The sequence below is a fragment of the Armatimonadota bacterium genome (assembly GCA_013314775.1).
Lineage (GTDB): Bacteria > Armatimonadota > Zipacnadia > Zipacnadales > JABUFB01 > JABUFB01.
Genome location: JABUFB010000003.1, coordinates 1 through 57671, shown reverse-complemented (window position 1 = coordinate 57671; position 57671 = coordinate 1). Strand labels below are relative to the sequence as shown.

Here is a 57671-nt window from a genome sequence, read left to right as displayed (position 1 = left end):
GCTCGAAAATGCTGTTGAAGGGCCCGGGGGAAGTGATCTTTGCCGCGACCTTATTCGCGAGGATCACGTAGTCTTCACACAATCCCATCTCCGGGAGCGCCAGGATCGACAGCAGGCTCAGGGCTACGACGACTATGCTGCGCATCAAGCTCCAACCTCCGTGCCATGGTTTCGCGGCATGAACCGCGAGTGCTTTGTCTCCCCGGTTTTGACACCCCACCAGGGTGTGTGTTTCGCCGGTCGCGACCTGGCCCGACCCGTCAGAGCTTCCGCCGCTACCGCCTGGACAAGTGGCGGTCGAAGAACTCCGCGATCATCTTGTCGATCTCGGCGGTGCCCGGTTGGATGGTCGGGCCGAAGAACCCATGCCCCGCGCCTTTGACGGGAACGAAGGTCACATCCGCACCCACTTTCCGCAGAGCCTCGTCCAGTATCTCGGACTGGTTGAAGGGAACCGTGGGGTCCTCGGTGCCGTGCAGAATCAGGAACGGCGGCTCATTGCCGTCCACGTACGTCACTGGGCTGGCTGCGCGGGCCTTCTCCAGGTTGTCGGCGATGAGCCCGCCGATGAGCTGAGCTTCCGGGCAGTCGGGGCGGGTACGGTCGATATTGCTGGGCTTGCCCAGGAGGGCCGGGAGGTCGGATGGGCCGAACATGTCCACCACACACTGAACCGCGCTGCTGAAGCCCTCGTTCCCCGGGCCCTCCAGCGCCTGCACACCAATCGACGTTCCCAGCAAGGCCACCAGGTGCCCGCCTGCTGACGAGCCCCACACGCCGATGCGATTGGGGTCGACGTTGAGTTCCCTCGCGTACTTGCGGATCCAGCGGATCGCCGCTTTGCAGTCGTGGATCTGAGCCGGGAACAGCGCTTCCTGGGACAGCCGGTACTCGATGCTGGCGGTGAAATATCCCCTCTGGGCTAAAGGGTAGTTGCGAGATGGGTCGGCGTTCCCCGAGCGCCAGGCGCCCCCGTGGATGAAGACAATCACCGGCATCGGATCGGCGGGCGGGGTTTTCGGGCGCGCGATGTTCAACCGCAAAGCGCGGCCGTCCACGGTGAGATACGTCACGTCGCGGACAACCTCGACATCCGAAGGAGGCTGAGGCCGTGCCTGCGCCTGTTGAGGCCGGGGTCGGCCCTGGGCAGGCTGGGCGATGCATGAACAGGGCACGGCGAAAGCCAGCGTCACCGCCGCTGCGATCTGCACGAAAACGAAGGAGATGCGATACATGGGCTTCCTCCAGGTGGACCGGCGGGATAGCCTATTGGACGCAGACAGGCCGCGGGATGTTCGCGTGAGGGCGCGCTCAGGGTGTGAGGCCTGCGGCGGAGAGGGCCCGCCCGAGATGGAGGATCGAGTCGATGCGCAGGTCTGCCTCGCCCGGCCGCCGGCCCACCAGCACAGTCACCATTCCCAGGTCAAGCGCGGGCGTCAGGTTGCCCGGGTTATCTTCCACGAAAGCGACCTGACAGGCGGGAACCCCTAGGTCCTCCAGAATGCGCTCGTAGGATGCCCGGTTCGGCTTACACAGGTACTCGCAGTACTCGATGCCGAAGACTCTCTCGAACAGATCACTTACGCTCAGTGCCGCCAGAACCTTCCAGGCATAGACCTCGGTTGCATTGGTGAATACATGTCGCGAGACCGGCAGGGCGGCAAGCATCGCTGCAAGTTCGGGCCACGGGTCCAGGTACTCGGCGGGTTCGATCTGGCTGATCGTCGCCGCATACAGGCCCCGTGCGTCTATCCCGTATTCCGCCTGGAGCCCGCTGGCGGTAGTGCCGTACTGCTTCCAGGTGCGCAGGCGCAGTTCGTCTGCTTCATCATGGGGTAGTCCAAGCTGCTCCATGATCCAGCGCGTGATGCGGCGGTCGCCCTCGTCCTGCAGCCCGGCTTCGGCGTCGTAGAGGGTGTTGTCCAGGTCGAAGAGAATTGCTCTGATGGTCTCGGGCATCGTGGCCCCAGTTTACCCTTTCCAGAGCCGGCGTGGAAGACCGGCGAGACCAGTAAGCACAGGGAGTGAGACATGAACCCGCTTCAAGAAAAGAACCTGCGCGAAATCGAGGGCCTCAACCAGCGCGGTGGCCGGACCCTCAGCTTCGTAGACCTCATCGCCGCAGGGACGATGACCCCCGAGCTGGTGGCACACTGCTGGACCGCCATTGCCCACGGGGCGTCTTTCATCGTCGCCGCCCGGCCCGGGGGAGCCGGGAAGAGTACGGTCCTGGCGAATCTGCTGTGTCTGCTTCCCCCGGGCGAGGAGATCGTCACGGTCACAGACCCCCACATCGTCGATGACGATGGCCCCAACTGCTATCTCGCCCACGAGATCGGCCCCGGACACTGGTACGGATACATCTGGGGGCGACAAGTGGCCGAGTTCCTGGCGCTGATCCCTCGAGGCAATCGGGCCGCATCCTGCCTGCACGCCGACACGCTGGACGAGACCCGGGAGATCCTCACCTCTCCCCCGCTGCAGGCCCCGCTGGACCACTTCAACATGCTGGACCTCGTGCTCTTCGTGCATGTGCGAGGCGCGCGCAGGCGAGTGGCGACACTCCACGAGAGCACCGGGAGCGGGCACCGGATGGCCTTCAAGTGGGATGAGGCGTCGGACACCATCGCGCGACTGGGCCGATCGGTAATGTTCGAGCGACTTGGGGCAACCGAGACCGAATACGAGGCCCGGCTGGAGGCGGTTGAGCGGATTGTGGCAGGAGGCGAAAACCGGTTCGAGCGGGTGCGGGAAAAAGTGCTGAAGATGTATGGCTAGGAGGGCGGGTTGACGCCGCGCAACGCCGCAGATGGCTCGTGGGACAGGCAACCCTGCCTGACAGCCGTCGTCTTTCGCCTGGTGGGGCGGGCATCCCACCCATCCGCTTAGGTCGAGCGTCTCGCTCGACAGGCCGTTGGTCGTCGGTGCCCCGGGTTCAAACCCGGGTCTAGAGGCCTTCGGCCGGGCGTCCTGAGGGACGCGAAGGCCGCGGAGATTGCCGACCGGGACGGGCGGCCGACGCGGATCGATGGGAGGCGCACCCACGCGACGCTGTCCCCGCCCCCATCCGGCCGCATTTCCGGGGAAACGAAAGCTCGCGCCTTAGGCCAGCACGGGCTTTTCAGGCTTGCCTGAAATCGCCGAGCGGTTGGCCGTAAGCACCACGTCGGTGCTCATCAGGCCCTCGCGATAGGAGCACGGAAGCAGCGACTGATCCCCGGCACGGATTGCCTGCGCGAACACCTCATCGATGTTCGGCGCGGGTTCCGGCGGCGCGCAGAGCCACTCGTCGGTCTCGGGCGCCAGAGAATTCCCACCGAAGCCGAGGGTCAGGATCTGGTCGCGCAGGAGGAACACCACGTCGCTCTTCCCCCCGCCTTTGGTCATCATCGGGCTGGTGCTCAGAGTGCCCAGCATGCCCGACTTGAACTTGAACAAGACCGCCTGGGAATCCGGGATGTCCAGATTCTCCACGTCACCCATAGTGCGCAGGGCATACTGGGCGTATACCTCCGCCACCTCGTCCCCGGTGACGTAGCGAATTGCGTCTACCTGGTGCACAGTCTGCTCCACAAGCTGGCCACCGGAGCGAGACATGACCCGCCACCACGGGGTCCCGGGCAGCCCACCCCAGCGGTGGGAGGAGACCATCGCAATGGTGCGGTCCGACAGCCACTTCTTCGCCCGGTTCACCGGGTCCAGCAGACGCAACTGAAATCCCACGCAGGACAGCACATGATTGGACTCGATGGCCTCGAGTATCTCGAGACCTTTGTCCATGTCCAGGCAGACGGGCTTTTCTACGAACACCGCGCAACCCTTCTGCGCCGCGAGAATCTCTGCATCCGTGTGGGCGAAAGGCGGCACGCTCACGTAGACCGCGTCGGCGTCGATCTCATCGAGCATCGCGTGATGATCGCTATAGGCGGGGGCGTTGAACCTGGCGCCCACCTCGCTTGCCAGAGCCTCGTTGATGTCGCAGACCGCGACGATGCGGGTTCCCTCGACCTCTGCAAAGCGCTGCATGTGCCCCTGCGCATTGCCTCCGGCCCCGATGAAAGCGGCCTTGATCTCCACCATTTGCCGTTCCTCCCCGAAGTGGGTATTATGTACCTTGGTTTTTCGTCGGATTGGCAGCGGGGCCGCCTGGATCGGCTCCCTATCGGCCCTATTCTCAGAGTGCTCCGCGACAACCTTCCCAGAAGACGCATTGGAAGACGTATCGCCGGACACGCTGAAGACGCGATATGAAAGGACATGCCCATGCGTTTGTGGACCCTCATTGGCCTGCTGGCCGTCTGTGTGACTATGCCCGCACTGGCGGCGGAACAGCTGAGCCCCCACTTCAACCGCGACACTATGATGCTCAGCAGCGAGGTGGAGCGGGGTATGAGGGCCGTCGGCAAGACGGTCTTCGCGGGAACCACCATCTCTGAATTCAATCTGGAGATTCTCAGTGTCCTGGAGAACTCAAACTCAGGGATGGACCTCGTGATCGCGAAGGTGCTGGACGGCCCGGTGGTGGAGCGCGAATCCGGGATCATCGGCGGCATGAGCGGGAGCCCGGTGTACATCAACGGCAAGCTGGTGGGCGCCATCGCCTACGGCTGGCAGTGGGTGCGTGAGCCAATCTGCGGCATTACCACCATCAACTCCATGCTGGCCGCCTTGGATAAGCCGGCGGAGGTGAAGGTGGGGCAGCTTGCGCCGGGGCGTGAGCCGGAATACGCCCGGGTCCGGGAGCCCTTCCAGGCAGCAGGGCGGGAGATCACGGGAGTGCAGATCGCGCCGCCGGGCCACGATGGTGAGGCTTTCGCAGATGCCCACACCATGGTCCTCGCGCCAGTGACGGCTCCGGTCTACTGTGCGGGCTTGCCCCCGAAGGCGCTGGAGCACCTGAACGGTGTGCTGAAGCCCTATGGCATGGAGGCCATCCCCGGCCCGGGGAAGAGCCGGTATGCGGTCCCTGTGAAGATCGAGCCCGGCGCGGCACTGGGCTCAACCCTTGTGTCCGGCGATATTGACATCAGCACCGGCGGCACCGTCACCTACGTGGATGGAGACCTGATCCTCGGCTTCGGCCACCCGTACATGGAGTTCGGCAAGGTGGCGTTCCCCCTGACCACCTCGTGGGTCCACGACTTCGTGCCCCGTTATTCGCGGACAGACAAGATGATGTCCATCATGCAGGACGTGGGCACTATCACCCAGGATCGCAACTGGGCTATCGGCGGTAAGCTCGGGCCCATCGCGCCCAAAGTCCCGGCAACTATCACGATCACCGACAGGAATCGGCAGGTCACGGATACGTATCACATTGAGATCATGCGCCAGCGCGTGATGACTCCCGAACTCATGGCAACGAGCGTCCTCACGGCGATTTTCAACAGCTACAACTCGCAGGGTGAGGGCATGCTGAAGGTGAGGTTCCGGGTGAAAGGCGACCGAGGCCACGAGATCACCCGGGAGGACATTTTCTACCATGACGGCATGCTGTCGATGCCGGCCATCGGCGACCTGATGGCGGCCTCTTCCATGCTTACAGAGAACCGGTTCCGGCCCCAGGACGTGACGGGGCTGGAATACAGCGCCGAACTGTGGGATGCCGACGACACGGTGGCGATCGAATCAGTCACCGTGGACGAACCGGTGGCGAAGGCGGGAGAGGACATCACCGTCCGCGTGAGCCTGCGTCCGGACGATGGCAACGTCATCGAGAAGGTCGTCAAACTGCACATGCCGGTCTCGCTGGCCAAAGGCCGCATCCGAATAGGCGTGTCCGGCGGTGATTCCTCCATGGCGGTGCGGTCGCGAGTGGGCATTCTACCACCCACCTTCTATAGCCTGGAGAGCGTAATCGAACAGATCGAGACGCTGGAACGGGGTGACCAGCTTTTCGTGGCAGCCGGACTGCCCACGCGAGACATCTCGGTCGAAGGCACTCGTCTGTTTCGGCTCCCCGAAGTGCTCAAGTCTGCGCTGATGAATTCGCCGCGTACTGACCTGGGCGCCGGGGGTGCGGAAGTGTCGAAGACACTGGATCTGCCCTGGGTGGTGTATGGAGGCGCCATAGTGACCCTCCCCACCGAAGACCGCGAGGGCAAAGTGGGCAAGGTGCCATCTCCCCGCGTAGGCAATTCCGAGGACGAGGACGAAACCCTTGCCCCCCCGCCGGCCCCGGAGGGTGTGCCCGCGTCGCTTTGGTGGGCCGCGTCAGCCTTCGAGAAGCCACGGGCAGGTGCGGCCCGTCGGGCAGCAAGCCCCGCAACCCCGAACCTGGAACTCAATGGCGGCCAGGAAGAGGACGATGAGGCGCTGGACGACGAGGACGATGAAAGCGCGGAAGAGGCGGACGAGGACAACGGGGATGAAGGCGACGATGGGGATGAAGACAGCGACACGGCGAAGCCCGAGAAAAAGGACAACCAGCCCAAGGACAAGAAGAAAGGCGACGTGGGACGCAAGCCCTCGGTCTGGGAGCAGACCAGCGCCACAGATTTCAGCGCCGGCGAACTTCACGGCCTCGCCGTGCGCAGCGACGGCCGCGTGGAGATCGCGCCCAACTGGGAGAAGACCGGCGAGCCCGAGGAGATGCTGGTCTGGTGCCTGGCAGCGGGTACGGACAAAGGCTATGCGGGGACGATCAAACCCGGTCGGGTGTACTCGCTTGAGAATGGTGACACGAGCCTTCTGGCCGACACCGGCGAGTTTGGTGTATCAGCGCTGTGCGTGGCCAATGATGGCGCGGTGATCGCAGCGACCTTCCCCGGCGGCAAGGTGCTGGCAATCCGCGAGGGCAAGACCGAGACCCTTTGCACTCTTGAGGACCATTACGTCTGGGCGCTGGTGGGCGACGGCTTCGACGGTTACTACGCGGCCGTTGGCCCGGGCGCGGCAGTGTATCACATCTCGGCGCAGGGCGACACCAGCCGCATCGCCACACTGCCCCAGGAGCACGCCACAAGGCTGCTGCTCAAAGGCGATGACTTGTACGTGGGCACCGCCGACCGAGGGGGACTGTACCGGCTGGATGCGAAGCGGGAACTGACCGCCCTGTATGACTCAGGCACGGATGAAGTGACCGGGATTGAGTTGACCGCAGACGGCTCCGTGGTCTTTTCAACCGCACCCACGGGCAAAGTCATCTCAGTGGGCGCGAACGGCGACATCACCGAACTGTACAAGGCCGACAGTGGCGGGGTTATCAGCCTGGCCGCGGTCAACGGCACGGTTTACGCCGCTCTGGACGACGATGGGCGCGTGGTGCGCATCGTGGATCGCGATATCCACTCCCTGACGCGGCGAGATGAAGGCCATGCATGCACGGCGCTGGCCGCGAGGGCCAGTCGCCTCTTCCTGGCCACCACCAGCCCGGTGCAGCTGTACACCGCCGATCTGCAGGCGGCCTGCGAGGGCAGCCTGGAGTCGGGCATTCTCGACGCCAAGCGCATCGCGCGCTGGGGACGCGCCGACTGGCGCGCCTGTCTCCCCGAGGGCACGCGCATGGAACTGCGAATGCGCTCAGGCAACACCAGCGACCCCGAGTACGGTGGCTGGAGCCCGTGGTGCTTCGCCCTGCAGAAGCCCGGCCAGGATCTTGCGGGCCCACCGAACGCCCGCTATCTACAGTACAAATTGACGCTGGCCAAAGGAGAGGACACGAAGGAGCCCTGGCTGGACTGGTTGCGCATCCGTTACCTGCCCGAGAATCAGCGGCCGACAGTCAAAGACCCGACGCCGAAAGAGGGCGCGGCGATCAGCGATAAGTTCACTCTCAAGTGGAAGATGGAGGACCCCGACAAGGACGAGCTTGAGGCGCGAATTGAGGCACGCAAGCACGGCGAAGACGCCTGGAAGACCGTGAAGGATGGGGTGACCAAGAGCGAGTATGAGTGGAATACCAAGGACTTCGCAGATGGAATGTACGACCTGCGCATCACCGTCAGCGACCGCCGCGCTAACCCCACCGGGAACCTTCAGCACACGCTGGACATCTTGAACGTGACCATCGACAACACCGTCCCGGAGATCGAGCTGATCAGCGGTCCCGCGGAGCAGAAAGACGGAGAGTTCGCTTTGACCGGGTTCGCCCTGGACGCGCTGTCCACGATTACCAATATCGCCTGGCGCCCCGCAGGCAAGGATGACGAGGACAACTGGCGCGGGGCATGGCTGGATGACGGCTTGTACGACTGGACCTACGAACGCTTCCTCGTGGACACCGGAAAGCTGCCGGACAGTGTCACGGAGATCATCGTCCGCGCCCGTGATGGGGCCGGCAATGTGCTCGACAAGACCGTGAAGCTTCCTCAGCGCGGCAGCAAGGGCGACAAGCCTGAGGAGAAGACGGATGAGAAGCCGAAGGGCAAGAAGGGTGAGGACGCAGACGAAGCGAAGGGGTAGCCCGACTTGGATCACCAGGGCAGTATGCCGGCGGACGCGCGATACTCAACGGGGAGACTGATGACTATGAAAGCAAAGGAAATCATGACCACGCCGGTGCTGGCAATCGAGGAGACCGACCGCGCACAGCACGCCGTGGAGATAATGGCCGACAACGACATCAGCGGACTGCCGGTTGTCAACGGCAGGGAAGAGCTTGTGGGAATCGTCACGGAACGCGACCTGCTGCTCCTCGAACGGCAGCAACCGCCCATGATGAAGACCGCGCTCTACGGCCTGTGGATCACGCCCCAGCATCTCATCGAGCAGGACGCGGAATGGCGCGGGCTTGAGGTTAAGGACGTGATGACCCGGAAAGTGGTCACTTTCGGGCCCGAGGACAAAGTGATCGACATCGCCAAGGCCATGCATGACAAGGGCATCAACCGCGTGCCCATTGTGGATGGCGGGAAGATTGTGGGGATTATCTCGCGCAAGGATATTATCCGCGCCATGGCCAAAGGCCTGTCGCTGGAGTAGCGACCGCGCGGGGAAGTGAAACACTCGAAGCGGGCAGGCCCACGCGGGGCCTGCCCTCTCTCTATCCACTGGCGCGCGCTTTACGGTGACGCGCTGAGGGTGAAGTCGATGCCGTCCAGCACCCGGCCCTCGCCCTCGTAGTCCACCGTGCGGGTGATGGTGCGCGATCCGAAGGTCACCCGCAGTTCGTACCTACCCGCCGGAACGAACAGGTAGTAGCGGCCGTCGGCGCCCGTGGTATAGCGGGCCATCTCGGAGCCGCGGTTGATGTTGAAGGCCACCACAACCGCGCCCGCATTGTCCGGCGCACCCAGAAGCGTCACGGTCCCGGCGATGGTGTGCGGCACGCCCGGTGGCTCGCCCGAAGCTCGGGACATAAGCACCTGCACGGTACCCATCCCCGGCAGGACATTGATCTCATCCTCGTAATCGTCGTATCCCGACAACGTGGCCTTGATAGGCTTTTTCCCGACAGGCACGTCCGGCACGGTGAAGCGGCCGTCGGCGCCGGTCTGCACGGGGGGCAGGTCAGCGATTGCCACGGTGACCCCCGCGATTGGCGTCTGCAGGCGCAGGTCCGAGACAAGGCCGCGCACCGTCACCTTCGTATCGCCACTCAGGAGCGTGAAAGTCAGCGGCGAGTTTGTGCCACCTGCATCGGGCTGAACGGTAATGTCGATGGTTTCGGGCAAATACCCGGCAGCCACGGCTTCCACCGTGACCGGACCGATGGGTATGCCGCCCACTGCCACCACACCCGCGGAGTCCGTAAAGCCCGAGACGGTGTCATCATCTCCGCCGCCCGCCGGGATGAAGGTCACGAGGGCGTTCACGAGCGGCGCCCCGTCTGAGCCTTTCACCGTGGCCTGCACGGTCCCCGTGAGGGTGGTATCCACCGCTTCCATGGTGAGATCGACAAAAGTGGCGATGTCCTTGCGCAATTCGAGCTGCTGGGACACGGTCTTGTATCCCGGTGCGGTGACAGTCATCGGCTGCTTCGGCGGGTCTTCGTCACCGAAGGGGATATTGCGCAGGATCAGTTCGCGCTCAGAGGGGCCGTCGAACTGCCCGCGGACGCCGCCGATGACGACCTGCGCGATAGACCGGATCGTGGGCGCATCATCCTCCGGGCCCTCGAAGGCCGCGAAGACCACGATGGCGCCGGTGGGTTCGGTGCTCGCAGGAAGCCCGCCGCAACCCGCCAGAAGGACGGGAGCCGCGCAGAGAGCGAGCAGGAGATATGTGTTCGGTCGCATGTTCAAGGTGATGTGAACTTCTTTCTCGGCTGCGTTTGCCGGCGGGTTCCCATCCGGCTCAACGGCGGTCAACGCGCAGGCTGCGCACAGCGCGCACGGACTGGCCGGTGTCGGTCCGCGCCCGAACCTCGAACAGGTAGAGCCCGGAAGGAACCTTGAGCCCGTCCCCGTTGGTGAGATTCCACGCCACGGTGTTGACTCCCGCAGGCTGCACGCGGTCCTGGAACAAATTGCGTACTGGGCGGCCCGCGATGTTCAGCACCCGGGCCTCAACCGAAGCCGGCTGGGAAAGGGTGTATGCCAGGTTCACGGCAGACCCCGCAGACTGGGCGCTCATGGCGGAGATCACCAGCGCACCAGTGTTGTCGGCGGGCATTTCCACCTGCAGCGTGCGGCTGACCCCGGTGGCATCTGCAGTCAGCGTATACCCCGGAGTGGTGCGCATGTACAGGCGGGTTCCGGTCTGCGGATCCACCAGTACCGGCTTCGCGCTTGCCGGCAGGGCGCTCAGGTCCGGCCACGAGACACGGACAGGTTCGTCGGGAATGTTGCTCTCAACTCGCAACTGCCAGGTTTCGCCGGCCGGCTCCAGGCCGCGAACATCCGCCAGGTACACCGCGGAGTCAGATGCGCCCGACACGAACCGCGCGCTCACCGTGGGGCCGACCGCAGGCGGCGCGGCTATGTCATACTCGGGCTCGAAAGACGCCGATGCTCCTGCCGCCCCGCCCAGGTACGCCGCAGAGGAGCAGAAAGAGCCGGCTTGAATCTGGATCGGCAGGCGCCAGTCAGGGCTCGGGAGCACCTTCGTGGTGGAGGCTGAAGCAGCCGCGGTTTGCACGGGTTCGAAGGCCAGTTGCGCCCCGGCGGGCACAAGGCAACGGATCCAGTAGCCGTTGAAAGGCACGAGCTCGTCGGTTGTCTCGTACCCGGCAGACTGAGAGTACTTGATGATGCCCGTCTGGACGTAGCGTTTGGTGACCGCCTCCGCAAGGAGCACCGGGGCGTCCGTGCCCACCTGGACTTTGAGTTGGTCAATCGGCATCGTGTTCAATCGCGGCGTCCCGAACATGTTCCAACCAAGTTCGATGGGCACGGTGATGCGCTGCGTTTCGTCGGGCACCACGCCCGTTATTGAGACCGCCGTGTCCTGCAGGACCTTGAGCCAGTATCCCCGCCCATGGCCCAAGGGTTCCACGTTGGGCCAGACCCGGTACTCGCCTAAGGGCGGCGCGGCGGGATCCCAGCGCGCGAGAAGAAGGTCTGCGGCCGATATGCCGAGAACCTGAGGTGCGCTGCCGTTCACCGGCGTCACCGGCAAGCTCATCAGATGAAGCCCCGTCAGCCCCCTGGGGAAGGTGAACTGCAGTGTGGTCTGCTTGCCGCCGTCCAGCAGAACCATGTAGCTGTCCCAGCCCACGTTCACGCTGCGCGTGATGGGCTGGCCGCTGCTGTTGGTGAAGGTGACCTTGAGTTTCAGCGGCGACAGGCCTGCTGTGGTGATCGTCGCCCCCCAGATGCCCCGTTTCACCGAGAGACCCGCGATACCGTTGCCGCCTTCCACGTCTATCTGGCCCGTGGTGGCATTGAGAATGCCGCCGTAAAGGTTGTTCTCCCCCACCTCGAAGCCACGCACGAGATACGGGAAAGGATAGAAGCTACGCAGGCCGTTGAGGTCCAGTTGTACAGTGATGCGCTGAGCGCCGCCGATGTTGAAGAACGTGGGGATGAGGAAGCCCTCGCCAGGGGTTTCGCCACCGGCGGGAATGTCGATGAGGTTGCCCTCTTCGGCGTAAAGGCTGACGCTGAAGTCGTAGCTCCAGTAGATGGTCCGGGCCTGGCCGGAACGGACGAACTCATTGCCCGACTCGTCGGTCAGGTAATGCTCGACAATGAGCACCACTGCACTCTCCAGCGGGATGTTCCAGGTGTACTCCTTCAACCCGGCACGCACGCTGGTGTCCAGCACATACTGGCGTTGGTACCACTCCTGGAAAGGCAGGCCTTCCACGGACGGCAGCACTGAAGCCGCCACCGATCGCAGTCCGAGCACGTCGCCCTGAAGCTGCTGGCTGTAACGCGCATAGTACTGGGCGTTGAAGTTCGCAAAGAAGTTGTTGTCCTCGATCCAGCACTTCAGCCAGGCGGCCCTTGCCATGGCCACCCGCCAGACGAACATCCCGCCGAAATCCCCTTGCGGGTAGAAGGTGGAGTTGCCGAGCTCAGGGTGGTTTTCGGCCTCATAGACCGACAGCGCATAGAATGGGCCGGGGTCTTTGGGGTCGAAGTCTGGCGCCACGCCTGGCTGCACCTGCACTGCCGTGGCCGCCGCGCCCACGAAGCCTTCCTCCCAGGCATCGTAGAAGATGGCCACGTCATCGTGGAACGCCCGGAGCACCAGAAGCATGAAGATGAAGGTGTCCTCGGGCACGTTCCCGGTGAGAGCAGGCATCCGGATCTCATTGGTGGTGGCGTCGTAGATGCCGCCCTGCAGTTCGGTAATGGTGTCGTCGCGGATGACCTTGACGGTGATGTTGAACGCCGGCGGCCCGTAGATCAGCCGGGCCTTGGGGTAGGCATTGGCAATGTACGCCTGCAACACGGCCCGGTCGCTGTCCGTCCAGCCCTCGAACTCGAAAGTCAGCTGGTTCCCGGGATCACCGAGATCCCCCACGGCGGCGGTACGCACGAGGTCGGGCAGCACCAGTTGGTCATTGCGGGTGTGAACTGCGAGGCGCGGGAAGGCCACTCGCGCGCGGGGATTCACCTTGCCAATTTGCTGCAGACGGCGAATCGTGGCCGCAGCATGCCGGAGCTTTGCCTGCTCCGCCAGACTCGCAGCCGAGACCGAAGCCGTGCCCACGCGGTCGTCGGGAATCACGATCGCGCCCTGAGGCCCGTTGCAGCGGGTCGCGAAGGGCTCGTTCACGATGTTACGGAACGGCCCGGCAAGACACGGGACGGCCACGCAAGCCGCCAAGAAGCAAAGGCTTATTCCACTGATGAGGCGTGCAGTCATAGGGTCCTGAGCTTTCATGTGAGCCTCCTTCCGGAGGCGAAGAGACTACCAGTAGGCCATGTTGTCCTCAAGCAGCCACCAGTCCTCGTCCAGGGTCGCGCCGGGCAGCACGCCACCGGGCAACGGGCGGCCCGGTCCGGCTTCGGGTCTGCCAATCTCGGGACTGAAGGCCTGATCGAATGCATCGACGCCTGTGCCGGTATCGCGGAACTCACCGATGCCCTTCTTGATGGACTTCCCCGAAGTGGGTGGTGCGGTGTACCCACCCGTTCCGAAGGGCGTGGTGCCGAAGAGGTCGGTCATCGTTTGGCGGGTGCGGGTCTGGCCCAGGGTGTCGAAGGTGCTCGGTCCATAGCCCGTGCCGTAGCGGTTCGTGGTGCCGGTACCGAACCCGCTGAATGCACCGGCGCCCATGGAACCATATCCCGCTCCCACAGGGCTGTATCCCGTGTAGCCTGTTGAACTGCCCGTGTACAGGCTCGGGCTGTAGCCGCCAAAGGTTCCCGGCCCTCCGGAGTAACCAACGCCTGCGCGGCCACCCACGGACCTGCCCGGACCGCTGCTTCCCACGCCGCCGCGGAAACTGGTGTTCAGGTTGAGCAAGAAAGTGTTCGCGATGTAGTTCTGCCCGCTGCCGCTCGTGCCGTAGATCAGGTCGTCTTCAGTTGTGCGGGAGATGTGTTTGATGAACCGGTAGCCGAAGTCCACGCCGGTGGTGTTGCTCAAGCGGTAGCGTAGGCCTACCTCGCCTGTATGCTTCTTGAAGTCCGAATACCCGCCAGCGTAGTCCGAAATGCTGCCCGATGCCACCAGCGACAGGTCGTCGCTAAGCTGGTAGGACAGCTGTCCGCTGATGTCCGTGAGCTTCGTCGAGACCATCCGATACCGCTGCAGACGGCCATAGCCCACGTACGTCGGGCTGCTGCCGTCCTGGATGTTCAGGGTAAGACCCGCACTCCAATTGGTGCCCGGCGGACGATAGCTGGCAGAAAGGACGTAGCTCTTGTTGAGCACCGCGCCGCGGTCCTCCTCCAAGAACTGCAGGTCGTCCTTACTCAGGGCCAGGTTCAGGGATAGCGCCTCCGAGACCTGCCACATCGCCCCGAAATTCCAGAAATCCTGGGTGCTGTCGGCGAGGTAGCCCTGGGAACCGGTGCTGCTGTAGTCGCGCATGCCGAAAGCCAGGTCCAGTGAGAGACGCTCCGTGGGGCGCCAGGAAATGTTCAGACGGTCGTTGCGATCTGTGATCCCGGGGCGCTCCGTCTCCTCGTCGTCGTCATCATCGTCGTCGCCGCCGCCCCCGCCGCCGCCGGGGTTGTCAATCTGAGTGGTGGTCGCGGCGCTGAAAGTAGAGCCGTAGTAGCCGCTGGTGACCCGCCCGGAGCTTGTGGATTCGGAATGTGTGAGGTCCACGCTCAGCTTGCTGGTGGGGTTCCAGCGCGCCGTGAGTTGGACGTTGTCCGAGGTGGAGTTGTTGACTGTCTCCACCGCGGAAGACGAGTTCTCCGAGTAGCTGGCCGAGAAGGAGAGCTTGTCGGAAGGGTTGTAGCTCACCGAGGTCTGGAACTGGTCGGAGTCGCTTCCGGTGAGGGTCGACTCAGCGGTCGCGCCGGATGCCGGGCGGAAACTCCGCTGCTTCGTGGTGCTCAGACGCGACTGGATGGAGTACTTCTTTCCCTGCGGGCTGTAGGACAGGTTGATGCTGTCCGTGGTGTAGTCGCTGTCGCCGGTCGTCGCGCCACTGTTGGACATGGAACTGCGCTGGTAGCTGAAGGTGGGCCAGCCCTCATAATCCAGACGCACGTTGAGATCATTGCGCTCCGTGGCCACCGAGAGTGAAGTGCTGGTAGTCTGGCTGGTGTTCGCGGTGGGGTAGGTATTGAAGTTATAGCCGCCCGAGTAGCCGCTGTAGCCGAAAGACAGGCCACTGTCGCTGTCCAGCTTGGAGTAGCGATTGGCGATAGAGATGTGCTCATTCACATCCCACTCGGCCCCGAAATTGATTCCTTTTTCGCGCCGCCGGAAACCCACCGTATCAATATACGCGAAGGTGGGATCCACCGACCGGTACTCACCCACGAGACGGACGTCGCCGCCCCTGGTGTTATACGACAGCATGGTCGACAGCGCATTGCCGTTCTGATCTTCGGAGACACCCGAGCTCTTCGCCCAGTCCAGCGACCAGTTCAGGTTGTCGTTGATCGTGTACGCCAGGTCAACGCCCCAGAGCTGCTGGTCACCTGTGGCTTTGGCGCCTGTGTCGATGTCGTAGAAGTACTTGATGATTACCAGCGAAGTCGGCGGCACTGCGCGCCGGAAGATCACGCGCCCAATGGTGCGGAAGGCGTCATAATCAACACCCTCAAGTTGTTCGACGCTGTCCACGAGAACCGTCAGGGCCTTGTCGATGATCTGCCGCTCGCCCTTGTAGACCACACTCGTGCCGTCCACGATGATCGGCCGGTAGTTGGTGTCGAAGGGTCCGGTGCTGCCCGAGCCGTTGTAGACGTCCTCCTGGTAGCCCACGGTGTCATGCACCGATGAATCGCCCTGGCGGTCCTGCTGGAGAGTAGTAACACCCACCAGCATCCGGTCCTTCAGGAGCGGCACTTCGGCCCGGAAGCCGTACAGCTGTCCCGGCCCCTGGTTATTGTAGCCAAGGGACTGGTAGCTCACGGACACGGTATCGGCGGCGGTGATGATCCTCGGCTGGCCATCCACGGGCTCGAAGTAGAGTTGCCCGGTGTCGTAGTCCAGACGGTAGTCTGTCCCGAACTCCAGGAACTCCTCATTGACCTTGATGACCTCGCTGCCCTCAATGACCGGGGTGTATGTGAGGAAGTACGGGCCGGCGGTGTCGTTTCCCACGAAGGTCTGATTGCGCACGAGGCCTTTCTCGCGGGTGTAGAAGCCCCGCGCGAAACCGTTGCCCGGGAGCTTCTGGTCGAACTGCCAGCCCTTTGTGGACTTGCGGAAGGCAACGAACTCGTTCCCCCCAAGCTGCAGGTCGAGGTCGCCGTACAGCAGGGCCGAATCATGCCCGACATACCCCGCAACCCATCGGGAGTAGCGCTGCCCCCAGCCGCTGTCGGAGATATCGGCCTCGAAAACCAGTTCCTTCCAGATAGGCCCTTCCAGATGCAGGCTGCTGCGGCGCACAACGTCGTCGGTGTCCCAGCGTTGGCTCTTGTAGGTGGTTTCCGAACCCTCGACATCATTCTGCTGCAAGGTAAGAGTGTTCTGCCCGGTGATGGTAACTCCCTGGAAGAGATCGTTCTGCTCCAGGAACCGAGCAATGCCCGACTTCGGCTTCCTCTTCTTTGGCGCTGCGGGCGGGGCTCCGGGCGGCGCACCATCAGGCCCGGTGAAGGGAAGCTGGACAGCCGCAGGCGTCTGGCCGGAGAAAGGGTCTCCACCCAGCGGGATCGGCGGCGCCTGGCCCGCAGTCGGTGGGACGGTCTCCAGGCCAGGGAGCGGGGTGCCCTGTGCCGGCGCCGTTTCCTGCCCGGGCAAGGGCGCAGCCGGTGGCGCTTCGACTTGCTCCGTGGACGCGGGCTGGGTCTCTTCTGGCGTTGCGGCCAAGCCCTCGTCCTTTGTGGGCTCTTGCTGTGCCACGTCGGCACCGGCCGAGCACCAGATACACAGGAGCGCAAGGGCCAGCCACAGGGCCGCCCATGCGCCACTTCGTCGGAGATCACAACCTGGGGAGTTGCGCCTGCGTCTCACAGAATCTGCGGCCCCATTTGTCTGGATCGGGTAGTAATGCGGGTTGGACGCCGCGTGCACCGCTCTTGTTCCCGCGGCACGCTGGATGCGCGTCAGGAGAAGAAGAAAGGCTGGCTCCAGGCGCGCAGACCCGTCTCGCCCACGATCTCAATTCTAACATACTTCTCGCGGCCGTTGCGCAAGTACCTGGCACCCGTGAGCGGCGGGCGATCTTCCGCCTGGATGCACCAACCTTGCTGATTATTGGCCACGAAATTGATGGCCTGTGCCGCGCTGCAGTCCACCTCAATCCCGTCATCCGTGAGGCGAATGTCATGGATCAGCGGACCCATGGAGGCGTAGAACTGTCCCCGGCGCAGAGCGTCCATGATCGCCTCACGAGTGAGTTCCGCGGCGCGGATCATGGTGAACCCACCGTAGAAATCCCACCCGCAGCGGTGGCCGTCATCCACACCCACAGCCAGGGTTATCTCTCCACGCACCAGCATATCGTCCCAGTGCACCGACGAGATTCCTTTGCCGATCTCGATCTCGCAGCCGTAGTTGATGACCTCGATCCCCAGGCAGTTGCGCAGGCCCAGCATGTCGTGGGCAACCAGGCAGGACCAATACGGGTGTGCGATGAACCCGATGCCGCCCAGTTCGGCGATGCGGTCCAGGGTGTTCTGCGGGTGGTCTGTCGGCGCAGATGCCGCTTCGCCGGGAACGCCCACGCCTACGACGTGATAGGTGTGGCCCACTTCGCACTGCCCGCTACCGTACTCAATGCCTTCGATGCACACGAAGTCATGGGCGCAGTAGTCGCCGCAGGGAGTCACCTTGCCGTGGTCGGTAATTGCCAGCACATGGTAGCCCTGCCGGCGGTAATGGATCGCAACCTGCTCCGGGCTGAGTTTCCCGTCAGACTCCGTGGTGTGGGCGTGCAGGTTGGCCTTGTACCAGTTGCCTTCGCAAGCGAAGGGATTCTCGAGTTCCATGATCCTCAGTGCCTTTCGTACGTGAGTGAGAGAACCTGTGTTTCGCGAGCGAACCACGATGCACCTGCGGGGCCTGAAGCGGGGCGACGGAATCGGAGGGAGAAGGGTGAGAATGTACGGCGGACCGGACGATGTCGAGCGGGACGCTCGACCGATGCGCTTTGGGCCGCTCGTCCGCAGGACGGATGGCCGAAGGCCTCTAGCCCCGGGTTTCAACCCGGGGCGTCGGCGGACGATGTCGAGCGAGACGGCAGATGTCGAGCGGGACGCTCGACCGATGCGCTTTGGGCCCCCGTCCGCAGGACGCCCGGCCGAAGGCCTGTAGACCCGGGTTTCAACCCGGGGCGTCAACCCGGGGCACCGATCCGGGGGCACAACCCGGGTTTCAACCCGGGGCGTCAACCCGGGGCACCGATCCGGGGGCACAACCCGGGTTTCAACCCGGGGCGTCAACCCGGGGCACCGATCCGGGGGCACAACCCGGGTTTCAACCCGGGGCGTCGGCTAGAGCCCCTTGCGCGCTGCGTCCAGATGCTTCTTGATGTCGGGCTGGTTGGGCATCAGCCTGGCCGCCCGTTCCAGAAGGCGCACGGCTTCCTCATCTTCACCGTTGAGATGCAGAACGTATCCCAGGGTGTCCATAATCGCTGGGTTTTCGGGTGCCAGGGAGTAGGCCCTGCGCGCCAACTTGAGCGCCTCGGCGGTGTCCTTGCGCTTCACAGCCAGAAGATAAGCGAGGTTGTTCAGGGAATTGACGTGGCGCGGCTGCAGTTCAATGGCCTTACGGTAAGCGGCCTCGGCTTCCTCGAAACGCCCGAGCTTCTCCAGGATGTATGCCTTGCGGCCATGCACATCCGGCTGGTCGTCGTGGAGCTTGAGCGCTTCATTCACCTGGAAAAGCGCCTCATCGTAGTCCTTCAGTTGCGTGTACACATCCACCAGGCCCAGGCGCGGAGCCAGCGCGCCAGGCGACATCATCAGCGCGCCCTCGAACTCGTTCCGAGCTTCATCGGGCTTGCCTGTAAGCAGGAGAGAGCGCCCGCGCACTTGCAGCGACAGTGGACTGGCTCCCCCGAAAGCCTCCTCGAATTGGTCGGCCGCCAGGGCCGCGTCGTCGAATTCGCCCATGGCCAGGAGGAGGTTGGATGTCAACATCCATACCCCGACGTTGCCGGGCGCGAGCGCCGAGGCCTTCTTCAGCGCGTCGAGAGCGCCCTTGCGATCCTTCATCCACTCCCTGTACCCGGCCAGGACCAGCAGGTTCCGCAAGCGCGTCTGGCGCTTCCAGCCGGACGAGTACCGCTTCTCGACCTGGGCCCGGTCCGCTTTCTCGGCCGCCAGGATGTACCCCGTCAGCATCTGCATTGACGGTTCACGGGACAGGCGCTTGCTCACATTGTCCCGTGTCGCCTTGGCGCCCTCCACGTCGCCGTTTTCCAGTTGAGACACGGCCTTACGCAGGATCGCCTGGGCCTCAACGGTCTCCGAGGTCGTGGGTTCCGGGGTCACTGTCGCGAACACCCAGAAGATGCCCACAATAACAATTGCGAATATCAGCGTGGCGAGAAGGTATGGGGTAACGTGGCGGACGGCCTCGGGGTCATCGTCCGCATCGCCGACCCAGGCAGGCTGGGGCCTGTAATCCACCGTGACGCCTTCGGGCACACGGCGCAGGCCTAACTTGGCACGCAGCCGGTTCTCCCAGCGGCGGTATCGCGTGAACCACCGCTCCTGCACCTGTTTTGCCCTGCCGTCACCGGCCCGGAATGACCTGCCACCATCCGGTTCTATTCCATCTGGGAGCATGCCCCTGCCTCCGCGTCGATTGCATCGAACCGCGACGGATCCCGCCGTCCCACGGGACTTCGCCGCGCCCCCGATTCATCAGTCCTGCCCTAACATACAGCTTGCGGCCAGGCTCGCAGTCGCTCATGAGCGAAGCGGAAACACTCACTGTAAAGCACCAGTTGCATCTCCAGGATCTCTTCGTGGGTGCACAGCAACGCATTCTCGCCTGCGAGACCGACGGGGCACTCCAGGGTGAAGGACATCGCCCCGCTCACGTGGAACAACGCGCTTGTCAGGTTGAAGGGCGGGCCGGGCGGCTGATCGCCGTCGCAACCGGGTGTGAACGGCTCGGTGAAGGGTATTCCAGCGGCCGAGTACGTTTCCTTCAGACGCCGCGCGAACTCCGCACACTCCCTCTTGATGTACATCGGCACGTATGCGGGCTCCAGCACAGCCACGGCGGAGGGGTGACCGTGCAGGCCGCAGATCAACTCCGGCGCTTCCCGCCTCGCAATATCCAGGATCGCGGGGGCTTCCGGACCCATGGGTGCGAAGAACTCGTCGTGCATCGGGTTGATGCCGTCGTCGTTGAAATACGCGCCGAGGAATCCTGTGTTCGGGCCCCGCATGGGATGCTGGGCCTTGCAGTCGGGCCACTCGCACAGCCGCGTGTCCGCCCACGTTCCCTGCGCCCAGTAGCGCACCTCATACGGGCTGCAGCCCACGAAACAACCTGGTGTGAACCGCGCCGTCCCGTCCGGGTTCGCCAGTGGGACAATGAGCACCCGGCAGGTATCCGCAAGTTCCCGCAGTTCGGGCCATGCTTTGCCCCGCAGGTCCGCGCCGGTCTCCAGGATGCTCATCATGTTGACGCATCCCGTGCTGCCGTTGGTTTCCTCGCCGTGCACCGGGCCCAGCAGGAAGACCACGGGCCGCGTGCGTGAGCTCTTGTCAGCGTAGGCCGTCATATCCCGGGCGCCTACCGCCGAGTTGAAGTTGGCCCGGCTGGCAAAGGGCTCCGGTTCACCGTAGGCGACCAGGTGGATCGGCCGCCCGCCCGGCGAAGTAGCGATCTCGGTCACCTCACCACGGCGCACCGCGTCCACCTGCCGGTAGACGCTCTCGGGACTGCCCGCCCAGAAGGGGGGGTGGTCGCAATGGAAACTGGGCCGGAAGTCGGGCTGGTGTTCCAGTGGCATCGGTCACAGGCCCCCGGGTCAGGGAGTGTAATCCAGTATCACGTCCAACCAGGCAATGGACATGGGTGGTTCCGCAATCTGCCCCGTGCAGGAGTATACCACCGAGATGTCATCCTTGCCCAGTCGCCACCCGGGACTATCGCTCTTGTGGGGTGCATGCCGGCCGGGGGTGAAGCCGCGTTTGACGTGTCGCGCGCCCTGAGCCATTGCCTCACAGCCCGCGGAGCGGGCGGCAGCCTGTAGGCGGGGGCGGAAAGCCCCCGGTTTGCCGCCCCGCGATGGGCCTTGAGCCCTCGAAGGGGAACGACAGGCCCTTCCTCCTGCACCGGATGCCGGCCACCCACGGGGCAGGCACGCATCCTGCAAAGCCGATGCTACTAGATCGCCACCCGTCGGGGTCGACTTTGGCCTTCAGAACGCTATCGCGAACCCGGCCATGCCGGGGTGTTTCAGCAGCTCGCGATCCTTGTCCGAGTAGATCGCCGACTGCATCAGGTACAGACCCACCCCGGCCTCCCGGCAGGCAGGCCCGAACCACTGACCCAGATCGTACTCGAGTTCCCGCATGCCCACGTTGTCCTGCTGGCTCTGCACATACCCGGGCATGTTCATGGTATTGGGGTAATGCCATCCGCCGCTGATGGTTCCCAGTATGATCCCGTCCACCAGTCTTTCTTGCACCCACGTCCGCCAGTCCAGTCGCATGTTCCCGTACGGCGGGCCGATATAGTCCGACCGCGGGATGCCCACGATAATCTCCTTGCCCGGCAGGCCACGACGGAAGTCTCGCATGAGTTCGGTCAGGTACTCGCCCTGCAGGTCCCACCACTGCGACTTGCTGAAGTCCTCGGTGCGGATGTCCACCCCGTGCCGGCGTTTGAACTCATCCGCGATGGGTTGGTTGTAGCCGAACTGGTCCGCGAATTCCGCCGGGTATGAGTGGGTCCGGGTGCAGATGTATGCGCCGTCGAAGGGCCGGTCCGCAAGCAGCTTCTGGAAAATGCCCACGATATACCGGCGCGCTTCGGGGTAGGCGTAACACAGCACACCCCATTGCCGTTTACTCCCATCCCGGTTTTCCGTCAGGTACTCGGGGTGGTCGATGGTGAAACGCGACTGCCAGAAGTATGGGGTACTGCCACCGTAGAGCACAGATGTCGGGCTGCCTTCGTCGAAGATAGTGCTCCAGGCATAGACCTTGATCCCTGCTTCGTGGCACTGGCGGATGACCTCCGAGTGAATGTCGCCTTCCACCGCCCGGATCGCCTTGATGTACCAGTGGTCCTCGTCCATGCGCTTCTCGTACAGGTCCATAATGAGGAGGGACGAGCAGCGGAAGAGCACCTTCTTGACGCCCTTCCGCTTGCATTCCTCGATGAGCGGCGCTACATGCTCGATCCGGTTCAGCTTCCGCCAGCCCTGACCAACCACGATCTGGTCGCCCCAGCTCACGATCATGCAGTTATCCATGCCCTCGGTGTCCAGCTCGAACCGGTCGTCGTCGGGCAGGATGGTCACCTTCGGCCGGGCAATGGCACCCTTCATCCACTGCTCGTAGCGCTTCCCATCCTCGGGGTCAGTCCAGTCATAGCGCCCGAACCACAGTTCGCCCTGGCCCTGGCTCAGCAGCCCCCGGCCGGTCATCCCCGCCACGCTCCTGCCATTCAAGTACAGCAGGCAGATGTCATCCGCACGGTACTCCACCGCGAGGTCGTTCCAGACGCCGGGCAGCAGCGTCTCTTCGCAAGACAGAATGACCCTACCTTTGTCGGTGAAGAACAGGAACCACGGCTTGCTTTGGCCGCTGATGTAGATCATGAAGCTTCCGGGCAGGGCAATGGGAATCGAGCTTGCGCGGAGTTGGTCCAGCCGCACTTTCACGTCGATCCGCACGTTCCGCAGCCGCCCCCAGTCTTCGGGCGTCTTGCAGTGGGCATAGCTTCCGACCTCTCCATCCAGTTCCAGCACTGGCGCCTTGAGGACGCTGTCTTCCACGATCCGTGCGCCATTCTCGAGGGTGACTTGCAGGTCCGGCCCCCCTGCGCCACCGGGAAGGACACCGGTCTGCGCCCAGACCGCCGGGGGTAATGTCGCGATCAGCAGGACACACTGCAGACTAAGTCTCGCCTTCATCGTGTCAGTCTCCCGGATATCGAGATAACACGGCTGCGGCCGCCAGGCTGAAAAGCAGAGCCGCGGCCAGCGCCGCCGTGAATCCTCCCTGCTCCGCAGCGGTCTCGCCGAATGTGCCCAGAAGCAATCCCGCGATGCCCGGGCCGATGCCAGCGCCGGCTTTCACGATGAGGCCCTGGACTCCGAAATACATGGCCTCCCGGCGCTGCCCGGTCTGCTCCGCATCGCGGTCGATGATATCCGCCAGGATCGCGTTGGGCAGCGAGAAAAGCGTGGCCACCGGCGGGCCGGCCAGGAGCATCACCAACAGCGCCTGGACCACCGGCGACAGGAATGACGGGCCGGCGCCGATGAGCATGAGCGGCACCATGAGCAGCCCGAACCAGACCATGCCCAGCCGGAGGGTTCTTTTCTTGCCGAACCGCGCGGTGAGTCTCGGCACCAGGGGGAAAACCCCCACCGCCGCGAGCATAGACGATGCGATGATGATCCCCTGTGCGGTTTCCGATACTCCGGCGCGGATCTCCACCAGCTTCGGCACGGCCGCGAGCACGATCCACAAAGCCTCCCAGAAGAGCAACTGGGAGATGACGTACGGGGTGAAATGCCGGTTGCGGATAGTGGCGACCATCGCCTGCAGGAAAGGCATGGAGACGGGCTGGTGGATGACGGCGCGCTCCCTCACCAGCAAAGGCGCCCACGACGCCAGGAGAATCAGTGGGGCCATGCACAGGACCATACCCCGGTAACCGAACTGGTCGATGAGTACCCCCGCGCCGGCCAGGGCGATGAGCGATCCCAGCACATTGAAGGCGCCCTGCCAAGTGGTCAGCTTCACCCGCCCCACCAGACTTGTCGTGATCTCGGGCAGCATCGCCAGGTACGGACAAGCGACGATGGTGAAACACACGAACGTCAATGCGGCCATGACGCCCAGGTAGACGCCATTGGCTACCGACTCTCCCGCAGTCGGAGGGTACCACAGCAGCACGGTCATGACCGCCAACAGTGGCCCGCCCACCAACAGGTAAGGCTTGCGCCGGCCCCAGCGCGTGCGGGTGCGGTCGCTCAGGTAGCCCACCAGCGGGTCGGTTACCGCGTCCATGATGCTTTTGACAGTCATCGCCGCGAAGAACGCCCCTGCGGAGACGAGCACCGTCATTTCCGGATCATTGGGGTCTGGGCGATAATACTTGAACAGCCACGTTCCTGTCAGGCCGGCGAGCAACGCCAGCGGCAAGTACCCAAACCCGTACAGGAGGCTGTCGCGAATCGGGACGCCGTTGCTTTCAGGATCCGCTGCGCCTTCCACATGGGCCTCGCCGTCCACCATGATCCCTCCCGGGCGCAAGATCACGTCGACGCCTGCCTGTTCCCCACGGAAGACCGGCGGCCCTGCAAAGCACCGGAGCCAGTGGCATCTCCACAGCCCGCAGCAGATACAGACACCCGTTCCGCATCCTTGACCTCCCCCGCTCACGGCAGTACCATTCCCGCGTTCTCTATCTCGCCGATGGACGGTCACTCTATGCCGACTACCGTCAGTATCGTCAAAGGCCACGACCTGGCCGCAATGCTCACACAGTCCCTCGAGAACCTGGGCGGGATCGGGCACTTCGTCAGCCCTGGCGATGTGGTGCTCATCAAGCCCAACAGCTTCGTGAAACAGGTCCCCGCAAACGGGAATATCGCAAAACCCGAACTCGTGGTGGCCCTTGCGAAGCTCGTGCGCGATGCCGGTGCAAGCCGGGTGATCGTCGGCGAGCGGAATGACGATGCGGTTCTCGCAAACTTCGCGGATTCCGGCATCGAGCAGGTGGCTGAACTTCTTCCCTTCGGCGCCGCGGAGCACGTAACCGTACGCATCCCTGGCGCGAAAGCACTGCAGGCCCCTGTCACCGTGCCGAAGATACTCCTGGACTGCGACAAGCACATCACCGTGCCCGTGGGCAAGACCCATTGCGGCGCGGGTGTGACCGCCTGCTTGAAGAACGCCATGGGCCTGATGATGGGTGACGAGACCCGCAAGTCCCATTCCTACGGCATCTGTAATGTGCCCATTGATGTGAACACCCTCAAGTGGCCGGTGCTGGGCGTGGTGGACATGACCATCGCCCAGGAGGGCCACTTCCCCGGCGGTGTGGGCACCCCGGTGCGCATGGACCTGATCGTTGCCGGTGGGGACATCGTAGCGGCGGATGCCACCGTGGCCCGGCTTATCGGCCACGACCCACGGGAGGTCTGGCTGATCCGCAATGCCGCCGCGCGGGGACTGGGCGTTATGGATGAGGCCGAGATTATCACCGTGGGCGAGAAGATCGAGGAGGTCGGCTGCAGGCTCACCGGGGTGGAGTTCATCCCCGACGAGTTCGGCGACCAGGTGCTCTGGCATGTTGACCAGCGCTGCCCCTACTGCATCCGCGACGCCGTCTCGTACCTGCGCAGCCCGGCAGGCCGCAAGTTCATGGACAAGTACGGGCCGATCAACGTGGTCGCGGGGCCGGTGTCGGACGCGGGCTTCGATGAGAGCCAGATGACCCTCATTATCGGCAACTGCAATGCGTGGCTGATGGACCGGGGAATCTACGTCCAGGGCTGCCCGCCGGCGGTTTTCCACATCTCCGACCAGGTCAAAGCCCTGGGGCTGGACGGAGAGTAGCAGGGCGGCTGGATTGGGTGCCCACCGGGCCCCGCCTGGTGTGCTGCTGTGACGCCGTCAGAAGGGTCCGCATGAGAGCCGGCGGGCGAGACGCCGGCCCACGCGGATGAAATTGCCCAGCCGCCCACCGGGACGGTCGGCCGACGCCAGATCGTCCATCATCTCGCCACGCACGACGTGCCACTGATTTCGGCGAAGCCGAAGCAGTGCTCTGTCCACGACGCACTCCTTGCAGTGCATAGTGTGGGACCCATCGCCGGGGCGACGCAGGCGCCTGCCCCATGCCCGCCCGTGTTTGACTTGCTTCTCGCCGCAAAGGTATAATTCGCGCGCCGGAAAACGGCCTTCGACCCCACGTATCGCCGAGTTCAGACCCGTTCCCGGACTCTGCGCCAGCCAGGCGTTGACCGACGATCCCCAATGGGCGCGACCGAGCAGAACTGGCCGGCACGCGCTGGATGACATGGAGTTGCGCCTTGTACCTGCGGAAAGTTGAAATGCGTGGCTTCAAGACCTTCGCCGACCGGACCGAGCTTGAGTTCGGGCCCGGAATCACGGCCATTGTCGGGCCGAACGGCGTGGGCAAGAGCAATATCTCCGACGGGATTCTCTGGGCCCTGGGAGAGCAGAGCAATCGGGCCCTGCGCACCCAGGCGTCGCAGGACGTCATCTTCGCCGGTTCCGAACGCCGCAGGCCTATCGGCATGTCTGAGGTGTCGGTCACCATCGATAACAGTGATGGCCGGCTGCCTGTCGACTACTCCGAAATCATCGTCTCCCGCCGCCTGTTCCGCTCAGGCGAGAGCGAGTATCTCCTGAACCGTTCCGCCGCTCGCCTCAAGGACGTCCGGGAACTGCTGCTGGATACCGGTGTGGGCCCAGATGCATATTCCGTGATCGGGCAGGGCGAGATTGACGCGATCCTCAGCATCCGCTCCGAAGACCGCCGCGAACTGCTGGAAGAGGTCGCGGGGATCCGCAAGTATCGGGTGCGCCGGGACGAAGCCACGCGGAAGCTCGAAGCAACTCAGGCGAACATGACCCGGGTCGCCGATATCCTCGCGGAACTCAAGTCCCAGCGCCGGCCGCTGGAGACCGAAGCCGAACGCGCCCGGCAGTATAAAGAAATGGCCGACCGCCTGCGCGATCTTGATCTGCACCTCCTCGCAGGCGACTACCAGCGCCGTCGCCAGCGCATCGGCAAGCTCACCAATGATCTCGAAGTCACCCGTGCCGACCACCAGGCCACGCGCAACCGCATGTCCCAACTGGACAGTGAACACGAGCGGGTGCAGTTTGAGCTGGCCCGGCTTGGCGATGAGGTGGACCGTCTGCGGGACCAAGCCAACCGCGCCGAGCGCGAACTCGACCAGGCCCGGCAGGCGAGGATGGTGCTCGAGGAGCGCCTGCGCGCCGCTGCAGCGAGGCAGACAGACTTGCAGGTGATCCTCGAGGGCCATGAGCGGCGCTCGAAAGAACTGTCGGGGCAACTCGAAACCGTCTCCGCGGAGCTGGAAGAGACCGCGACCCTGCGCTCCCGTGCCGAACAGGAGCGCGCGCAGTGGGAGGAAGAGCTGAAGGCCAAGTCCGAGGAGTTCCGGGCCAAGACCGGGGCGATCCGAGAACTGGAGCAGAAACAGGCAGAGGTGCTCAAGCGCGCCGCCGCGCTGGAGAACGAAGCGCTCACACTGCGGGGGGTCGAGGGTGATCTCACCCAGCGCGTGCAGCGACTGTCGCGGCAGGCGGAGAGCTTCGCCCAGCGCGAGCTGGAACTCACCGAGGCCCTCAACGCAACCCGGGCCCGCCGCGAAGAACTCGAGCTTTCCTTACAGCAGCGCACCGAGCAGCTTCAAGAGCTGCGCGAGAATCTTGCCCGGTCCAACCGCACGCTGCAGGAACACCGCCAGAAGTGCAACGTCTTCTCGGGCGCCGTCACCACCGCCGAAGCCCAGCAGGAACTGCTCACCCAGCTTGAGCGTTCCCGCGAGGGATTCAGCGACGGCGTGAAGAGCGTCCTCAAGGCCGCCGAGGAAGGAAAGCTCCAGGGCGTTCACGGCATCGTCGCCGACCTGTTGGACGTCCCCGTGCGACTTGAGCGCGCCATCGAGATGGCCCTGGGCGAAGCGCTGCAGTGGGTGGTTGTGGAGACCGACGAACAGGCCGCAAACGCCGCGCGGTTCGTGTGCGATAATGGAATCGGTCGCGTCACCGTTCTGCCCCTGTCCAGTCTCGCGGCCGCAACCACACCCACCGGGGCCGACCAGATCTCCGGGCCCGGCATCGTGGGCCCGGCTCTGCGGAATGTGCGCATACGGCGCGAGTATCAGAAGCTGTTCGAGAAGCTCCTGGGCAGCGTCGTGATCGTCCGGGACCTGGACACTGCCCTGTCCGCTGCACAGCGGGCGCGCACCCGCCTGCGCATCGTCACCCTCACCGGCGAAGTCATCCACCCGGACGGCTCAATCACCGTGGGCGGCGAGGAGGGAGCGGGTGCTCAGGCCTTCATGCGCCGCCGGGAGCTCGAGGCGCTCTCGGCGGAACTCGAGGTCATGCGCGAGTATCTCGCTGAAATGTGGCGGCGGGAGGAAAACCTCGACCAGTGGAGCAGCCGACTGAGTGAGGAAATCCACAGTGTCGAAGCGGAACTGTCCTCACTCCAGTCGCGCAAGGCCGCGGCAGAGACGGATATTACCCATCTCGCCGATCAGCAGAAAGCCGCCCGGAGCGCGGGGCTTGAGCTGTCCGAGGAAGCCAAGACCCTCACCCAGCGCCTGCAGAGTGCCGTTACCCGCCGCGAAGAGGCGGAGGCCCAGGGCGAACAACTGCGGCTGGAGGGCGAGGACCTCGGCCACCAGATCGAGCGCGCCCGGGCGGAAGGCGTCTCCCAGGCCGAAGTCGACGCCTGCCGCGCTCGCCATGTCAACGCCCAGGTGACCGCCGCGGAGCTTGCCGAGAAGTTGCGCTCCCTCCAACATCTCAAGGAGCGCTATTCCAACGAACTCCAGCGGGCCGCCAGTGACTCTGAGTCGACCCGCGAGGAGCTTGCCCAGGCCCGCGAAGTGGAGGACCGGCTGCGAGCGGAGTTCGAGGCGCCCGGTGATGAGATCAACCGCCTGGAACAGGTGGCCGGGACGGCCCGCGGACAGGTGAACGAAGGCGCCCGGGCATTGTCCGAGCTGCGCGAAAAGTCGGCGTCGCTTGAATCCGCCCGAAAGAAGCTGGCGGCGGTGGCCGAAGAGCAGGCTGACCGCACCCATCGCACCGAGATCGCCATCACCCGCGAGGAAGCCCAGATCGAGGTCATTGTCCAGCGCCTGGATGACGCCTACGGCATGACCCCCGAGGAGGCTTTCGCGGAACGCAGCGAAGAAGTCAATGAGCGCGAGATTCGCAGCGAGGCCTTGCGGTTGCGCGAGGCGATCCACAAGCTCGGGCCCGTGAACCTCAGCGCTATCGACGAGTGCGAGCGCTTGCGGGCCCGCGAGGAGTTCCTGGAGAACCAGGTGGCAGACCTCGAAGCCGCGCGGGCCGATCTGCTGCAGGTCATCCAGGAGATCGACCAGGTCGCTACCGAGGAGTTCATGCGCTGCTTCGAGCGCATGCAGGAGGAGTTCCGGGCAATGTTCACCCGGCTCTTCGGCGGCGGGCAGACCGAGCTTCGCCTCACCGACGACGAAAAGCCGCTGGAGTCCGGGTTGGACGTCATCGTCCAGATCCCCGGCAAGCGCCAGCAGAATCTGCTCCTGCTGTCTGGTGGTGAGCGTTCACTCACCGCGATGGCCCTGATCTTCGCGATGCTGCGGGTGAAGCCCAGCCCCTTCTGTCTGATGGATGAGATCGACGCAGCCCTTGACGAGGCCAATGTCGGCCGCTTTGTGGACCTGCTGAAAGATTTCGCCAAGGAATCCCAGTTCATCATCGTCACCCACAACCCGCACACGATCCAGGCCGCGGATGTCCTATTCGGCGTGACCATGGAAGACGCCGGCGTGTCGCGGATCATCAAACTGGAACTGCGGGAGTGGGAGGACTTCCTGGCCGATGCCGAGCAGCGCGTGGCCGCAACGCGCGCACCCAGGGCCGGCACCCGCGTCCTGCCTACACAGACGTAACCGGCGGACCTGCGACCAGGCGTCCTGGTTCTGTCTCGTACTGTACCGCGAAAGGAAGAAGCTACGTGCTCAAAGGATTGTTCAAACGCGTCGGGGCGACACTGCGCGGACGCAGTGTTATCGACGATGAACTCATGGAAGACCTGGAGGAGGCGCTGATCCAGGCGGACGTCAATGTGAATCTCGCTCTGGAAATCGTGGAGCGCCTGCGCCAGCGCGCGGAGAAGCAGCATATCACTGACCCGTCCGGCCTGTACGACCTCCTGCGCGGCGAAGTCAAGAACCTGCTCAAGCCCGCGGAGGCGCCTATGAACACCGGGCCGTCAGCGCCCACCACTTTCCTGGTGCTGGGCGTCAACGGTGTCGGGAAGACCACTACTATCGCGAAGATCGCTCACTGGTACCGGTCGGCGGGCAATGACGTGATGCTGGTTGCCGCCGATACCTTCCGCGCCGCCGCCATCGAGCAGCTTGAAATCTGGGCGCGCCGCACGAACTGCGATATCGTCCGGCAGCAGCACGGCGCAGACCCAAGCGCGGTGGTCTACGACGCCATGCGCGCGGCCATCAGCCGGGGCGCGAACCTGGTCATCATCGACACCGCGGGCCGCCTGCACACGAAGTGCAACCTCATGGAAGAGCTGGCGAAGATCTGCCGAACCGTGGAGCGCGAACTGGGGCGCCCGCCCGACGAGAAGCTGCTGGTGATCGACGGCTCCACCGGGCAGAATGCCATCAGCCAGGTGAAGCAGTTCCACGACGCGGTCGGCGTCACCGGGCTTGTGGTGACGAAACTCGACGGCACCGCCAAAGGCGGTATCATCCTCAGTCTGGTGCGAGAGTTCGGCATCCCCATCAAGCTCATGGGCACGGGCGAAAGTGTGGACGCCCTGCGGCTGTTCAGCGCCGATGAATACGTCGATGCCATGTTCTATGAGGACGAAGAGGAAGAGGAGTAGCGCCGGTCTTCCAGCAGACCGGCTCGACCTCGCGTAGGCCGACCGTCCCGGTCGGCCTGGTCTCGCACAGGCCCGGTCGGCGGAAATCGACCTTCGCCGTCAGGCCCCGAAGAATCGAGGCCAACGTTCACAATAACCGGTGCAACTCCCCCACATCCTTCCCCGGAAGACGGTCGATGTCCGGAATCTCGAACAGGTTGCCGTCCACGTCGGTGATCTGCATCCGGCCGCTCTCGAACTCGCGGATGTTGTCGCGCGCCTCGCGCACCACGAACTTCCTGCGCCCGCGGCTGGTGTCTACGTCCCAATAGAGCACCCCGAACTCGTCCTTGAGGGAGTGCACCCGGGTGATCTCGGGGACGAAATACTGCCTGCGCAGTTCCTCCAGGATGATCCGCCGCATGGGCTTGGGGAGTGAGCGCAGTTCTCGCAGCACCCCCACTTCCTTGTCGTCACCGTCAGCGAAACTGATGAACTCGCGCCGCCGCGTAATCGGGAACAGCCGCGCAACCCGCAGGCGCAGAACCGTGCGGTCGCCGGCAATCTCGAGCCGCGGGGTGCCGTCCTCGGCACGGAACACTTTGAGCTTCGCCGGGTCCAGCATGTATTCATCCGCCGCGGGTTCGGGAGGCTTCTTCTCAGGCGCTGCCTCAGCCATCCTCAGTCCGTCTCCCTGAAGTCAGGCGATCTCGGCTACCCGTCGACCGCCTTCAGTTTCGATATCTCCGCCTGCATTTTCACCAGTTTCGCATATTCGCCGTTCTCTTTGGCCAGCAATTCGTCATGGGTGCCCACCTCGACGATTGACCCCTCCTTGATGACGCACAGCCGGTCAGCATTGCGCAGGGTCGAGAGCCGGTGAGCGATGGCGAAGGTGGTGCGCGACCGGATGAGCCGCTCGATTGCCTGCTGGATCTGCTGCTCCGTTTCCGTGTCTACGGATGCCGTCGCCTCGTCAAGGATCAGGATCTTCGGGTCGTGCAAGATTGCCCGCGCGATGGCGATGCGCTGCTTCTCGCCACCCGACAGCCGGCTGCCGCGTTCGCCGACTTCGGAGTCGTATCCGTCCGGGCGCTTGCGGATGAAGTCGTGGGCGTTCGCTGCCCTGGCCGCGCGCACAATCTCATCCCGAGTCGCATCGGGCTTTGCGTAGGCGATGTTCTCGGCGATCGTCCCGCTGAACAGGAAGGACTCCTGGGGCACGATTCCGATCTGGTGCCGCAGGTCGTGCAGCTTCACGTTCCGGATGTCCACCCCGTCGATGAGTATCTCGCCTTCGTCGGCATCGTAGAAACGGCAGATCAGGTTGATCATGGTGCTCTTGCCCGCACCGCTGTGACCGACCAGACCGATCATCTCTCCGGGCTTCACATGCAGGTCGACCTTCTTGAGGACCGGCAGGTGCTTCTTGTACCCGAAGTCCACCTTGCGGAACTCCACCTCGCCCTTGAGGTCGGGAAGGGGCACCGCGTCCGGCGAGTCGTAGCTTTCGGGTTCGCTGTCGATGACCTCAAAGACCCGCTCGCCCGCGGTGAGCGCCCGCTGGGCCCAACTGAAGATCCGCCCCAGGCTCTGAAGCGGCCCGTAAAACATGCCGATATACGCCTGGAAGCGCACCAGGTCGCCCAGCGAGGTGCCGTCCGGTCCCGTGGAACGCAGCACCATGAGGCCGCCGATGAACCACACCAGGAGTGACCCGATGACCGTCGCGAGGTCCAGGATCGGGAAGAAGGTGACCCAGATGCGCTCGGCCTGCACGCCCTGGGTGAAGAGCGACTCGGCGTCCCGGACGAACCGGGCAGATTCCCGGGGCTCTTGCGCGAAAGCTTTCACCACGCGGATCCCTGACAGCGCCTCGCCGATAGTCGCACTCATCTTCGACCAACGATGCCACAGACGGTGATAGACCCGCCGGATACGCCGGAACATGAAGTGAGTCATGAAGGCCATGACCGGCGCGGGGATCAGCACCAGAGCTGCGAGCAGCGGCTGGATCGCGAACAGGACCGCACCGATACCCAGGATCATGAGCCCGTTCACGATCAGTTCCATGATCCCGTCCACCGCGAAGTAATACAGGAAATCGGTGTCTCGGGTCATGCGGGAGATGAGGCCGCCTACCTGCTTGCGGTCGAAGAACCGAAGGGTTAGCTCCTGCATCTTTCGGTACAACTCGGCGCGGATGTCGAAGGTGACTTTCCCAGCAAGCCACACCATGATCCACCCGCGGCCCATGCCGATGAGCATCGCGACCACCCGCGCACCCAGCATGGCCAGGATCACTGGCAGCAGCCATTCGGGGTGTTTCGACGGCGGGGTGAGCACATCATCCACCAGCGTCCCCGACAGATACGGGGGCACCAGCGTGGTGGCGGTGGTCATCAGTGACAGGAGCAGCGCCACGCTGAGCAGCGGCCAGTACGGTCTGCCATAGCCGGCGATGCGTTTCAGCACCCGGCTCTTGTCCACGCACACAATGCACGTATCCGACCAGCCCGGAAGTACCCGCCCGCACTTGGAGCAGCGCTTCTCATCGGAGTCAGCATTGAGCACGTCCAGCGAGACCGGCTTCTTCTCCTTGACCAGGTCCGAGACTGCCTTGGCGGCGCGGGTGAAATCATGGATCAAGCTGTTGGTATATTGGAGCAGTTCCACGCGCCGGCCGGAGATAGTTGCCGTGAGCAGGCCGCTGCCCACCAGCATCTCGGCCTTGACTTCCTCCACAGACTCGATGTCGAAGAAGCGCGGATCGGCTTGGCCATTTGGGGTCAGCACCCCCAGGCGCCTGTCGGTGAGGACGAGCGACTGCTCCCCATAGTCGCCATCGGGGCCGATGTCGCTATCGAGGCAGAAAACAATGCGCTCTCCCTCAGCCAGGAGGCCCTCGAGCTTGGGAGCAAGACCCTCCGACGGTTTCGCGGTGAAGGCCATCTGGGCTCCACCCTTCGAATATAGGAAGCTATCGTGGACGAATCTCTCAACTGCCGACCAGGTGTGCCAAGGGGCGAGAATGCTCCCCTGCGTCGATCTTCACTGCCTCTGCAGCCGGTCAATCCCAAGCTCAGCCCGTGCCGCTTCCGGACTGTCCGGCAGTTCCGCCATCACGGTGCGGAACAGCTCCCGCGCCGCATCGCGCTCGCGCTCATCCCTGGCGAGCAACTCCGCCGCTCGCAGCAGCGCCTCGGGCCACAGCGGGCTGTCCGGGAACTTCTCGCGCAATGAAACATAAAGCCTTGAAGCATTCGCCGCCTGCCCGTAACGTTCCTCGGTGCGTGCCTGAAGGAATCTCGCGTCGTCGGCGAGGGGCTCGTCCGGGCCCAGGTCAGCGATGAGTTTCAGCAGGCGCTGGGCCTTCTCACTCTCGCCCCGGTCCGCAAGACACAGTGCCTCGATGTACTTTCCCTCCATCGGCGACTCGCCGGTGAACTCGCTCTTGATCAGAAGCTCTCGCGCCAGCGCATCATTGGCGAAGGGGCTGTCGGGGTATCTGCTTGCAACCTGCCGGAAGCCCTCCTCCGCGCGCTTCATGTCGCCGGTGCGGAAGTCGATCTCGGCAAGCTGGTACGCTGCGTAATCCGGCCCGGACGGCCGGTCGAGACTGTTCTGCCTGAGCCCTCCGAAATCCGCGATCATTGGCCCGAAGACGGTCTCAAAGGGGACGGGTGGCGGGGCGTCTTCCGCACCCGGTGCCTCCGGCGCCAGAGCGGTGTACGCAGACCGCGCTTCCTCGTATCGTCCGGCCACGAAAGCACAATCCGCGAGACCCCACGCCGCGTGCATCCTGTGTTGCCCGTCGTCCGATTCCGCCGCGACCGTGGCATACCAATCCGCCGCGGCCTCCCAGTCCCCCGCCTGCAGTACGAGCACGTCGGCGAGCTTCAGGCGCAGGGAGTCGGCCAGCGCCACCGGCAGTTCGGTGGCTACCGCCGCCTCCAGCACATCCAGAGCATCCCGCCACTGTCCGCGGGACAGCAGGAGCGATGCCCGGCGGTCGGCGATCTGTCCGTATACCGCGGCCTCCACCGGCATTTCGGCGGCCGCCTCATACAGGGCAAGGGCCGCGTCGGTCCGGGCCTGGTCCTCGAACATCGCCGCGGTGCTGGTCACAAGCGCTCCGTCCCCTGTGGTGCGGCCAAGATCCGAGAGCGCCTCGCGGGCTTTCACGGGGTCGCCCGACGACAGGTGCGCGACACCCAGGGCCACCAGCGCCGCCGCCGGGAAGTCCGGAGCGTTTCTTCTGGCCTGAAGCTCTCGCACCACCTCGGGACCCACCACCTTGTCGGCCGCCAGCGCCTCCAGTCTGATCCGCGCGATGCCCGCCGAGGGCTGTCCCGGCGCCATCGCAAGCAGGTACTCATCCACCGCCTTGTCGATGAGCAGGAGCGCCTCGTACTCCTCACCCAGTTCAAGGGCCATCGCCGCCGGGTCTTTCTGTGCTCCGCGCGCCTCCTGATAGACCGCTACCGCATCGGCATACATCCCGCGCTCATGCAGCGTCCGGCCCAGCATCTGGACGGTGAAAGCGTTCTCCGGGTTATATCTTGCCGCCCGCTTCCACTGCTCCAATGCTTTTTCTCGCTCACCCTGCGCCAGGTACAGGTCGCCCAGTTCCGACCGGACCCGGGCGTTATCTGGATTGGTCTCGAGCGCCTGCATGTAGTATGCGATTGCGGTCTGCGGCTCTCCGGCCTGCATTGCCGCCCGCGCCGCGCGCGAGAGAATCTCTGGGTCGCGCGGTCTCACTGTCAGCAGTTCACGCAGGGCCTTGAGGGCTTCGCCCGGCCGTTCCATGCGGTCGTACAGGTCCGCCAGTCTGCGCAGGGCGGTCTCCCGCGTGGCTGCGGTCCCCGCCGTCTGCCGGAGTTTCCTCTCGTACTCACCCAAAGTCCCCTGCGCCTGGTGTATCTCCAGGATCATTTCCTCGACAGTGAGATTGTCCGGCGTGCGCGACGCGCAGGCCTCCAGGACCTCCAGGGCCGCGGCAGCCTGCCCCGCTGCTCGCATTTCGGACGCCACCCGCAGGAGCAGCCCGGCATTGCCGCCCTCGCGCGCGGCTTCGCTCTCGGCAATTTGCCTCGCCCGAGGCAGGTCGTTCCGCTCGATGGCCGCTTCGACCCGGAGCCCATTGGCCATCCCCGCGAAACGCCCGTCCGGAAACTGCGCCAGGAGCTTCTCTGCCGCCGCAACGGCCTTCGGCATCTCCCCCATCTGCTGGTAGGCCCGGGCCTGCCCCCACAGTGCGCCCTCAACGAAGCCGCGGTCAATGCCGGGCAATTGCGCCAACCGCTCGTAGACACTCGCTGCGCGGGGGAGGTCAAACCGAAGGCACACGCGGCCGAGATGGTCCAGTGCGGTGGGCAGAAGAACCGACGGGGGATCCAGGGCTGCGATCTGTTCGAAGGCGCCCGCCGCTTCGCGGTACAACCGCTTTGCCTCGAGGTATCGGGCCAACTCGAAGAGCGCCTGGGCGCGCTCATCCGGGTCGTCGGTGGCTTCGGCGGCTTGCCGGAAGGCAGCGGCGACCTGCTCGGGAGGCCCGCTCGCCACCAGTTCCCGGGCCTGCATCAGCGCCGACCGGAAGTCGCCCGTCTGCGCGTGGGCGGCGCAGACAGGCAACACGGCAAGCAGCGCCACAGCAAGCAGCGCCGGCCCCGCCTGAAATCGCAGGCAACACAGGCCGTCCAGTCCGCGTTTCAGCATCATTGCAGGGGTAAACACCTGGGGGAGCTTCCGGGTTCGGTGCCTGGGCACCTTCTGCCAGACAAAAACGGGGGAACGAGCATCGCGCCCGCTCCCCCGAATGGGTCATACGCCGTGAGCCATGCCCCGGCGGCTTACAGCATGCGCTGGTACTGCACGATGAAGTCGTTGTGATCGTAGTTGCCAAGCTCGCCCAGCGAATACTCTACAGTGATCTTGTCCATCTTGGTCAGGTCGTAGATGTAGCCGATGTGCAGGGCGTCGAACTCGTCGCCGTTCTGGTCCTTGTTGGGGTCGAACTCCTCGTACCGCAGGTACGCGGTGCCGGGGTGGTCGTCGAAGTGCCAACTGCTCTGCAGGTACCAGCCATCCAGGTCGTGGGCCGTTCCAGCGCCCGTGGCATCCCAGCGACCGTCCAGCCACTCGCCCTGGAAGCCCAGGTGGTCATCGCAGCAGAGGGTCCCCGGCAGGATGCGGAAGTTCAGGCCGAATGCCTCGCGGTCATTTCCGGCGAACTGTCCGTCGAGCCAGCCCGCGCCGACCTGACCCCATTTGGCGAAGTAGGTGGTGTCCACCGCCAGGTCCTTGTGGCTGTCATTGTCCTGTGCGCGGAAGTTGCCATTGGTGATGCTCAAGGTGGTGCGGAACCCGCTCTTGTCGTCGCTCTTATAGCGCTGATCGTTGATGACATAGACGCCGCGATCCCAGGGGCCGCCAAACCACAGACCGCGCAGCCCAACCTCCGGCACGCCCTCGCCGGCAACCCAGCGCTCCGGCGTGAACCGGCAGGAAGAACTCTCGCAGGTGTCGATGCCGAACCAGGTCGGGCCCTGACCGATGCGGAAGGTCCATTCCTTGTTGGGCATGTAGTCCACGAAGATATTGGCCCAGTCGGTCTCCGATGACAGCGCAGTGCCATTGCGGAAATTCGGGCCCACGCCAGCCCATGTCACGACGGCCTGGGTCTTGCTGTTGAACGGCGCGATGGCGTTGATGTACAGCCGGCGCAGCTCGAAGTCGTCCTGTTCCGACCCCAGGTTCGGGTTGGCCACAAATGCCGGCGTGACCGGGGCCGGGACTGCGTCGTACTGCCGCGCATGGTAGCGTGTCTGGAAGTACCCGTTGATGGTGATGTTGTCATACCACTTGGGTTTCGCGGGGGCGGGCTTGGCAATCGGTTCTCCGGCCGCCAAGGCCGCCAGGTCGGCCTCGAACTGCTTCTGCAGTTCCTGCATCTTCGCCTCGTACTTCGCCTTCAGCTCTTCGATTGCTGCGTTCTTGTCCTGGGCGTAGACCGGAACGCAAATCACTACGGCAAGGGCCAGCACAGCGACAACAACTCTCATGCAAGTACCCTCCCATTGGGTGAATTAGGGCACGCCTGCGATGCCCCGACGACATATGCAAAAGGGTGCGCGCGGTAATGCACGCACCCATATTGCCACGTCTCCACGTGGGTGACCGACAGCACTCCGCTGCCGCTTACAGGGTGTCTCTTCGTGTCTGGTTCTCGCCGTCTGACGCCACACTGCCGTTTCTTTGACCACCAAACAAACAAGCAGTTGCTCAGGGACCGCGACTGCCCCTCAGTCCACCGCCTGCAGTCCCTGGGCCGTCACCTCGAAAAACCGGATCTCGTCCGGGCACTGCCCGCCCCGGTTCTTGAGAATGAATGCCCCTCGCCTGACCTTCGCACCATCGATCACGCGCCCCATCACGATAATGGTCGTCGCATTGGTGGTCAGGTCATCCTCCTGGGTCTCCGCGGCGATGAGTTCCGACAGGTCCACCTCGCGGGTGGTCTGCAGGAACATGGCCGCGAGAGCTTCGTACTCATAGGGGTTCGCCGCGACCTGATCCTTGACCTCCATCCATTTTCCGCGAAACAGCTCGCGCGCCACAAGATCATGCCGCTTGCGCAGGACCCTATGAAGGAGATACTCGAAGAGCTCGATCTGGATGGAGTCGCCGGCCTTGTCGAAGGGCTCGATTCCATCCACCACACAGCGCCTCACACCATGCACGAAGTGTCCGTAATAGAAGGCCACCACCGACGACAGCCTTTCATTGAGCACCCGCTTCCAGGCACGCCACTCCTCTTCGGTCATGTTGTCGCGGACCACGCGCTTACCGGTGTAGTTGAAGTTCGCGAAGTAGTCCACGCGACGGAATGACCCGTTCCAGATTGTGTCCGGGTCCACCTCGCCCGACACCATCTCCCAGCCAAAGAGCCGCCGGGCGTACTCGGCGTGCTGCTGGGAGTCCCCTCGCGAGGCCATGTCCAGGGCGATGCCCCGGCTGCCCTCCTGCTTCAGCCCCTGATTGAGAAACGACAGCCCCAGCTGGGTCTTGCCTACTCCCGTCGCTCCGCGGACCACAACCAGCGTACCCGGCTGGACTCCCCCGCCCAGCATTTCATCGATGAACGTCACTCCGGTTGAGTACAGCTCGGCCAACTTTCTCACGTCCTGGGACGGTGCGCACAGCAGTTACGCGCCGACGAATGAGTTGTACTCGTGCAACGCATGCGCGAGCAGGTAGTACAGGGCCGCGACCACGGCGATGCGGTGCAGCCACGCGAGCAGCGCCGGAGCGCCTTTCAGGAATCCAGGGGTCCACTGTCGCCAGGCCCCGGTCAGCAGTATGAGCACGAGGAACGCCCCGGCAAGACGCGGTGGGGAAGTCCCGAACTCGAACTCGCCCTCCTGGACGGCCCTGCCGATCGAGTGGCCCACGGCCAGGGCGACCGCGATCGCTCCAGCCGCCATGTGTACCCGGCGAATCGAGAGGCGGCGGCGGATCGATCCCTTTCGGGCGATCAGGTAAATATACGCGCCGCCGCACAGCGCAAGGAACGCTACGCCGCCGCCAATGATCCCGGCGATATGCACTCCGTCGATCCAGTGCCCGCCGTGTTCCTCATGCTCCTCCTCTTCCTCGTACTCCCCTGCTCCTTCGTGGGACCCGGCGGCTTCCTCTGCGTGCTCGTGCGCATCTTCCGCGTGGGTTTCGCTAACTGCCGGAGCCTCACCTGCCTCCTGCGCCATCACCCATGCCGCAGGGATGAGCGCAAGCATCGCCAGAACAAGCATCCCCCTCCAGAGATCCACATCGCCACTCCCTTTCCTTGGTGCGGCTAACCACACCAGTTCGCAATCGCCACCGCCAGTGCTTTGGAGGCGCTGATGATATCCGCCAGCCGCACCTTCTCGCCCTGCCCGTGAGCCTCGCGAATGTCCGACGGCCCGAAGACAATGGTCGGGATACCCGCGACCTTGGCATAGAGCGCGGCGTCACAGCTTACGTTCCAGCCGAAGACCTCGCTCTTCAGCCCCACGCCCAGCGCCGCCTCGTGCATGGTCGTGACCACCGGGTGTTTCGGGTCGATCTCGTACGCGTCCTTCTTCAGCTTCGGATAAGAGATCTCAAAATGCTCCTTGAGCCATTCGTCATCGGTGCGCATGATGGCCGCTTCGAACTCCGCACGCACCTGATCCAGTGTCTTGTTCGGCAGAAAACCCACACCGCCTTCGACGACGCATTCATCGGGGACCTTGGATGGCCACTGCCCGGCGTGGATCATGCCAATGCAGACCTGTACCGGGTTCTCGTAGCGGTCGAACAACGGGTTGCCCTTGCTCTGGGCAATGAGCTCCTCTTCGTACACCAGCATCCAGCGGATCGCTTCCATCATCTTCTCGATGGCATTGACGCCCTCATGCCGCCGGCCCATGTGGGTGGAGATACCGGTGGTCTTCGCCCGGAACCAGACCGCGCCGCGGTTCGCGGGGAAGACATTCATGTCCGAGGCCTCGCAGACGATGCACGCATCAGCCTCGACGCCCTGGCGGATCAGGGACAGCGCCCCATTGCCGCCGGGCTCCTCCTCCAGAACGAGATGGACTTCCAGTTTCCCGGCGGGCTCGTAACCCTGGGCCTTGAGCGCCTTGAGGGCCAGCAGGATCATGACCACGTCGCCCTTGCAGTCCATGGCGCCCCGGCCGGTGACGAACTCGCCGTCCCACTTCGGTTCATAGCCGCCCCAGTCATCGCCGGGCACCACGTCCATGTGGGTGTTAACGATGAGACTGCGGCCGTCACGATTTCCGCCCTGCACGCTCACGATATTGTAGCGCCCCTCATAGGAGCACTCGTTCTCGTTATGATTGTACAGGGGGTCATCCATGATAGAATCGGGGATTTCCCTGAGTTCGGCGGGGATCCCGAGTTCATCCAGCAGGCCCTTGGTGTAGGCCACCATCTCCTGCTCATGGCCCTGAGTGCTGGGGTAGCGGATCATCTGCATGAGCCACTCACGGGCCAGATCGGTATCGGCCTCGATGGCGGCATGGAGTTGTTCGACATTGATCTTGTCAGACATCATTCTTCTCCAGCGTGTATGGATGATTGCTTGCGCCTGCCGTTGCTCTCTGTGGCGTGCGGAACCCCGTCATCAGGACGGCGATGACGCCTCGCATCTGGCCCCAAGGCAACCGCCTCTGCCTCACGCTTTGCTCCTCTCATCCTGAACCCGCGCACCTTCCGCCGACAGCCCCGCCACTCGCCCTTCACACCTCACGCCTTCTGCCCTCAGTGCGTCCAGCATTGCGGCGAGGACCTGCTCCGCATTGTCCCCCGCGAAGGCGATTACCGTCGGCCCCGAGCCGCTCAGGGCGGTGGCATATGCCCCCGCTTCCCGGGCGGCACGGGTGCATTGCTGCATGCCTTTCACCAGCGGCGCCCGGTACGGCTCGTGCAGGCGGTCTTTCATCGCCTGTCCCAATAGCTCCATGTCCCCCGACACAAGCGCCGCCAGCACCGCCGCCGCGTGGCAGGTGTTGAACACCCCGTCGGCGTGGGAGATGGTCTGGGGCATCACCTTCCGCGCCGCCTCGGTGCTCACCTCGTAGTCCGGGATCGCCAGGCATCCGAGCAGCCCGGGCGGTGGTTCGAAGCGCGCCACGCCCAGGCCCTCGTCGTCCGTGCAGCAGACCGTCAACCCGCCCAGCAGCGCCGGGGCCACATTGTCCGGATGCCCCTCGATCTCCACCGCGAGGTCGAGAATCTCCCGGTCGCCCAGCCCGGCCTCCAGCAGCGCATTGGCCGCCACGAGCCCCGCGACAATGGCCGAACTGCTGCTGCCCATGCCTCTCGCGAGGTGGATTTCGTTATGCTGCTTCAGCCGCCAGCCCGGAACACGGCGGCCTACGAAAGCCGCCAGTTTCTCGGCGCTGCGCAGGACCAGGTTCCGGCCGTCTGTCGGGAGAGTATCGGCGCCGAAGCCCGTGATCTCAACCCGCGTCTTTTCCGCCAGGCCCAGTTCCACGGTGTTGCAGAAGTCCAGCGCCATGCCCAGGCAGTCGAACCCCGGGCCGAGATTGGCCGTGGTCGCGGGCGCCTGAACGGTCACGGTACGCTCGAAGTCCATGCGGCGATGTCCTCCAGTTGGCCCGGACCGTGCCGGACCGCGATCTTCACAGGAGCAGCATGCAGGCGCCGGTGGAGACCTGGATCCCGTTGGCTTCGGCGAGTTCCACCGCCTCGTCACATTCGGAGCCCGGCTGCATCCAGACCCGGGTGATGCCTGCCTCGATGCAATCACGCACAATCTGCACTGTCGAGGCGGGCGGCGTCACGGTGATAACTCCTCCCACCGGCTCGGGCAGGTCGGCAACAGAGGCGTATGCGGGTTCGCCCAGTATGTCGGCGGCTTTCGGGTTGATGGCGTACGCCCGGATACCCTTCGCCTGCAAGTGCTTCCAGACCTGGAATCCGAAACCGCGCCCGTGGCGCGAGACTCCCGCCACCGCAAGGGCTTCCTGAGAGAGCATCTCATCCGCAAGGGGCATTGTCGTCGGCCTCCACTGTTCTCCCCGGCCCCGCGCTGAAGCACGGGTCTACGGGCCTGCAGCCGACCGTCCTCCGGACGGAAAGAGGAGGAGGGTGGCACACCACGCCGCCAGTCGGCCCCGCGCTGAAGCACGGGTCTACAGGCCTGCGGCCGACCGTCCTCCGGACGGAAAGAGGAGGAGGGTGGCACACCGGCCGCCAGTCGGCCCCGCGCTGAAGCACGGGTCTACAGGCCTGCGGCCGACCGTCCTCCGGACGGAAAGAGGAGGAGGGTGGCACACCGCGCCGCCAGTCGGCCCCGCGCTGAAGCACGGGTCTACGGGCCTGCGGCCGACCGTCCTCCGGACGGAAAGGCCCATCGGGTTGCGCACCGTCGTGATGCCGACCGGGACGGTCGGCCTGCGCGTGGTCTGTCCGCGTGGGTCGGGCGTCTCGCCCGACAGCCGTTCCCCTCCCCGTCATCCTGAGCGATGCGACCGCCTGCGGTCGCCGAGAAGGAAAGGCGGACCGAGGGGGTGAGGCAGCCGTCTCACCTTACTCGCTATACACCCTCGGCAGCCGCGCACTCATCCGCGCCGCAATCTCCTGCACGATGGTATCCGCCCGCCGCGCCAGTTCATCCACACTGATGAACTCCTCACCTTGCGCTCCAATCAAGACAGCCTCGTCGCCCATCCGCGCCTGCGGCACAGCCGTGACATCCACCACAATCGCATCCATGGACACGCGCCCCAGAATCGGGCAGCGCCTCCCGCCCACCAGCACATCCGCGTTGTTGGACAGACTCCGCGGATAGCCGTCTGCATAGCCAATGGGCAGGATCGCCACTCGGGCGTTATCCTGCGCGGTGTAGGTGCGCCCGTAGCCAACCGTCTCCCCCCGCTGGAGCCGCTTCAGGCAGACGATTCGGGCCTTCAGCGTCATCGCCTGGCGCGTTCCGGGCAGGCCCTCGCTGCTGTCGGGTGGCGTGATCCCATATAGAATCGCCCCGGGCCGCACGCCATCCAGCCATGACTCCGGGCAACGCGATACGCCGCCGCTGTTTGCAAGATGCCGCAATGCAACCGGCTTACCCAGAGCGTTTGTGAATGTCTGCATCGCTTCGATAGAGGTGTCCGTCTGGCGGCGGGTGAACTCCGGGTCGCTCCCAGCGCTGGCGAAATGGCTGAAGACCCCGCGCACATCGAGATTGCCAAGCTCTCGGATCAGCAGCCCGATTTCCGCCGCCTCATCGGCCCGCACGCCCTGGCGGCCCATGCCCGAATCGATCTTCACCTGGCACGGGACGGCATCACAACCCAGCTTCGCGCCCGCTTCCGACAATGCCCGCGCGAATTCCGCATTGGTGATGGGCGGCTGCACGCCGTACTCCACGAAACCCTCAGCCTCGGAGCAATCCGGCGCGCCGAGAACCAGGATCGGAGAGTCAATGCCTGCATCCCGCAGCTCGACGGCTTCCTGCAGCAAGGCCACCGCCAGCAGTTGGGCGCCGCACTCCACCAGGCGCCGGGCAACGGGCACGGCGCCGTGGCCGTAGCCATTGGCTTTCACCACTGCGATGATGCTCTTGTCTGCGCCAACATGTCGCCTGACGAGTTCGCAATTGGACGCGATGGCGTCCAGCTCAACTTCCATCCACGCAGGTCGCAAAACCATCAACTCTCAACAGTGGCTCGGGCAAGTCTCGGACCGCCCGCGCGGAGTCTACCTCGTTTCATCCCCCGGCGCCAGTACCACGTCGCCGTCGGCGGCCTTGATGATCCGCCAGTCAAGCGGGTCTCCGGGCTCGCGGCGCGTTGCGGTCGCCTCCACCAGTCTGCAGACCGTTTCGGCAACACCCATCTCCCGCAGGACCTGAGCGCCGGAATGGGCGTGGGTGCGCTGAAGCCACATCTTGTGCCGGAAGGTGCCCGGCCGGGCGTGCTCGCTATGCAGTGACAGCCAGTCCATGAGCCACGGGGCCAGCTTATGCGACAGCACCCAGCAGGTGCGGAAACCCAGGTCCAGATTCGCCCCGATCTTGCCCACATCATGCAGCAGCGCGGCCTTCATGATCGCGTCGCGGTTGGCATCGGGGAAGTTGTCCAGCGACCGGGCGCAGAGGTTCGCTACCTTGAAGGAATGTTGCTGGTCCGGCGGGTCCATGCGTTCGAACAGTTCGCGCTCCTCGGGGGTGAGATATCGCTCAAGCAGCGCGAGGTCTTCGGGCGACGGTGACCAGTCCCTCCGCAGGTACATGAACCCCTTTCGGACATTTCGCAGGAAAGCCATCGGCAATCGGGTGCCCGGCAATGGAGATGGCGCGGCGCCCCCAAGTAGAAACCCTCGGGCCTCCGCGTGTCAAGGCGAGGATGCAGGGAAAAGAGGGCGGGTCGCCGGCTCCACACCCATCCGGATGGTCGTCGCCTGCTCGGACCTGTCCGGGCGGGTCCCGACGACCTGCGCAAGGCATGCGCCGGGGCCCGGCCTGCTGCGCGGCGAGCATCGGGGGACTGGCATCCGAAGGCGAGCCGTACCCGGGTTCGGTGCTATGCCCAACGCATGCGGTCCCGGGCTCTCGCGTCCGGAACCCGAGCACTCCGGACGGTGCCGCGATCAGTCGGCCCGGGTGCCGGTGTGCCGGGTGATGGTGAACCGGATCTCCCGCGCCTTGCCCGCCGGCAGTTCGAACTCCCACTTCAGCAGGTTGGCTTCCTTTAGCGTCGGCGCATCAGGGCTCGTGAAATCCCACTTGCCGCCAATGCCCTCGATCAATTCCACCCTGATCGCGGAAGCGCGCCGGTTGCGGAGAAGGTCGCTGACTTCCTCCGTCGTGTCGTAGCCGGACACCCGGCCCAGGCGATCGAACTCCAGCATATTCTTGCCGCGCTTGAGTATCTTGCGCTCGAAGATCACGTTGGGCTCGTCGCCCAGCAGTATCTCGGTATCCTTGTCCTGGGCCTGCACGAGATCACCCGCGGCCACTGGCACCAGGTCCAGGCCGACGCGCTCGGAGACCTCCAGGTGGCCCTTGGGCAGAGCGGTGGGCAGGCCGAGGTCTTTCATATCAACGATCAGGAAGCGGCGCACCTTCTGGCCCTGGGATTCAGGCTCTGCACGGTAGACCACCCGCGCCGGCAGGTCCCGGGCCCGGATGAAACTGACCCGGCGCTGCCAGCCGGGCTCCAGCGTGAAGTCTTCAAGCCGCGCCAGGGTCGGCAGCACGCCACCGGCTTCGGCGGACTCCATCCTCCCCAGCACACCCGAGGGCGCTACACACAAGGAGACATCCACTCCGCGCAGGGGGAGCTTGCCGGCATTGGTGAGATGCAATTGTCCGACCAGCGCCGCCGTGCCCGCTTCGGCATCGAAGCTCAGGCGGTAAGTGGCGCTCCACTTGATGCTCCGGACGAAATACGAGGCCACGAAGCGGTACTCGCCTGCCTGATCCACGCGCACCGGCCAGGCGAAGGTCTTCGAGGTGCCTGCGGGCTGGCGCACGCCGCCCACGACCACGGGCTGGGCGGACCGCAGACTGATGGCGCCCACATCCACATCCGCGTCGGTCCACTGGAACCGCACTTCGCTCTCCCCGGCGGGCAGGAGGACCTGGCAGGTCTCCTGGACCATTGCGCGGTCCGAGTCCGCGTAAAGGGTGACGGACAGGTCCTCAATGGGCGCCTGGCGCAGGAGCGGGACCTGCTGGGCGAAGGCTGTTCCGATCAGGACCAGCGCGATCAGACACAGGGTGCAGCGCTTCATGACGAGTACCTCGTTTCACAGCGGCCCGCGCATCGCGCCGGCCGTTTTCACTCAGCCGCGTGGAGCAGGCGTCTCGCCCGCCGCCGTCCGCCGTTGCTAAGGAGCGGCCGGCCGCACTCCAAACTCGATCGTCTCGGACAGCAAGGGCGCGCCAAGAATACTGATGCGCGCGATGTAGCGCCCGGGCTCAAGTCTCTCGCCCTCAGGCCCGCGCCAGACGGCCTCGGCACTCTTGCCCGGCTCGATCTCCAGTTCCGCAGCGGGGAAGCGCACACCTGCCTGGACGATGCTGCACGCCACCGTCACCCGCACAGGGCTGTCCGGGTCGATGTTCACCACAGGCGCCTTGATCTCCACCGTCTGGCCCGCGATGATATCCGTGGCCTTGATCTCACCGATGCGCGCGTGGATGCTCGGACGGCCCGGGAATCGCAGCCGAACCGGCCTCGCGACGGACGACCTGTCCGACAGCAACTGAAGAACTCCGCTCTGCATTCCGGACGGCGCCCTCGGGTCCGGCCGCCAGCGCAGCGACAGGACCCGCTGCTCGCCGGGTCCGAGGGTCGCTTCCGCCGGCGGGCCAACGATTTCGCCGTGGGGTGGGACGAACTGAAGCCGAACCCGGGCGGGTTCCTTGCCGAGATTAGCCGCCTGCGCGCGTACCGTGAACACGGCCTCCGGATCCACCGACCGGCGCGGGGGATCGGGTCGCAGCGCGAGCAGTCCGTTCTCCGATACCCAGGAGCTTCCCCCAAGGCAATCCGCCTCAAAGTCATACGCCGCGCCGGTGGCCATCACATTCAGCACCCGAAAGCGCGGTGTGACACCGTCGGCAGGTGAACCCGGGTACGGGAACCAGGCGACTCCGTCGCTCAGGCTGACCCGCGACATGCAGTCCCCATCCACTCCGACCCACTCGCCGGTCACCCTGGCCTGACGCACTGCCTTGCCCGAAGCGTCCACGATCCTCACCGCGGCGGTCCAGACTGGTGAGGGCAAGTCGCTGCGTGGAGGGTCGGCCGCATCGCCCTCATTGGTCACCATGGCGGGGATGGAGCGTCGGGTCTGACTCACGGTCACATCGGCCACGTGAACCAGCCGCGCACCGGCGGGCTTCGCGGCGCGCACACGATCCAGCGTCACGTACCGGTCCGGCTGCCAGTCCTGGTCGAAGTACCCCGCTTCCACGAAGTACCCCGCCTCATAGCAGGTCACAGGCGGCTTGTTGTTGACATTGCGCACGAAAGGCAGGTCCGCCTCGTCGGTGTTGAAGACCACGTAATCCGAGTAACCCCAGTACAGTTTCTCCAGGTCGAACTCCAGCCCGCGCAGGTCCTTGCCTCCGGGCTGGGTCGCGAAGCGGCCCTTGCAGATCGCAAGGTAGGTCTTGCCCTGGTTCAGGGGGTTGGGGTAGACCGCGAACACCCCGTACTTCCGGCCGCGATACTCGCGGTCGCCGGTGAGCGGGTCGGTCACAAGCACCGAATCCGCCCGCACCTGCACTGGCAGCGGCCAGACCGAGTGCGCGCGCTGCAGGAGACGGCTGGTGTCCAGCGTGCCGTAGACGATGACATTGCGCGCCTGCAGGTCTTCGGGCGACAGATCGTCTTCGGGTATCGCCGTCAAGCCCGGCCCGTGGACCATGAAGTCGTTCCAGCCTCTACAGAAGGCCTCGGCTTCGGCGCGGTGAACGGCCACGTCTTCGTCCGGTCCCGCGGTGCCGTAACAGACGACATACGGCGTCACGAAGGCATGCCCCAGCGGCCCGCAGATTTCGGGCGACTTGACCGGCAGACCGTCCACCTCCGCGAGGCTCGACGGATCGCCCGGTATCGCCAGCCAGCCGGTGAGTCGCCCCAGGTCGTCGCGCACCGCCTCAAAGCGCACGATGTCCACGGGGCCGAGATAGCAAGGGATTCCGTCGGCGAACACCGCAACGCGCCGCAGTTCGCGGATGTCGGACCCGTGGAGGTTCAGGCTGAAGGCGTCCAGGTTCACCGTGGAGACATTCACCACGCCCACCGGCGTGTCTGTATACTCACGACTGCTTGGAACATTGGGCAGGCGGCCGGTTGAGCCGAGGTCCGGCGCCCAGGCGGTTGACGCGTCCAGGCTGCGCAGGCCCCCCAGGGCCGCCACTACCTCGCACTCGGGCTGCTTGTCGGTCCAGCATTCCAGGAGCGACTTGTCCCCGGGAACTGCCTGCCGCTCCATGCGCGCCCAGTAAAGCTCTCCGTGGGCCAGCACGGTGGTGGAGACCACAAAGTGCGCGGGATTCTCCGCAGTTGTTTTCCCGAGGAAGTAATTGTAAATCCATTCGAGGTTGTAGCCGCCGCCGTGGCCCTTGTCATAGTTGAGGGTGAGGCCGGAGGAGTACAGCCCCGGCTTATCGATGCCCAGGTCCAGCAGACGGTTCGCAAGATCGATCCCCTGCCACGGATAGACCACATCGTCGCGCCCATCGGCGATAACATGCACATCCCCCCACAGTGCGCGTTCGGCCAGGAAGAAGGGCGAAGACGCTTCCAACAGGGGCCGGCGGAACTCCTCGATCTCGTCGCGCTGGTCCTTGCGGGCATACCAGTGCCAGTGCCATTCACCGTAATGCGTCCAGCCGTCCACCCCTGCTGCGGAAGCGATGTAGTCCGGGTGCACCACGCCCTGTCGGAAGGCTCCCGTCCCGCCCATGGAGCCGCCGGTGATGTAGATGCGGCTGCGGTCTGCACCGAAGCGTGTGGCCAGATCGTCGATGACTTCCCGCGTGGCGATATCGCCGATGCCCCAGTAGAAATTGGGCCCGCGGGCATTGAGTTGTACGAGAATCCAGCCGTGGGCATCGGCCCAGTCCTTCTGCCACTGGGAGAAGCCGGCGCTCACCGACCAGCCGTAACCGTGGGCATGGAGCACAACCGGGTAGCCGCCTTCGGGAGCCTCGCGGTCGGGGACGTAAATGCCGTAGGCCTGCCGTGAACCGTCCACCGGAGACAGGTAGTCTACAATCCCCGAGTAGGGCTCGGCGGTGCAGGCGACGGCGATACAGACGCAGGTGCAGAGCAGAAGGCAGCGCATGATCGGGGAACGTTTCGCGACAGGCAGAGGAAACCCTTCAGCGTGTTTGGGGAAAGGCAAAGGCCGGGCCGGATGGGTCTCGACGCCTCGTACCAACGGGCTTTCCCATGCGGCCCCTCCAGACGGCAGAGCCCCCCGGCAGAAACCCTCACCAGCCCTCACGGAATCCCGTAGATGAGGATCGCATTTGAGACCGGACGCTGTGCCCCGTCCGTGGGATGGTTTGAGACCCGGCCCTTGAAGAACACGGTGGTTGAACCTCCGCCATCCAGCGCCATGGCATCGCGGCAGCCCAGCTTCCACATGACGCTGGACAGTTCCCACAAGGTCAGGCCTTTGGCGACGTTCGCCTCGGCAGCCACGAACATGAGGTTCCCGTCGGCGTCAATCCCTACGGCCGAGCGCGGGCATGGCCTTCCGGGTCCCAGCCGGAACAATTCCTCCTCGTGGGTCATCTCGCGCTCCCCGTCGCGCACCAGTTGGGGGCCCGCGCCGACAGCGTGCCTGAGATTGGGCCAGTGCGGGACCGCGTCCAGGTGCACCGAAGCCCGTGTGCCCGGGACCACATTGGCCAATATGACACCCGCTTCGCCTCCGGCCGAGATCACATACCCGTCCCCCGGAATGCCCACGGGAAGGCCGGTTTTCTCAACCCGGGTGACGACACCGTCGCCCGAGATCACCAGCCGCACCTTGTTGCCGGCTCCCTCCACGGCATTGCCCCAGCGGCGCGTGTAGACCATGGGCCGCGCAAGGGCCCAGTGGCTGGCATTGATCCCGCCCAGGTCCAGCTTCGGCAGACCCTCAATGCGCAGGCTGCCCTCGAACCGCTGGTGGCCGATGATTGCCTTCCCGTCGTACGTCAGCCCAAGAGCTGTGCGATTCCGCATGGGGTGCTTGATCATCTCGCCGTCGATCACCAGCATGCCAAGGGGCGCGCCGCTCTTGTCGAAATGCCCGCCGTTGATCGCCGCCGGAGCGCTTGCTCGGGCAGCCATCTTGCTCACCGTCGCCAGGGTGCGGATGGTGGGCCCGGCCATTGCCGGACGGACAGCAGTCGGGGATGCGATTAGCACGAACACCCGCACCAGCCCGCGCGCTGTGCTGAAATGGCGGACCGTCCAGGGCGTGGCAACCTTCGGCGGCAGCGCGGGGGACTTCTTCGGCAGGGGCTCCACAGGCTCCACCGGCGTGGCGTTCAAAGGCTTGAGCCGCGGAATGTCGGCGATGATTCGGCTGGGGTTGCCCAGGGAGATCAGCGACGGCTGGCCTCCATTATCGAAGCTCACCGTGAGCCGCGTCCAGTTGTCGTCCGTGCGCTTCGCGGTGACTTTCGGCTTCAGCGGGTCCTCGAAGGTGAACAATCGCAGGGCGCCCCAGTCGGGGGGAAGGACCTCAGGCGGCGGGATGTCGATGATCAATTCTCCATTGGATTTCGCCTGCCAGTATGGCGACGGCCGGGACATGTCGAACACCAGTCGATAGTAGTCCTGATGCGCGCCGCCGCGCACATCCTGCACCACCGCGCCCGGCGGGAGAAGATCGAACCCCTTGTTCCCCTCTCGGCGACCCCAGATGATCCCGAAACTGCGGCTGATCATCTCCACCGGCACGTAGAGCCGGCCGTCGATGACCACTGCGGGATGGGCCGCGCTCATGGCTGTGTTGTCCAGCACAAACTGCTGGCGGCCTTTGAACACCTGCAGTACATGACCGAAGGCTTCCAGGCGCCACGAGCCCGCGGCAGAACCTGTGGTGACCGCGATGCCCAGATGTCCGGACAGGAACCCGGCGGGAAGCATGAGATGATCGGAGACCACGACGGCGGGAGGGTCGATGTTTGCGGGGCGACCGGCAATGGACACATAGACCGCCGTGGGGTCGGCCAGTGCGCCCACGGCCGGAATCAGGGACAGGCAGATTGTCAGGAGGCTTCGGTTCATAGCTTCATCGATTTCGGTTTCGCAGTAGCGCCGGTCCTGTTTCGGTGCGAATCTTCCCTGTCCTTTCTTTTCCCGGCATCAGTCCGGCGTTTTCCTCTACTGTTCTTGGGACGGTCGAAAGCTTCCCGGGTTCATTCCCGGGCAGCCAGTACCGCCTGCCGAATCTCCCTGGCACGACGGGTCACTTCGTCGAAATGTCCCGCTTCGACAAGGGCCGGGTCTACCACATTGCGTCCGGCGCCCACCGCGAAAGCTCCCGCGCGCACGAATGCTGCTGCATTGTCGGCGGAAATGCCTCCTGAAGGCATGACTTCGACCCGCGGCAACACCCGCCGGACGGTGCTGACATATTCTGCATTCAGCATTTCGGCGGGGAAAAGTTTGACGATGCTTGCCCCCGCATGCCAGGCCACCTGAATCTCGGTGGGGGTCAGTGCTCCGGGAATTGGCAGCAAGTCGTGCTCGATCGAGGCCCGCACCATGTTGGGGCTGGCGCCGATCCCGCTGCAGAAGTCTGCCTGGGCCGCGTCGGCGAGGGTCGCCATCTCACCATTCAAGACTTCTCCGGCCCCGATGATCATCTGGTCCGCCCAATGCTCTTTCAAGCGGCTGATATCTTTGAGAGCGCCGTGGACCGACATGGCGATCTCAACGCAGTCCACGCCCGCGGCGAAGAGGGCATCCAAAGTCCGGGTAAGCGCCTCAGCGCCTATGCCGCGAACTACCGCCACCACTCCGCACGTGTGAATGCGCTTGAGGGTGTCCTCCATCTGCATCTTGCACCATTCCCTTTGCGGCAGGTTAGGCGTCAACTGTCGGCTTGACGCAGAGGGTTCCTGCATTGTCTGGAACTGAACCGGAGTACGCTCCTGTTCCATGGACGCGGGCCCCGGCGCCGGTGTCCATGTCCGGGGCTCAGCCTGCCGGACGGCGCAAGCACCCGGCGCCTGCCCGAGCCCACCCCGCATCAGATCGGGTCAGTGAATCACCTGCAGCTTCATCATGTTGGTGGTGCCGCGGCGGCCGATGGGTGTACCGGCGGTGACCACGATCACGTCCCCGGCCTTTGCTATATTCATTTCGCGGATTCGCCGCTCAATGCCTTCCAGCATTTCATCGGTATCCTGCACCGGTTCTATGAGCGTCGATCGCACACCCCAGTACAGAGCGCACCGCCGCGCAGTTCCCGGAAGCGGCGTGGCCGCGAGCACCGGCACCCTCGGGCGGCACTGGGACGCGAGCCGCGCGCTGGAACCGGACTGGGTGAAAGCCACGATCGCCTTGGTATCCAGATTCTCTGCAACCTGCGCAGCCGCCCGACTCAAGGCGTCTGCGAAGCTCAAGGGTTCGTCGGATGCGCTGGCCAGTCGCAGGTGGCTGCCCAGGAACAGCTCCTCTTCAGCGGACTGAGCGATCCGGCGCATCATCGCCACTGACTCCACCGGATACTGACCCACCGCAGTCTCCCCCGACAGCATCACGGCGTCAGTGCCGTCCAGGATGGCATTGGCCACGTCAGATGCTTCCGCGCGTGTCGGGCGCGGGTGCTCGCGCATGGAATCGAGCATCTGCGTGGCGGTGATAACCGGCTTTCTACGTCGGGCGCACTCGCGGATGACGCGCTTCTGGATCATCGGCACCTTCTCGGGGGATAGTTCCACACCCAGGTCACCACGAGCCACCATGATTGCGTCGGCGGCGTCGATGATGGCCCCGAGCTCATCGATGGCCTCGGGCTTCTCCAGCTTGGCGATTACCGGAACGTCGCTTCCCAGGGCCGCGATGGCATCCCGCGCTACCCCCACATCCACCGCCGACCGCACGAAACTCACCGCGATGTAGTCGACTCCCAGGGCCACAGCGAACTCCAGGTCGGCGCGGTCCTTGGAAGTGAGGGCGGGGCTGCTCACCTGCACGCCGGGCAAATTGATGCCCTTGTGCTCCCCCAGGAATCCGCCCACCACGACTTCGCAGAGGACCTCGGTCTGCCGGACCTCGCAGACCCTCAGTTCCAGAAGCCCGTCATCCATGAGGATTCGGTCACCGGGCTGCACGTCGTCGGGCAGAGACTTGTAGGTGGTGCTCACGCGGGAAGCGTTACCGGCGAGTTCTTCCGTCGTGATGGTGAGTGTCTGGCCGGCTTCCAGCAACACCGGGCCGCCGCCTTCGAGCAACCCGGTACGAATCTTCGGCCCCTGCAGATCGGCGATGACTCCCAGGAAACGCCCGGTCTCCTGTTCGATGGTGCGGATCCGGCGGAAGATCTCCTCGTGGGTCTCGTGGGTCCCGTGGGAGAAATTGAGGCGCATCATGTCGGCGCCGGCGTGCACCAGACCGCGCAGGACGGTTTCGCCACTGCTGGCCGGGCCGATAGTGGCGATGATCTTGGTGGGGTTCTCGATACTCAGGATTGGGGCTGGCTGGCGGTCCAAGGACGGCCTCCGAGGCATCGTAGTGTGGTTTGCATGCCAAGAATCCCTGTGCTATAATGCGAGCGCAATCAGGGATGTTATTAGCCTACAGAAGCCCGTCGGGAAAGTCAACGCGCGCCATACCGGCCAGTGCCGGAACCGGGCGCTGCGGAGGTTCGCGCAAATGCCAGATGAGATCGATCTCAAGGCGCTGTGGAAAGACGTCGACATGGGCGTCCGCCGTCTGCCCGGTACTACAAGGACCCTCTGGGAAGCCGTGGAGGCCGCCGTGCCTCTGGTCATCGAGGGCGATACGCTGATCCTGGGCTTCGACCCAAAGGACATGCGCCATGCGAGCTATGTTGAGACCCGCGTGAACAAGTCCCAGGTGCAGCAGGTTCTCCAGGCGAAGACCGGCAAACGCCTGGACATCCGCTGCATTGAAGGGGCAACCGTGGACGCGTGGGAGCGCACCAAGGAGCGCGAAGCTCAGCGTGAACGGGCCACCCAGGAGGCTCTCGCGCAGCAAAGAGCCCACAGCGCCAGCACGCGCGGCTGGGCCCAGCTCAATGCCGATCTGCAGGCGCTTTTCGCCAGCACCGAGGCCCGGCGCTACGCCACCTCCCAGGCCCAACTTTTCGTGAAGGCATTACCCATGGTCTACGAGACCGAGACCAAAGTGCGCCAACAGGACCCGGATGCTGAGCATGATACCATCATGGGGCTCAACCGCGCATTCGACCGGATCGCCACGGTCTGCGATCTCCCGGCCACCCAGGTGGCGCTGGAGTACATGCGTTATAAGGCGGCCCGGAAGGGCAAGTAACCCGGCGCACTCCAGCCTGAGTACTCCGACCGGCCGGCCTGTGTGCCGGTCGGTCCTGTTTCCGGTGGCCTCATTCCCTCACCTGGAATTGGAGCTCCCAAGCCATGCAGACCCACTTCGCCACCGTCCCTGTCGCTTACACAGGTCGAGAGCTGCGCTCCCACTGGATACTGGACACTTTCGATCTGCGCGGTGATGCCTGCGTCGGATTCTGCGGGCCATGCCGCGTCGAACTATCGGAGATGGTGGATAAGGCCGACGTAGCCCGCGGCGTGGGCATTGAGGCTCGAGAGATGCTCCACTTCCTGTGTGAGTTCTTCGACCCCGACCTGCCCAAAGCCATCCTGCGTCAGCGCCTTCTCGTGGCTATCGCCGCCGAACAGTTGGCTCACGTCGAAAAGCTGCACAGGGAGGGCGACGACCTGTATGTGGGCGAGCGCAAGCTGTCGGTCTCAATCGCAACCGTTTCTCCGGTCTCCAGCCTGATCCACTTCGCGCTCAATATCGACCCCGCTGGCGCCCCTGTTCCGGCGGTGGGTCTTGCCGAGCTGGGTGTTGACCCGGAACAGTTCGCCCGGCGCTTGATGACGGCTTTCGCGAGGGAACTCGAAACCATCGACGCTGCCCGCTGCAAAGTGAGGCCGGTGCCGTGACCCGCGCACCGCTGGCAGAGATCTTCAGCTCCTTTCAGGGAGAGGGCCCGCTGGTTGGGGTACGCCAGGTGTTCGTGCGCCTGCGAGGCTGCGACCTGACCTGCGTCTACTGCGATACCCCGGCGGCGCGGGAACTGGCGGGCACCTGCCGCGTCCAGTCGGAGCCGGGCCTGGATGGGTGGATGGAGATCGACAGTCCGACAACTGCAGGCCAGGTCGCCGCTCACGTGCGCCGTCTCGCCAAGCCCGCGGAACACACCCATTCCGTGGCGATTACCGGCGGAGAACCCCTCCTGTACCCCCGGTTCGTCTCGGAGCTTGCCCGCGAACTGCACGCCGCAGGCCTGCAGGTGTGGCTGGAATCCGCGGGGCACCTGCCGGACGCGCTCCAGGAAGTCGTGGACCAGCTGGACTTCATCTCACTGGACTACAAGCTCCCCTCCACGCTGCGGCATCCTGTGCCGGAGGACCTTTTCGTGCGCAGTGCGCAGATCGCCGGCGACAAGTGCGTCGCGGTGAAAGCCGTTGTCCTGGAGTCCACTCCTGACCGGGAACTGCAACGCGCCGCGGCCTTGCTCAAAGAGAAGAAAATCAGCGCGCCACTGGTGCTCCAGCCCGTTACCCAGTTGGCAGCGGAATATGGTGCGCCCACGGAAACGAAGCTGCACCGGCTGTATGAGATCGCACGGCAGCACCTGCGGGACGTGCGCATCATCCCACAGTGCCACCGTGTCATGGGAGTTCGCTGATGCCGCGCGTGGTCGGGTTCACGACAACAATTCCGGTGGAGATACTTCTGGCCGCGAATATCGTGCCGGTGGACCTCAATAACATCTTCATCTCCGACCCCGACAGCCCTGGCCTGGTGGCGTCGGCCGAGCGCGAAGGCTACCCGCGCAACACATGCGCCTGGATCAAGGGCATCTATGCCACCACGCTCGCCCGGGGCATGGAGGAGATCATCGCGGTGACTCAGGGCGACTGCAGCCAGACCCACGCGATGATGGAGACCCTCCGGGTGCGCGGCGTGAAGGTATACCCCTTTGCGTACCCCTCGGAACGCAACCGGGAACTGCTGGCCGGACAGTTGGCGCGGATGGCTGAGCATTTCGGCACCACCCTCGAGCAGGCCGAAACAGTGCGCCGTGAACTGGAGCCCCTGCGGCGGCAACTCGCGGAGCTGGATCGTCTCACCTGGCAGGAGGGTGTGGTGTCGGGTTTCGAGAATCATTATTACCTTGTGAGCGCCACGGATTTTTGCTCAGACGTGAAGGGCTTCGCCACGCAGGTGGCGAACCTGCTCAGCGAAGCACGCCGGAGAACACCCGCAAAGTCCCGCCTGCGTATCGGGGTCATCGGTGTCCCGACGATCATTGGGGACTTCTATCAGGTGCTGGAAGGCCTGGGCGTGCAGGTGGTCTACAATGAAATGCAGCGCCAGTTCTCCATGTGCCAGTGCGAGAACTGCGACCTGATCGAGCAGTACTTGAGATACACCTACCCCTACGATGTCTTTGGACGAATCGAAGACATCAACCGGGAGATCGACCGCCGCAACATCGACGGCATCGTGCATTACACGCAGACCTTCTGCTTCCGGCAGATTCAGGGTCTGCTCCTGAAGCAGTATCTGAAGGCACCGGTGCTTGAGATTGAGGGCGACCGACCGGGACCGGTGAATGCGCAGAACCGGTTGCGCCTGGAAGCTTTCGCGGAGACGCTGGAAGCCCGGGCGCGCCGAAGTCGCGAGTGAACACACCCGGCGCTCCCCAGGGATGCGCCCGCTTCGGACCCGGAGCCGAAAATCCGGGGTACGAGGCAGAAGAGGTGAAGGTCATGGACCGGACGAGACGCACAATGGTTCTTCTGGCCGCGGCATTGCTGATCGGGGGATGCTTCCCCGCAGCCGCCCAGGAAGTCGCGGGCGAGTTCCGCGGCACCGTCGTCCTGCGCAGTGGCGAGACTTTGACGGGCGTCATCAAGCTGGCCGAGTTCGGTGTGGTACTGGGCTCGGGCGTGGGCTCCCTGCGCCAGGAGTACGGATCCCTCAGGCTGACCACAGCAGAGGGTGACGTGACCATCCCGGCCCGGGATATCAAAATCGTGGATGCTGACTGGGCGAACCAGGGCTCCGAGGACCAGCCGAAATGGGTCATTGAGCGCATCACCGTGACGCGCAATGATGGATCCAAGATCGAAGGCACACCCACCTGGCTCCTGCACTGCAGCACCGCCAGCGTGGAACTGGAGAATCGTCAGACCAAGCGCGTTCACGCCTTCCCCCTCGCGCAGAAGGACTTCACTCCCGACTCCTTTATCAAACGCATCGTGATCGGTGAACTTCCGGCTGAAGCACCCGCCGCTCCGGCTGAAGCACCCGCCGCTCCGGCTGAAGCACCGGCCGCTCCGGCAGAGGCACCGGCCGCTCCGGCTGAAGCACCCGCCGCTCCGGCTGAAGCACCCGCGGCTCCGGCAGAGGCACCTGCCGCTCCGGCTGAAGCAGCTGCGGCACCGGCTGAAGCACCCGCGGCTCCGGCAGAGGCACCCGCCGCTCCGGCTGAAGCACCGGCCGCTCCGGCAGAGGCACCCGCGGCACCGGCTGAAGCACCCGCCGCTCCGGCAGAAGCACCCGCGGCCCCGGCTGAAGCACCCGCGGCTCCGGCTGAAGCACCCGCCGCTCCGGCTGAAGCACCTGCCGCTCCGGCTGAAGCACCCGCGGCTCCGGCTG

The 57671-nt window shown here is 64.5% G+C and carries 40 protein-coding genes and 1 pseudogene (1 of these 41 running past the window's edge); 11 read left to right on the top strand and 30 right to left on the bottom strand.

Translation table 11 applies throughout. From position 1 onward, the window contains the following. The 3 genes from HPY44_03050 to HPY44_03040 form a co-directional block, all read right to left on the bottom strand. Positions 1-145, bottom strand: the beginning of a protein-coding gene (locus tag HPY44_03050) for a hypothetical protein (GenBank protein NSW54967.1). The gene continues 821 nt to the left of window position 1, outside the view; 145 of the gene's 966 nt are visible here — the first part of the coding sequence; it begins with the start codon at positions 143-145; the stop codon falls past the left edge of the window. 130 nt (positions 146-275) lie between these two features. After that, positions 276-1235 (bottom strand): alpha/beta hydrolase, encoded by a 960-nt coding sequence (locus HPY44_03045; GenBank protein ID NSW54966.1) that lies wholly within the window; start codon positions 1233-1235, stop codon positions 276-278. A gap of 76 nt (positions 1236-1311) precedes the next feature. After that, the gene (locus HPY44_03040) at positions 1312-1959 is read right to left on the bottom strand and encodes a pyrimidine 5'-nucleotidase (GenBank protein NSW54965.1); all 648 of its coding nucleotides are present in this window, start codon (positions 1957-1959) and stop codon (positions 1312-1314) included. Positions 1960-2031: 72 nt separating this feature from the next. Here HPY44_03040 and HPY44_03035 point away from each other — a divergent pair, with 72 nt between their 5' ends. Further along, a complete protein-coding gene (locus tag HPY44_03035) occupies positions 2032-2778 on the top strand; it encodes a hypothetical protein (protein NSW54964.1) in 747 nt (248 codons plus the stop codon). 324 nt (positions 2779-3102) lie between these two features. Here the strand turns inward: HPY44_03035 and HPY44_03030 are convergent, their stop codons facing one another. After that, positions 3103-4080 carry a Gfo/Idh/MocA family oxidoreductase gene (locus HPY44_03030; GenBank protein NSW54963.1) on the bottom strand — a complete coding sequence of 326 codons (978 nt, stop codon included), beginning with the start codon at positions 4078-4080 and terminating at the stop codon, positions 3103-3105. Between the two features lie 183 nt (positions 4081-4263). Between HPY44_03030 and HPY44_03025 the strand changes: the two genes are divergently transcribed. Both HPY44_03025 and HPY44_03020 read left to right on the top strand, forming a co-directional pair. Next, the gene (locus tag HPY44_03025; protein ID NSW54962.1) at positions 4264-8403 is read left to right on the top strand and encodes a hypothetical protein; all 4140 of its coding nucleotides are present in this window, start codon (positions 4264-4266) and stop codon (positions 8401-8403) included. A 66-nt stretch (positions 8404-8469) separates the two neighbouring features. Next, positions 8470-8922, top strand: coding sequence for a CBS domain-containing protein (locus tag HPY44_03020; protein ID NSW54961.1), 453 nt, complete (start codon positions 8470-8472; stop codon positions 8920-8922). An 80-nt stretch (positions 8923-9002) separates the two neighbouring features. Here HPY44_03020 and HPY44_03015 read toward each other — a convergent pair whose 3' ends face one another. From HPY44_03015 to HPY44_02975, 9 genes are all read right to left on the bottom strand, one after another. Continuing rightward, complete coding sequence (locus tag HPY44_03015; protein NSW54960.1) at positions 9003-10184, bottom strand: carboxypeptidase regulatory-like domain-containing protein; 1182 nt, start codon at positions 10182-10184, stop codon at positions 9003-9005. Between the two features lie 52 nt (positions 10185-10236). Then, positions 10237-13215, bottom strand: coding sequence for a hypothetical protein (locus HPY44_03010; GenBank protein NSW54959.1), 2979 nt, complete (start codon positions 13213-13215; stop codon positions 10237-10239). A 27-nt stretch (positions 13216-13242) separates the two neighbouring features. Further along, on the bottom strand, positions 13243-16779 hold the full coding sequence (locus HPY44_03005) for a hypothetical protein (protein NSW54958.1): 3537 nt from the start codon (positions 16777-16779) through the stop codon (positions 13243-13245). Between the two features lie 236 nt (positions 16780-17015). Continuing rightward, the gene (locus HPY44_03000; GenBank protein ID NSW54957.1) at positions 17016-17900 is read right to left on the bottom strand and encodes a CehA/McbA family metallohydrolase; all 885 of its coding nucleotides are present in this window, start codon (positions 17898-17900) and stop codon (positions 17016-17018) included. 504 nt (positions 17901-18404) lie between these two features. Further along, the gene (locus HPY44_02995; protein NSW54956.1) at positions 18405-19706 is read right to left on the bottom strand and encodes a tetratricopeptide repeat protein; all 1302 of its coding nucleotides are present in this window, start codon (positions 19704-19706) and stop codon (positions 18405-18407) included. A gap of 89 nt (positions 19707-19795) precedes the next feature. After that, positions 19796-20887 (bottom strand): hypothetical protein, encoded by a 1092-nt coding sequence (locus tag HPY44_02990; GenBank protein ID NSW54955.1) that lies wholly within the window; start codon positions 20885-20887, stop codon positions 19796-19798. A gap of 18 nt (positions 20888-20905) precedes the next feature. After that, complete coding sequence (locus tag HPY44_02985; GenBank protein NSW54954.1) at positions 20906-21094, bottom strand: hypothetical protein; 189 nt, start codon at positions 21092-21094, stop codon at positions 20906-20908. Positions 21095-21298: 204 nt separating this feature from the next. Next, on the bottom strand, positions 21299-23020 hold the full coding sequence (locus HPY44_02980; protein NSW54953.1) for a hypothetical protein: 1722 nt from the start codon (positions 23018-23020) through the stop codon (positions 21299-21301). Between the two features lie 4 nt (positions 23021-23024). Continuing rightward, positions 23025-24377 carry an MFS transporter gene (locus HPY44_02975; GenBank protein ID NSW54952.1) on the bottom strand — a complete coding sequence of 451 codons (1353 nt, stop codon included), beginning with the start codon at positions 24375-24377 and terminating at the stop codon, positions 23025-23027. Between the two features lie 171 nt (positions 24378-24548). Between HPY44_02975 and HPY44_02970 the strand changes: the two genes are divergently transcribed. Next, positions 24549-25679 carry a DUF362 domain-containing protein gene (locus HPY44_02970; GenBank protein NSW54951.1) on the top strand — a complete coding sequence of 377 codons (1131 nt, stop codon included), beginning with the start codon at positions 24549-24551 and terminating at the stop codon, positions 25677-25679. A 57-nt stretch (positions 25680-25736) separates the two neighbouring features. On the opposite strand, the gene HPY44_02965 is transcribed toward HPY44_02970, so the two are convergent. Next, positions 25737-25898 (bottom strand): hypothetical protein, encoded by a 162-nt coding sequence (locus HPY44_02965; protein NSW54950.1) that lies wholly within the window; start codon positions 25896-25898, stop codon positions 25737-25739. 278 nt (positions 25899-26176) lie between these two features. Here HPY44_02965 and smc point away from each other — a divergent pair, with 278 nt between their 5' ends. Continuing rightward, positions 26177-29791, top strand: a complete 3615-nt coding sequence (gene smc, locus HPY44_02960) for a chromosome segregation protein SMC (protein NSW54949.1) — start codon at positions 26177-26179, stop codon at positions 29789-29791. Positions 29792-29856: 65 nt separating this feature from the next. Further along, positions 29857-30750: a signal recognition particle-docking protein FtsY gene (gene ftsY / locus HPY44_02955; protein NSW54948.1), complete on the top strand. Its 894-nt coding sequence runs from the start codon at positions 29857-29859 to the stop codon at positions 30748-30750. Positions 30751-30877: 127 nt separating this feature from the next. Here ftsY and HPY44_02950 read toward each other — a convergent pair whose 3' ends face one another. The 16 genes from HPY44_02950 to pyk form a co-directional block, all read right to left on the bottom strand. After that, positions 30878-31408 carry a DUF1854 domain-containing protein gene (locus tag HPY44_02950; protein NSW54947.1) on the bottom strand — a complete coding sequence of 177 codons (531 nt, stop codon included), beginning with the start codon at positions 31406-31408 and terminating at the stop codon, positions 30878-30880. A 35-nt stretch (positions 31409-31443) separates the two neighbouring features. Then, the gene (locus tag HPY44_02945; protein NSW54946.1) at positions 31444-33681 is read right to left on the bottom strand and encodes an ABC transporter ATP-binding protein; all 2238 of its coding nucleotides are present in this window, start codon (positions 33679-33681) and stop codon (positions 31444-31446) included. A gap of 99 nt (positions 33682-33780) precedes the next feature. Then, positions 33781-36453, bottom strand: a complete 2673-nt coding sequence (locus HPY44_02940; GenBank protein NSW54945.1) for a tetratricopeptide repeat protein — start codon at positions 36451-36453, stop codon at positions 33781-33783. A 131-nt stretch (positions 36454-36584) separates the two neighbouring features. Next, positions 36585-37796, bottom strand: coding sequence for a hypothetical protein (locus tag HPY44_02935; protein ID NSW54944.1), 1212 nt, complete (start codon positions 37794-37796; stop codon positions 36585-36587). Positions 37797-38036: 240 nt separating this feature from the next. Then, complete coding sequence (locus HPY44_02930; protein ID NSW54943.1) at positions 38037-38906, bottom strand: recombinase RecA; 870 nt, start codon at positions 38904-38906, stop codon at positions 38037-38039. Between the two features lie 33 nt (positions 38907-38939). Beyond that, positions 38940-39560 carry a hypothetical protein gene (locus tag HPY44_02925; protein NSW54942.1) on the bottom strand — a complete coding sequence of 207 codons (621 nt, stop codon included), beginning with the start codon at positions 39558-39560 and terminating at the stop codon, positions 38940-38942. 26 nt (positions 39561-39586) lie between these two features. After that, a complete protein-coding gene (locus tag HPY44_02920; GenBank protein ID NSW54941.1) occupies positions 39587-40831 on the bottom strand; it encodes an ArgE/DapE family deacylase in 1245 nt (414 codons plus the stop codon). 123 nt (positions 40832-40954) lie between these two features. After that, entirely contained in the window at positions 40955-41878 is a 924-nt protein-coding gene (locus HPY44_02915; GenBank protein NSW54940.1) for a homoserine kinase, read from the bottom strand. Between the two features lie 46 nt (positions 41879-41924). After that, positions 41925-42299, bottom strand: coding sequence for a CoA-binding protein (locus HPY44_02910; protein ID NSW54939.1), 375 nt, complete (start codon positions 42297-42299; stop codon positions 41925-41927). Between the two features lie 535 nt (positions 42300-42834). Then, the gene (gene alr / locus HPY44_02905) at positions 42835-43956 is read right to left on the bottom strand and encodes an alanine racemase (protein ID NSW54938.1); all 1122 of its coding nucleotides are present in this window, start codon (positions 43954-43956) and stop codon (positions 42835-42837) included. Between the two features lie 48 nt (positions 43957-44004). Beyond that, positions 44005-44538: an HDIG domain-containing protein gene (locus HPY44_02900; GenBank protein ID NSW54937.1), complete on the bottom strand. Its 534-nt coding sequence runs from the start codon at positions 44536-44538 to the stop codon at positions 44005-44007. Between the two features lie 357 nt (positions 44539-44895). Further along, on the bottom strand, positions 44896-46041 hold the full coding sequence (locus HPY44_02895) for a hypothetical protein (protein NSW54936.1): 1146 nt from the start codon (positions 46039-46041) through the stop codon (positions 44896-44898). Positions 46042-46137: 96 nt separating this feature from the next. Beyond that, complete coding sequence (locus HPY44_02890; protein ID NSW54935.1) at positions 46138-49110, bottom strand: hypothetical protein; 2973 nt, start codon at positions 49108-49110, stop codon at positions 46138-46140. Between the two features lie 158 nt (positions 49111-49268). Further along, entirely contained in the window at positions 49269-51053 is a 1785-nt protein-coding gene (locus HPY44_02885) for a phosphodiester glycosidase family protein (protein NSW54934.1), read from the bottom strand. A gap of 131 nt (positions 51054-51184) precedes the next feature. Beyond that, a complete protein-coding gene (locus HPY44_02880; protein NSW54933.1) occupies positions 51185-51829 on the bottom strand; it encodes a bifunctional 4-hydroxy-2-oxoglutarate aldolase/2-dehydro-3-deoxy-phosphogluconate aldolase in 645 nt (214 codons plus the stop codon). Positions 51830-52030: 201 nt separating this feature from the next. Continuing rightward, positions 52031-53503 (bottom strand): pyruvate kinase, encoded by a 1473-nt coding sequence (gene pyk / locus HPY44_02875; GenBank protein ID NSW54932.1) that lies wholly within the window; start codon positions 53501-53503, stop codon positions 52031-52033. 145 nt (positions 53504-53648) lie between these two features. Between pyk and HPY44_02870 the strand changes: the two genes are divergently transcribed. The 5 genes and pseudogenes from HPY44_02870 to HPY44_02850 all read left to right on the top strand — a co-directional run bounded on the left by HPY44_02870 (position 53649) and on the right by HPY44_02850 (position 57671). Then, positions 53649-54290: a hypothetical protein gene (locus tag HPY44_02870; protein NSW54931.1), complete on the top strand. Its 642-nt coding sequence runs from the start codon at positions 53649-53651 to the stop codon at positions 54288-54290. 104 nt (positions 54291-54394) lie between these two features. After that, positions 54395-54943: a DUF366 family protein gene (locus tag HPY44_02865; GenBank protein NSW54930.1), complete on the top strand. Its 549-nt coding sequence runs from the start codon at positions 54395-54397 to the stop codon at positions 54941-54943. Beyond that, the gene (locus tag HPY44_02860; GenBank protein NSW54929.1) at positions 54940-55692 is read left to right on the top strand and encodes a 7-carboxy-7-deazaguanine synthase QueE; all 753 of its coding nucleotides are present in this window, start codon (positions 54940-54942) and stop codon (positions 55690-55692) included. The genes HPY44_02865 and HPY44_02860 overlap by 4 nt, the downstream gene beginning before the upstream one ends. After that, the gene (locus HPY44_02855) at positions 55692-56696 is read left to right on the top strand and encodes a 2-hydroxyacyl-CoA dehydratase (protein NSW54928.1); all 1005 of its coding nucleotides are present in this window, start codon (positions 55692-55694) and stop codon (positions 56694-56696) included. The genes HPY44_02860 and HPY44_02855 overlap by 1 nt, the downstream gene beginning before the upstream one ends. A 599-nt stretch (positions 56697-57295) precedes the next feature. Beyond that, a pseudogene (locus HPY44_02850) lies at positions 57296-57671 on the top strand (hypothetical protein).

Bases quoted from the DNA above. Each gene is read 5' to 3' on its own strand.
- HPY44_03045 (NSW54966.1), bottom strand. From the start codon at position 1,235: ATGTATCGCATCTCCTTCGTTTTCGTGCAGATCGCAGCGGCGGTGACG.
- HPY44_03040 (NSW54965.1), bottom strand. From the start codon at position 1,959: ATGCCCGAGACCATCAGAGCAATTCTCTTCGACCTGGACAACACCCTC.
- HPY44_03035 (NSW54964.1), top strand. From the start codon at position 2,032: ATGAACCCGCTTCAAGAAAAGAACCTGCGCGAAATCGAGGGCCTCAAC.
- HPY44_03030 (NSW54963.1), bottom strand. From the start codon at position 4,080: ATGGTGGAGATCAAGGCCGCTTTCATCGGGGCCGGAGGCAATGCGCAG.
- HPY44_03025 (NSW54962.1), top strand. From the start codon at position 4,264: ATGCGTTTGTGGACCCTCATTGGCCTGCTGGCCGTCTGTGTGACTATG.
- HPY44_03020 (NSW54961.1), top strand. From the start codon at position 8,470: ATGAAAGCAAAGGAAATCATGACCACGCCGGTGCTGGCAATCGAGGAG.
- HPY44_03010 (NSW54959.1), bottom strand. From the start codon at position 13,215: ATGAAAGCTCAGGACCCTATGACTGCACGCCTCATCAGTGGAATAAGC.
- HPY44_03000 (NSW54957.1), bottom strand. From the start codon at position 17,900: ATGGAACTCGAGAATCCCTTCGCTTGCGAAGGCAACTGGTACAAGGCC.
- HPY44_02995 (NSW54956.1), bottom strand. From the start codon at position 19,706: ATGCTCCCAGATGGAATAGAACCGGATGGTGGCAGGTCATTCCGGGCC.
- HPY44_02990 (NSW54955.1), bottom strand. From the start codon at position 20,887: ATGCCACTGGAACACCAGCCCGACTTCCGGCCCAGTTTCCATTGCGAC.
- HPY44_02985 (NSW54954.1), bottom strand. From the start codon at position 21,094: ATGGCTCAGGGCGCGCGACACGTCAAACGCGGCTTCACCCCCGGCCGG.
- HPY44_02980 (NSW54953.1), bottom strand. From the start codon at position 23,020: ATGAAGGCGAGACTTAGTCTGCAGTGTGTCCTGCTGATCGCGACATTA.
- HPY44_02970 (NSW54951.1), top strand. From the start codon at position 24,549: ATGCCGACTACCGTCAGTATCGTCAAAGGCCACGACCTGGCCGCAATG.
- smc (NSW54949.1), top strand. From the start codon at position 26,177: ATGCGTGGCTTCAAGACCTTCGCCGACCGGACCGAGCTTGAGTTCGGG.
- HPY44_02950 (NSW54947.1), bottom strand. From the start codon at position 31,408: ATGGCTGAGGCAGCGCCTGAGAAGAAGCCTCCCGAACCCGCGGCGGAT.
- HPY44_02945 (NSW54946.1), bottom strand. From the start codon at position 33,681: ATGGCCTTCACCGCGAAACCGTCGGAGGGTCTTGCTCCCAAGCTCGAG.
- HPY44_02940 (NSW54945.1), bottom strand. From the start codon at position 36,453: ATGATGCTGAAACGCGGACTGGACGGCCTGTGTTGCCTGCGATTTCAG.
- HPY44_02935 (NSW54944.1), bottom strand. From the start codon at position 37,796: ATGAGAGTTGTTGTCGCTGTGCTGGCCCTTGCCGTAGTGATTTGCGTT.
- HPY44_02920 (NSW54941.1), bottom strand. From the start codon at position 40,831: ATGTCTGACAAGATCAATGTCGAACAACTCCATGCCGCCATCGAGGCC.
- HPY44_02915 (NSW54940.1), bottom strand. From the start codon at position 41,878: ATGGACTTCGAGCGTACCGTGACCGTTCAGGCGCCCGCGACCACGGCC.
- HPY44_02910 (NSW54939.1), bottom strand. From the start codon at position 42,299: ATGCCCCTTGCGGATGAGATGCTCTCTCAGGAAGCCCTTGCGGTGGCG.
- alr (NSW54938.1), bottom strand. From the start codon at position 43,956: ATGGTTTTGCGACCTGCGTGGATGGAAGTTGAGCTGGACGCCATCGCG.
- HPY44_02900 (NSW54937.1), bottom strand. From the start codon at position 44,538: ATGTACCTGCGGAGGGACTGGTCACCGTCGCCCGAAGACCTCGCGCTG.
- HPY44_02895 (NSW54936.1), bottom strand. From the start codon at position 46,041: ATGAAGCGCTGCACCCTGTGTCTGATCGCGCTGGTCCTGATCGGAACA.
- HPY44_02890 (NSW54935.1), bottom strand. From the start codon at position 49,110: ATGCGCTGCCTTCTGCTCTGCACCTGCGTCTGTATCGCCGTCGCCTGC.
- HPY44_02885 (NSW54934.1), bottom strand. From the start codon at position 51,053: ATGAACCGAAGCCTCCTGACAATCTGCCTGTCCCTGATTCCGGCCGTG.
- HPY44_02880 (NSW54933.1), bottom strand. From the start codon at position 51,829: ATGCAGATGGAGGACACCCTCAAGCGCATTCACACGTGCGGAGTGGTG.
- pyk (NSW54932.1), bottom strand. From the start codon at position 53,503: ATGCCTCGGAGGCCGTCCTTGGACCGCCAGCCAGCCCCAATCCTGAGT.
- HPY44_02870 (NSW54931.1), top strand. From the start codon at position 53,649: ATGCCAGATGAGATCGATCTCAAGGCGCTGTGGAAAGACGTCGACATG.
- HPY44_02865 (NSW54930.1), top strand. From the start codon at position 54,395: ATGCAGACCCACTTCGCCACCGTCCCTGTCGCTTACACAGGTCGAGAG.
- HPY44_02855 (NSW54928.1), top strand. From the start codon at position 55,692: ATGCCGCGCGTGGTCGGGTTCACGACAACAATTCCGGTGGAGATACTT.